51 protein-coding genes, 4 tRNA genes and 1 riboswitch (2 of these 56 only partly in view) are annotated in these 56247 nt (G+C 64.8%); of the genes, 21 read left to right on the forward strand and 34 right to left on the reverse strand.

The annotated features are described in order from the left end of the window. The 6 genes from ACTSLZ_RS12590 to ACTSLZ_RS12615 all read right to left on the reverse strand — a co-directional run. On the reverse strand, window positions 1–266 hold the start of the coding sequence (locus ACTSLZ_RS12590; protein ID WP_443095230.1) for a dihydrolipoamide acetyltransferase family protein. 1396 nt of this gene lie to the left of the window's left edge; the window shows 266 of its 1662 coding nt (coding positions 1–266); the start codon lies at window positions 264–266; its stop codon lies beyond the left edge, outside the window. A 23-nt stretch (window positions 267–289) separates the two neighbouring features. Continuing rightward, a complete protein-coding gene (locus tag ACTSLZ_RS12595) occupies window positions 290–1297 on the reverse strand; it encodes an alpha-ketoacid dehydrogenase subunit beta (RefSeq protein WP_321201178.1) in 1008 nt (335 codons plus the stop codon). A 2-nt stretch (window positions 1298–1299) separates the two neighbouring features. Beyond that, window positions 1300–2478, reverse strand: coding sequence for a thiamine pyrophosphate-dependent enzyme (locus ACTSLZ_RS12600; protein WP_443095231.1), 1179 nt, complete (start codon window positions 2476–2478; stop codon window positions 1300–1302). Between the two features lie 95 nt (window positions 2479–2573). Next, complete coding sequence (locus ACTSLZ_RS12605; RefSeq protein ID WP_443095232.1) at window positions 2574–3722, reverse strand: histidinol-phosphate transaminase; 1149 nt, start codon at window positions 3720–3722, stop codon at window positions 2574–2576. Between the two features lie 36 nt (window positions 3723–3758). Then, window positions 3759–5321, reverse strand: coding sequence for a hypothetical protein (locus ACTSLZ_RS12610; protein ID WP_443095233.1), 1563 nt, complete (start codon window positions 5319–5321; stop codon window positions 3759–3761). Next, window positions 5318–5860, reverse strand: coding sequence for a hypothetical protein (locus ACTSLZ_RS12615; protein ID WP_443095234.1), 543 nt, complete (start codon window positions 5858–5860; stop codon window positions 5318–5320). The genes ACTSLZ_RS12610 and ACTSLZ_RS12615 overlap by 4 nt, the downstream gene beginning before the upstream one ends. A 193-nt stretch (window positions 5861–6053) precedes the next feature. On the opposite strand from ACTSLZ_RS12615, the gene purB reads away from it, so the two are divergent. Then, on the forward strand, window positions 6054–7505 hold the full coding sequence (gene purB / locus ACTSLZ_RS12620; protein WP_443095235.1) for an adenylosuccinate lyase: 1452 nt from the start codon (window positions 6054–6056) through the stop codon (window positions 7503–7505). Window positions 7506–7606: 101 nt separating this feature from the next. On the opposite strand, the gene ACTSLZ_RS12625 is transcribed toward purB, so the two are convergent. The 5 genes from ACTSLZ_RS12625 to ACTSLZ_RS12645 form a co-directional block, all read right to left on the reverse strand. Next, a complete protein-coding gene (locus ACTSLZ_RS12625; protein WP_443095236.1) occupies window positions 7607–8482 on the reverse strand; it encodes a di- and tripeptidase in 876 nt (291 codons plus the stop codon). A 113-nt stretch (window positions 8483–8595) separates the two neighbouring features. After that, window positions 8596–9435 carry a spermidine synthase gene (locus tag ACTSLZ_RS12630; protein ID WP_443095237.1) on the reverse strand — a complete coding sequence of 280 codons (840 nt, stop codon included), beginning with the start codon at window positions 9433–9435 and terminating at the stop codon, window positions 8596–8598. Then, window positions 9432–10355 (reverse strand): cation diffusion facilitator family transporter, encoded by a 924-nt coding sequence (locus ACTSLZ_RS12635; RefSeq protein WP_443095238.1) that lies wholly within the window; start codon window positions 10353–10355, stop codon window positions 9432–9434. Before ACTSLZ_RS12635 ends, ACTSLZ_RS12630 begins: the two co-directional genes overlap by 4 nt. A gap of 82 nt (window positions 10356–10437) precedes the next feature. Then, window positions 10438–10779 carry an acylphosphatase gene (locus tag ACTSLZ_RS12640; protein WP_397555129.1) on the reverse strand — a complete coding sequence of 114 codons (342 nt, stop codon included), beginning with the start codon at window positions 10777–10779 and terminating at the stop codon, window positions 10438–10440. A 10-nt stretch (window positions 10780–10789) separates the two neighbouring features. Continuing rightward, the gene (locus tag ACTSLZ_RS12645; RefSeq protein ID WP_443095239.1) at window positions 10790–11467 is read right to left on the reverse strand and encodes an SDR family oxidoreductase; all 678 of its coding nucleotides are present in this window, start codon (window positions 11465–11467) and stop codon (window positions 10790–10792) included. A 467-nt stretch (window positions 11468–11934) separates the two neighbouring features. On the opposite strand from ACTSLZ_RS12645, the gene ACTSLZ_RS12650 reads away from it, so the two are divergent. Together ACTSLZ_RS12650 and ACTSLZ_RS12655 are read left to right on the forward strand one after the other, a co-directional pair. Further along, window positions 11935–12007 (forward strand) — tRNA-Thr (locus ACTSLZ_RS12650). Window positions 12008–12193: 186 nt separating this feature from the next. Then, entirely contained in the window at window positions 12194–13045 is an 852-nt protein-coding gene (locus ACTSLZ_RS12655) for an HpcH/HpaI aldolase/citrate lyase family protein (RefSeq protein ID WP_178979380.1), read from the forward strand. 720 nt (window positions 13046–13765) lie between these two features. Here the strand turns inward: ACTSLZ_RS12655 and ACTSLZ_RS12660 are convergent. Together ACTSLZ_RS12660 and ACTSLZ_RS12665 are read right to left on the reverse strand one after the other, a co-directional pair. Beyond that, window positions 13766–14515, reverse strand: coding sequence for an ABC transporter ATP-binding protein (locus ACTSLZ_RS12660; RefSeq protein WP_443096141.1), 750 nt, complete (start codon window positions 14513–14515; stop codon window positions 13766–13768). Window positions 14516–14520: 5 nt separating this feature from the next. After that, a complete protein-coding gene (locus tag ACTSLZ_RS12665; RefSeq protein ID WP_443095240.1) occupies window positions 14521–15672 on the reverse strand; it encodes an ABC transporter permease in 1152 nt (383 codons plus the stop codon). A 138-nt stretch (window positions 15673–15810) separates the two neighbouring features. Here ACTSLZ_RS12665 and ACTSLZ_RS12670 point away from each other — a divergent pair, with 138 nt between their 5' ends. Together ACTSLZ_RS12670 and ACTSLZ_RS12675 are read left to right on the forward strand one after the other, a co-directional pair. Further along, complete coding sequence (locus ACTSLZ_RS12670) at window positions 15811–17226, forward strand: sensor histidine kinase (RefSeq protein WP_443095241.1); 1416 nt, start codon at window positions 15811–15813, stop codon at window positions 17224–17226. After that, the gene (locus ACTSLZ_RS12675; protein ID WP_443095242.1) at window positions 17223–17858 is read left to right on the forward strand and encodes a response regulator; all 636 of its coding nucleotides are present in this window, start codon (window positions 17223–17225) and stop codon (window positions 17856–17858) included. The genes ACTSLZ_RS12670 and ACTSLZ_RS12675 overlap by 4 nt, the downstream gene beginning before the upstream one ends. A gap of 53 nt (window positions 17859–17911) precedes the next feature. Here the strand turns inward: ACTSLZ_RS12675 and ACTSLZ_RS12680 are convergent, their stop codons facing one another. Then, window positions 17912–18148 (reverse strand): hypothetical protein, encoded by a 237-nt coding sequence (locus ACTSLZ_RS12680; protein WP_443095243.1) that lies wholly within the window; start codon window positions 18146–18148, stop codon window positions 17912–17914. Between the two features lie 124 nt (window positions 18149–18272). Between ACTSLZ_RS12680 and ACTSLZ_RS12685 the strand changes: the two genes are divergently transcribed. After that, window positions 18273–18728 carry a MarR family winged helix-turn-helix transcriptional regulator gene (locus ACTSLZ_RS12685; protein WP_129316015.1) on the forward strand — a complete coding sequence of 152 codons (456 nt, stop codon included), beginning with the start codon at window positions 18273–18275 and terminating at the stop codon, window positions 18726–18728. A 149-nt stretch (window positions 18729–18877) separates the two neighbouring features. Here ACTSLZ_RS12685 and ACTSLZ_RS12690 read toward each other — a convergent pair whose 3' ends face one another. Beyond that, window positions 18878–19867, reverse strand: a complete 990-nt coding sequence (locus ACTSLZ_RS12690; RefSeq protein ID WP_443095244.1) for a TPM domain-containing protein — start codon at window positions 19865–19867, stop codon at window positions 18878–18880. Between the two features lie 96 nt (window positions 19868–19963). Beyond that, window positions 19964–20479 (reverse strand): dehydrogenase, encoded by a 516-nt coding sequence (locus ACTSLZ_RS12695; protein WP_397555134.1) that lies wholly within the window; start codon window positions 20477–20479, stop codon window positions 19964–19966. 321 nt (window positions 20480–20800) lie between these two features. Here ACTSLZ_RS12695 and ACTSLZ_RS12700 point away from each other — a divergent pair, with 321 nt between their 5' ends. Genes ACTSLZ_RS12700 through ACTSLZ_RS12715 form a run of 4 tightly spaced genes read left to right on the forward strand, consistent with a single transcriptional unit; the run spans window position 20801 to window position 24199 of the window. Further along, the gene (locus ACTSLZ_RS12700; protein WP_443095245.1) at window positions 20801–21934 is read left to right on the forward strand and encodes a trans-sulfuration enzyme family protein; all 1134 of its coding nucleotides are present in this window, start codon (window positions 20801–20803) and stop codon (window positions 21932–21934) included. A gap of 16 nt (window positions 21935–21950) precedes the next feature. Then, complete coding sequence (locus ACTSLZ_RS12705) at window positions 21951–22781, forward strand: transporter substrate-binding domain-containing protein (RefSeq protein ID WP_443095246.1); 831 nt, start codon at window positions 21951–21953, stop codon at window positions 22779–22781. Window positions 22782–22794: 13 nt separating this feature from the next. Further along, the gene (locus ACTSLZ_RS12710) at window positions 22795–23469 is read left to right on the forward strand and encodes an amino acid ABC transporter permease (protein WP_129316020.1); all 675 of its coding nucleotides are present in this window, start codon (window positions 22795–22797) and stop codon (window positions 23467–23469) included. Next, the gene (locus tag ACTSLZ_RS12715) at window positions 23462–24199 is read left to right on the forward strand and encodes an amino acid ABC transporter ATP-binding protein (protein ID WP_178979372.1); all 738 of its coding nucleotides are present in this window, start codon (window positions 23462–23464) and stop codon (window positions 24197–24199) included. The genes ACTSLZ_RS12710 and ACTSLZ_RS12715 overlap by 8 nt, the downstream gene beginning before the upstream one ends. Window positions 24200–24263: 64 nt before the next feature. On the opposite strand, the gene ACTSLZ_RS12720 is transcribed toward ACTSLZ_RS12715, so the two are convergent. The 3 genes from ACTSLZ_RS12720 to ACTSLZ_RS12730 form a co-directional block, all read right to left on the reverse strand. Beyond that, entirely contained in the window at window positions 24264–24470 is a 207-nt protein-coding gene (locus ACTSLZ_RS12720; protein WP_129316022.1) for a YbdD/YjiX family protein, read from the reverse strand. 22 nt (window positions 24471–24492) lie between these two features. Further along, complete coding sequence (locus ACTSLZ_RS12725) at window positions 24493–26778, reverse strand: carbon starvation CstA family protein (RefSeq protein WP_443095247.1); 2286 nt, start codon at window positions 26776–26778, stop codon at window positions 24493–24495. A gap of 85 nt (window positions 26779–26863) precedes the next feature. Continuing rightward, the gene (locus ACTSLZ_RS12730; protein WP_443095248.1) at window positions 26864–27967 is read right to left on the reverse strand and encodes an NAD(P)H-quinone oxidoreductase; all 1104 of its coding nucleotides are present in this window, start codon (window positions 27965–27967) and stop codon (window positions 26864–26866) included. A 74-nt stretch (window positions 27968–28041) separates the two neighbouring features. Between ACTSLZ_RS12730 and ACTSLZ_RS12735 the strand changes: the two genes are divergently transcribed. After that, window positions 28042–28129: transfer RNA gene (locus tag ACTSLZ_RS12735), tRNA-Ser, on the forward strand. Between the two features lie 85 nt (window positions 28130–28214). On the opposite strand, the gene ACTSLZ_RS12740 is transcribed toward ACTSLZ_RS12735, so the two are convergent. From ACTSLZ_RS12740 to ctaD, 4 genes are all read right to left on the reverse strand, one after another. Further along, window positions 28215–29543 carry an NAD(P)/FAD-dependent oxidoreductase gene (locus ACTSLZ_RS12740; protein WP_443095249.1) on the reverse strand — a complete coding sequence of 443 codons (1329 nt, stop codon included), beginning with the start codon at window positions 29541–29543 and terminating at the stop codon, window positions 28215–28217. Then, on the reverse strand, window positions 29540–31048 hold the full coding sequence (locus tag ACTSLZ_RS12745; protein WP_443095250.1) for an APC family permease: 1509 nt from the start codon (window positions 31046–31048) through the stop codon (window positions 29540–29542). Before ACTSLZ_RS12745 ends, ACTSLZ_RS12740 begins: the two co-directional genes overlap by 4 nt. Before the next feature lie 130 nt (window positions 31049–31178). Further along, window positions 31179–31904 carry an MgtC/SapB family protein gene (locus ACTSLZ_RS12750; protein ID WP_129316026.1) on the reverse strand — a complete coding sequence of 242 codons (726 nt, stop codon included), beginning with the start codon at window positions 31902–31904 and terminating at the stop codon, window positions 31179–31181. Window positions 31905–31973: 69 nt separating this feature from the next. Further along, on the reverse strand, window positions 31974–33677 hold the full coding sequence (ctaD, locus tag ACTSLZ_RS12755; RefSeq protein WP_443095251.1) for an aa3-type cytochrome oxidase subunit I: 1704 nt from the start codon (window positions 33675–33677) through the stop codon (window positions 31974–31976). 509 nt (window positions 33678–34186) lie between these two features. Between ctaD and ACTSLZ_RS12760 the strand changes: the two genes are divergently transcribed. Next, window positions 34187–34789 (forward strand): Ltp family lipoprotein, encoded by a 603-nt coding sequence (locus tag ACTSLZ_RS12760; RefSeq protein ID WP_443095252.1) that lies wholly within the window; start codon window positions 34187–34189, stop codon window positions 34787–34789. Between the two features lie 32 nt (window positions 34790–34821). Here ACTSLZ_RS12760 and ACTSLZ_RS12765 read toward each other — a convergent pair whose 3' ends face one another. Beyond that, window positions 34822–36801, reverse strand: coding sequence for an FAD/NAD(P)-binding protein (locus ACTSLZ_RS12765; RefSeq protein ID WP_443095253.1), 1980 nt, complete (start codon window positions 36799–36801; stop codon window positions 34822–34824). A gap of 122 nt (window positions 36802–36923) precedes the next feature. Between ACTSLZ_RS12765 and ACTSLZ_RS12770 the strand changes: the two genes are divergently transcribed. After that, window positions 36924–37015 (forward strand) — tRNA-Ser (locus ACTSLZ_RS12770). A gap of 269 nt (window positions 37016–37284) precedes the next feature. On the opposite strand, the gene ACTSLZ_RS12775 is transcribed toward ACTSLZ_RS12770, so the two are convergent. The 5 genes from ACTSLZ_RS12775 to upp form a co-directional block, all read right to left on the reverse strand. After that, window positions 37285–37674: a DMT family transporter gene (locus ACTSLZ_RS12775; protein WP_443095254.1), complete on the reverse strand. Its 390-nt coding sequence runs from the start codon at window positions 37672–37674 to the stop codon at window positions 37285–37287. A 2-nt stretch (window positions 37675–37676) separates the two neighbouring features. Then, a complete protein-coding gene (locus tag ACTSLZ_RS12780; RefSeq protein ID WP_129316030.1) occupies window positions 37677–37991 on the reverse strand; it encodes a DMT family transporter in 315 nt (104 codons plus the stop codon). Window positions 37992–38005: 14 nt separating this feature from the next. Beyond that, window positions 38006–38071: riboswitch (guanidine-III (ykkC-III) riboswitch) on the reverse strand. Window positions 38072–38081: 10 nt separating this feature from the next. Further along, window positions 38082–38615: a SixA phosphatase family protein gene (locus ACTSLZ_RS12785; RefSeq protein WP_443095255.1), complete on the reverse strand. Its 534-nt coding sequence runs from the start codon at window positions 38613–38615 to the stop codon at window positions 38082–38084. Between the two features lie 107 nt (window positions 38616–38722). Further along, window positions 38723–39526, reverse strand: coding sequence for a winged helix-turn-helix domain-containing protein (locus ACTSLZ_RS12790; RefSeq protein WP_443095256.1), 804 nt, complete (start codon window positions 39524–39526; stop codon window positions 38723–38725). A 640-nt stretch (window positions 39527–40166) separates the two neighbouring features. After that, complete coding sequence (gene upp, locus ACTSLZ_RS12795; protein ID WP_178979363.1) at window positions 40167–40805, reverse strand: uracil phosphoribosyltransferase; 639 nt, start codon at window positions 40803–40805, stop codon at window positions 40167–40169. Between the two features lie 29 nt (window positions 40806–40834). Here upp and tadA point away from each other — a divergent pair, with 29 nt between their 5' ends. The 7 genes from tadA (at window position 40835) to ACTSLZ_RS12830 (ending at window position 49381) form a co-directional block, all read left to right on the forward strand. After that, complete coding sequence (gene tadA, locus ACTSLZ_RS12800; protein ID WP_443095257.1) at window positions 40835–41341, forward strand: tRNA adenosine(34) deaminase TadA; 507 nt, start codon at window positions 40835–40837, stop codon at window positions 41339–41341. A gap of 127 nt (window positions 41342–41468) precedes the next feature. After that, the gene (locus ACTSLZ_RS12805) at window positions 41469–42167 is read left to right on the forward strand and encodes an ATP-binding cassette domain-containing protein (RefSeq protein WP_443095258.1); all 699 of its coding nucleotides are present in this window, start codon (window positions 41469–41471) and stop codon (window positions 42165–42167) included. After that, a complete protein-coding gene (locus ACTSLZ_RS12810; RefSeq protein WP_443095259.1) occupies window positions 42164–44626 on the forward strand; it encodes a YhgE/Pip family protein in 2463 nt (820 codons plus the stop codon). The genes ACTSLZ_RS12805 and ACTSLZ_RS12810 overlap by 4 nt, the downstream gene beginning before the upstream one ends. Further along, a complete protein-coding gene (locus tag ACTSLZ_RS12815) occupies window positions 44623–45273 on the forward strand; it encodes a TetR/AcrR family transcriptional regulator (protein WP_443095260.1) in 651 nt (216 codons plus the stop codon). The genes ACTSLZ_RS12810 and ACTSLZ_RS12815 overlap by 4 nt, the downstream gene beginning before the upstream one ends. 80 nt (window positions 45274–45353) lie before the next feature. Then, a tRNA-Ser gene (locus ACTSLZ_RS12820) sits at window positions 45354–45441 on the forward strand. 938 nt (window positions 45442–46379) lie between these two features. Then, window positions 46380–48359, forward strand: coding sequence for a choice-of-anchor M domain-containing protein (locus ACTSLZ_RS12825; protein WP_443095261.1), 1980 nt, complete (start codon window positions 46380–46382; stop codon window positions 48357–48359). Further along, window positions 48254–49381, forward strand: coding sequence for a choice-of-anchor M domain-containing protein (locus ACTSLZ_RS12830; RefSeq protein ID WP_443095262.1), 1128 nt, complete (start codon window positions 48254–48256; stop codon window positions 49379–49381). The genes ACTSLZ_RS12825 and ACTSLZ_RS12830 overlap by 106 nt, the downstream gene beginning before the upstream one ends. A gap of 70 nt (window positions 49382–49451) precedes the next feature. Here the strand turns inward: ACTSLZ_RS12830 and ACTSLZ_RS12835 are convergent, their stop codons facing one another. The 5 genes from ACTSLZ_RS12835 to ACTSLZ_RS12855 all read right to left on the reverse strand — a co-directional run bounded on the left by ACTSLZ_RS12835 (window position 49452) and on the right by ACTSLZ_RS12855 (window position 54842). Beyond that, window positions 49452–50351 carry an anchored repeat-type ABC transporter permease subunit gene (locus ACTSLZ_RS12835; RefSeq protein WP_443095263.1) on the reverse strand — a complete coding sequence of 300 codons (900 nt, stop codon included), beginning with the start codon at window positions 50349–50351 and terminating at the stop codon, window positions 49452–49454. Further along, on the reverse strand, window positions 50348–51109 hold the full coding sequence (locus tag ACTSLZ_RS12840) for an anchored repeat-type ABC transporter ATP-binding subunit (protein WP_443095264.1): 762 nt from the start codon (window positions 51107–51109) through the stop codon (window positions 50348–50350). Before ACTSLZ_RS12840 ends, ACTSLZ_RS12835 begins: the two co-directional genes overlap by 4 nt. A 143-nt stretch (window positions 51110–51252) precedes the next feature. After that, window positions 51253–51990 (reverse strand): choice-of-anchor M domain-containing protein, encoded by a 738-nt coding sequence (locus tag ACTSLZ_RS12845; RefSeq protein ID WP_443095265.1) that lies wholly within the window; start codon window positions 51988–51990, stop codon window positions 51253–51255. Window positions 51991–52152: 162 nt separating this feature from the next. Continuing rightward, complete coding sequence (locus ACTSLZ_RS12850; RefSeq protein ID WP_443095266.1) at window positions 52153–53760, reverse strand: anchored repeat ABC transporter, substrate-binding protein; 1608 nt, start codon at window positions 53758–53760, stop codon at window positions 52153–52155. Then, window positions 53757–54842, reverse strand: coding sequence for a TIGR03773 family transporter-associated surface protein (locus tag ACTSLZ_RS12855; protein ID WP_443095267.1), 1086 nt, complete (start codon window positions 54840–54842; stop codon window positions 53757–53759). The genes ACTSLZ_RS12850 and ACTSLZ_RS12855 overlap by 4 nt, the downstream gene beginning before the upstream one ends. A 158-nt stretch (window positions 54843–55000) precedes the next feature. Here ACTSLZ_RS12855 and ACTSLZ_RS12860 point away from each other — a divergent pair, with 158 nt between their 5' ends. After that, window positions 55001–56247 carry the 5' portion of a choice-of-anchor M domain-containing protein gene (locus ACTSLZ_RS12860; RefSeq protein ID WP_443095268.1) on the forward strand. It continues 208 nt past the right edge of the window, so only the first 1247 of its 1455 coding nucleotides appear in the window; it begins with the start codon at window positions 55001–55003; its stop codon lies beyond the right edge, outside the window.

Consider the following 56247-nt stretch of genomic DNA (forward strand, 5'->3'; position numbering starts at 1 on the left):
GGTTCGGACTCCGACCCGTCGGCCGAGGCCGTGACGGTCACGGAAACCAGTGGGGCGCCGACTTCGACCGTGGCGCCCTCCTCGGCGATGATCTTCTCCACGGTGCCGGCGAACGGTGAGGGCAGCTCGACCACGGATTTCGCCGTCTCGATCTCGACGAGCACGTCATTGATCTGGACCGGGCTTCCCGGGCCGACCTTCCATGACAGGATCTCTGCTTCCGTCAGGCCTTCGCCGACGTCCGGGAGGTTGAAAATCGAAGACATAAGGGCTCCTGAGTTCCGGCTGACTAGTAGGCCAGCGAACGGTCAATGGCCTCGAGCATGCGGTCGATGCTCGGGAGGTAGTCCTCCTCGACTCCGGCCACGGGGTAGGGCATGTGGTATCCACCGACCCTGAGAACGGGGGCTTCCAAGCTGTAGAAGCATCGTTCGGTGATGACGGACGCCAGCTCGCCGCCGATTCCGCCGAAGGTGGGCGCCTCGTGCGTGACGACCAACCGGCCGGTCTTCCGCACGGAGGCCTCGACCGCGTCGAAATCGAGTGGGGAAATGGACCGCAGATCCACGACTTCAATGCTCATTCCGTCCTCGCGCGCGGCGTCCGACGCCGCGAGCGCAACGGGGACCAGGGGGCCGTACGCGGCGAGAGTCACGTCGCGCCCTTCCCGAACGATCTGCGCGCGCTGCGTGGAGGGGGCGGACACCGAGCGGTCGACGTCGCCCTTGAGCCAGTAGCGGCGTTTCGGCTCGAGGAAGATCACCGGGTCGTCGGATGCGATGGCTTCCCGCAGCATCGTGTAGGCATCCTGCGCATTGGACGGTGACATGACCCTAAGGCCCGCGGTATGGGCGAACAGGGCCTCCGGGGATTCCGAGTGGTGTTCGATGGAGCCGATGTTGCCGCCGTAGGGGATCCGGATGACCACGGGTAGTTTGACGTCGCCCTGAGTCCTGGCGTGGATCTTCGCGAGCTGCGAGGTGATCTGGTTGAACGACGGGAAAACGAATCCGTCGAACTGGATTTCGCAGACGGGTCGGTATCCGCGCATGGCCAGGCCGATGGCGGTACCCACGATTCCGGCTTCGCCGAGAGGGGTGTCCATCACGCGCTCGGGCCCGTATTCCTCCTTGAGCCCCTGGGTCACGCGGAAGACGCCGCCCAGGGTCCCGATGTCCTCGCCCATGAGCAGGACGGCCTTGTCTTCGCCCATGGCATCGGACATGGCCGCGTTGAGCGCCTTGGCCATGGGCATCGATTCGACCGGCATTGCGCTGTTCTGTGAAACGTCGCTCATGTTCAGCGACCGCCCTCCTGCGTCTCGGCATCTTCGAAGCCGGCTTCGTACTCGTGGAACCAGGCTCGTTCTTCTTCGACGAGCGAGTTCTCTTCGGCGTACACGTGGTCGAAGACGCCGTCGAGGGTCGGTGCTTCCATGGCGAGGACGGCTTCGCGGATCTCCGCACCGTACTCCTTGGCCCGTTGATTGGCCTCTTCGAAGAAGTCGTCCCCGACACCTTCCAGCCGCAGGTGCTTCTCGAGGCGGACGAGAGGATCCTTGGTGGTCCATTCGTCTTCTTCGTCCCGGGTCCGGTACTTGGTCGGGTCGTCGGCCGTGGTGTGTGCGCCCAGGCGGTAGGTCTCGGCCTCGATGAGGACGGGTCCTTCGCCCCGGTGGATCTTGTCCATGGCGTAGGCGGTGACCGCCTGGACACCCAGCAGGTCATTGCCGTCCACGCGGATGCCTTCGAAGCCGTAGCCCGCGGCCCGTTCCGCCAGCGGAAGGCGCGACTGCGTCGAGAACGGCACGGAGATCGCCCACTTGTTGTTCTGGACGAAGAACAAGACCGGAGCGTCGTAGGAAGCGGCAAAGACCATGGATTCGTGAGCCTCGCCCTCGGTCGAGGCGCCGTCGCCGAAGTAGACGACGGTCGCCTCGCTGCCGCCGGCCTCGGCGTCGTCCGAGTGCTCTTCCTGACCAATGTTCAGTTGCCGGTCCAGCTTCTGCCCCATCGCGTAGCCCACGGCGTGAGGGATCTGCGAGGCCAGCACGAAGGAGTAGAGGTTGAAGCGGTGTTCCCTGGGGTCCCATCCGCCAGGCGCGTAGCCGCGGAATACCCTCATCATGTCCCTGAGATCGACGCCCCGTTCGTACGCGAGCGCATGCTCGCGGTAGGAGGGGAAGATGTAGTCGTTCTTCGGGATGGCGCGAGCGGAACCCACCTGAGCAGCCTCCTGTCCCTTGGACGGGACCCAGAGGGCAAGCTTTCCCTGGCGTTGCAGCGACGTCGCTTCGTCGTCGAAGCGCCGGACCGTCAACATGGTGGCGTACGAGCTCTTGAGGTCGTCGAGGGTGACGTGCTCGATATAGGGATCGAAGTCCGGGTCCGATCCACGGTGCCCGTTCTCGTCCAGAATGGTCACCCGGTTCAGACGGCCCTCGGTAGCCCCGGGGTGTGGGGTTTCCGCGGTTTCCATGAGTCCTCCCATGTGGCTAGGTTGTCCGGCACCCGGTTGGTCCGCCGGAGCACGGTGTGCAGAGGTGCCCGCGGATCAAAAAATACACCCCTAGCCTACCTGCCCGATCCGTCCAAGAATTCGCCGGCGATCCTGATGAATCGCGTGTTGGCTTCGTCTTCCCCGATGCTGACTCGAACCCCTTCGGGGTGGAACGCACGCACCGAGAGGGCGTTGTCATCCGCCAATCGGGCGAAGTCCTGGGTTCTCTCCCCCAGCGGCAACCACACGAAGTTGGCTCGCGTGGCCGGGATGTCCCAGCCCTGGTCGGTCAGGGCATCGACGACTCGTGTTCGCTCCGAGACGAGGTGCCGCACCTGGTCCGCGATCTCCTCGGAGTGTTCGAGCGAAGCGATCGCGGCCTCTTCGGCCACTTTCGTGACGGCGAAGGTCGTCGCGGAAACCCGCAGGTACTGGGTGATCTCCGGGTGGGAGATCGAATATCCGACGCGCAGCCCCGCGAGACCTGCGGCCTTGGAGAAAGTTCGGAGGATCACGAGGTTGTTGTACTCGCTGTAGAGATCGATTCCTTCCGCGAGGCCGCCTTCTGCGCCCTCCTGGTCGGTGAGTTCGGAGGCCAGACAGAACTCGAGGTAGGCCTCGTCCAGGACCACCACGATGTCGGAGGGCACCTTCGCCATGAAGTCCTGGACCTTCTTCTTGGTCAACGCCGGCCCCGTGGGATTGTTGGGGGTGCACAGGATCACGACCTTCGTTCTGTCGGTGATCGCCGCGGCCATCGCATCCAGATCGTGTTCCCCGTTGGGCAGGTTGGGTACGCGCACCTCCTTTGCCCCGGCCAGGCCGGTCACGATGGGGTACGCCTCGAAGGAGCGCCAAGGATAGATCACCTCGTCCTGGCTTCCGTCCTGATTTCCCCCGGCAAAAGCGGCCAGTATCTGGCTGAGTGCCCCCAGGCTTCCGCCGCCGGTCACGATGTCCTCAGGATCGACACCGAGTTTGCTCCCCAAGGCTTCCCGAAGATCCGTGCACAGCGGATCCGGGTACCTGTTCGACGCCGAGAATTTCTGGATCACCGATTGCACCGCCGGAACCGGGCCGAGAGGGTTCTCATTCGAGGACAGCTTGTACTGCTGCAACCCTTCGACCTTCTGCGGGGGTTTGCCCGCCACATATTTCGGGAGGTTGCCGAACACGTGACGCGGAGTGATTTTCTGCGAGTCGGGGGTCAGATTCTCAGTCATGGATTCCACTCTATCCTTTCCATCGAGGCCGACGTGTCAGGAATCACGTCGGTGACCTGCGGCTTGTTCCGAGCCTCGTTCGGCGGCAGGTCTGCGATCGTAGGTCTCCGACGACGCCTCGAAGGTCAGGGTGCGCACGGTGGATCCGGCCGGGACCGCCTCCTGGATCATGCGCAGGTGGGCTCGGCCCTCTGCCGTCCGGCCCAGTTCCCGATCGGCGGCGGCTGCTGCCTCGATGTAGGTTTCGGCCGAATGGGTCATCGGCACCGGCCCCTTGTTCCGTCCGGTGTTCCCGACGACGACGACCGCGTGCTCGTTGCCGGGATCGATCCCTCCCCCGGTCAGGGACGGCACGGGGTCGTCGATGTCCCTGAGGTGAAGGACCTTGGTACCGGGATCGACACCGCGGTAGGTCGACGTCGGGCTGCCCGTGGTCACGACACCGCGCACGGAGTACCTGCGCCCGAAATCCCTGTTCGTCGCGAGTCCCATGGCGGCCATGCCGCCCTGACTGAACCCCGAGAGGATCACGGGGTCATCGACACCGGCTCCAGCTTCGCGGAGGGCTCGGTCGACGAGCTGCATGAGACCTGAGGCCTCCTCCAGGGGGGTCTCCGGCGAGACCGTCACCGCGTCCAGGATGCTGCGGGCACTGTTGGGATCCGTCCGGCTCGTGAGGTTGTCGAAGTCCGTGCCCGGTATGGACACGAGGTACGACCTCGTGCCGTCCGGCCTGTCCACGACCTGCACATCGACGTGCGCGAGAGACACCTGGTTCTGCGGGCCACGTGCGGCGTCGTGCACGTCGTCGTGATCGCCCGCAGACTTCAGGCTCGTCACAACCGTCGCGACACCGGCAGGTCCGCTGGTCGTCCTGGGCTCCGAGGTCTCGACGGTACGGAAGTCCGTCAGCCGCACCAGACCGAACCCCATGCCGCGTCGATACCGCACGGCCCGCCCTATGCCCTGTCGGAGGTTCTCGAGTGGCACGCCGCTTCCGGCAATCGTCGACCGGGTGGCCGCGCCGGTTCCCCGAAGCGCCGCATCCGCGACGAATACCGAGCCACCGACCACCGCGAAACTGCCGGCCGCGAGCATCAGGCCCAGTGGGTTGCCGCCCGAATGCAATGCGGTTCCGAACAACAAACGGTAGGGAACCGAATGAACAGCGTTAAAGCCACTCACCAGAGTCTCGGCCAGATGTTCGGCCTGTTCGTAGGAGGTACGGGCAACGCGGAGCTTCACCGCATCGTCCGCTGCCGAGACGCCCAGGGAAACCAGAAGATCGCGAGCGTCGTCGAGGGCATGAGCGGCGGCTGCGGCCTCGGGCGCCACGTGGGCCCAGAAATGCTGGACTTCCGCGACGAGTGGGGCCGTGGCCAGCCAGACCTCACCCACGGCCTCACCCACGGCGGCAACCTCCTTCTCGAGGCGATGGATCTCTTCGGTGTCGATTTTCTGTTGCACCGACGACGCGCGAACCATGACCGCCCCCTCGGGCACCGTGCCGAAGTCGATCGCGAATGCACCGGTCGACCGGGCGGGGGCCATCGCAAAGATTCCCCACTCCCTGAGTCCGGTCCCCAGGACACCGCTCACCGTGAACCACCGAGTCTCGCGCCACCGATGGCCTCGACCGCTGCGCGATAGATGGAGCCGTCCACGACGTTCGCGTATGCACCGCGAGCGGTTCGAAGGTCCTCTGAGGCTTGGATTCCGAGGGCTCCGCGAGCGACTGCTTCCACCGCCTCGTGAATACCGGATTCGGCCTTCACCGCGACACGGGCGGCGGACTCCGTCACCCGATGTTCGAGTACGTCCAGCTCACCAGCAAGATCTTCCAGCTTCTGCCTGATCTGCGCACCCGCTCTGCGCAGGTGGTGCTCCGCCCGGGTCAGGGCCTCCTCCGCCGTCAGGACCCAGGCGGCCTCACGGCGAACTTTCGCCCTGAAGAGCTCGGCCGCGGGCGACTCCCACGACGTTCCGCTCGTACCGGCCCACCGTTCTCCTGCCGTTCCGAGGTCCGCTCGGCGCCTGGCCACGCCGTTCGCCAGCTCGGCGAGCCTGTGTTCCGCCGAGATCGCGACGCCCCGCACCGCGGCGGGGGCCACCAGGCCCAAGGCCGCCACCATGTCCATGCTTCCACCTCCCCGAGAATCGATCCCGCGCTTCTCGCGGTCCCGATGGCGCTTATTCTGTCCGGTGGAAGAATGCGGCGCTCATCGTGCCGCACGGAATCGCTCTCGGTGTGGACGAGGCGGAAGCCAAGAGCCTTTCGGAAGCCCTGTGGACGAAACCGGTGCGGCGCTACGGCCGTGCCACAATAAGGGCATGGCCAATTCTTCGCAGAACACCAGTCCGTCCGATTCGTCGCTTCCGAACGGGCGCACCAGCTTGACTCAGGTTGACCCTCCGATCGCGCTCGGTCCCTTGGACGGTCGCTACCAGCCCCAGACGGCGCCGCTGACCGATTATCTTTCGGAGGCCGCGCTCAACCGCGATCGCGTCCACGTTGAGGTCGAATGGTTCATCTACCTGTGCCGGAACGAAGTCCTGCCCGGCCTGGAGCCGCTGAGCGAGGCCCAGGAGGCCGACCTGCGGGCCATCGTCACGAATTTCGACGGCGAATCGATCAGCGAATTGGCCGAAATCGAGGCCGTGACGGTTCACGACGTCAAAGCGGTCGAATACTTCATCGGCAATCGGCTCGAGGCCCTGGGTCTCGCACGTCTGAAGCCCCTCGTGCACTTCGGGTGCACCTCGGAAGACATCAACAATCTTTCCTACGCCGTCGGGATTCGTGACGCGGTCACCAACGTGTGGTTGCCCGCCGCCCGGGAGCTCGTGGACGGTGTCTCGGACCTGGCGTCCTCCGCACGGGACATGCCCATGATGTCCAGGACGCACGGCCAGCCCGCAACGCCGACGACGCTCGGCAAGGAGATGGCGGTCCTCGCTTTCCGTCTCCAGCGGCAGATCAAGCACGTGGAGAACCAGGAGTTCCTCGGCAAGATCAACGGCGCGACCGGAACATACGCTGCCCACTATGCCTCCGCACCCCAGGTCGACTGGCAGGAGGTCTCCCGCGGTTTCGTGGAGCACCTCGGGCTCACGTGGAACCCACTGACCACGCAGATCGAGTCCCACGATTGGCAGGCCGAGCTCTACTCGAGCATCGCCCACTTCAACAGGATCCTGCACAACCTCTGCACGGACATCTGGTCCTACATCTCGATCGGATACTTCCGCCAGATCCCGGTCGCAGGGGCGACGGGCTCCTCGACCATGCCGCACAAGATCAATCCGATCCGTTTCGAGAACGCCGAGGCCAACCTCGAGATCTCCTGTTCCCTCCTGGACACCCTGGGAGAGACGCTGGTGACTTCTCGGTGGCAGCGTGACCTGACGGATTCGTCGTCGCAACGCAATATCGGGGTCGCCTTCGGGCACTCGATCCTGGCCATCTCCAACGTCACCAAAGGTCTGGCGCGGCTCGACGTCGCCGAGGAAGCACTCGCCGAAGACCTGGACCGCAACTGGGAAGTGCTCGCCGAGGCGATTCAGATGGTCATGCGCGCGGAATCGATCGCGGGCGTGGACGGCATGGACAATCCCTACGAACGACTCAAGGATCTGACGCGTGGCCACCGCGTCGACCAGGCCAGGCTCATCGAATTCGTGTCCGAGCTGGGCCTCTCGCCCGAGGCCGAAGAGCGTCTGAAGAACCTGACGCCGGCCACATACAACGGCATTGCGAGCCGCCTGGTGGACTACATCCGGTAGCTCCGGGCGTTCCCGCATCGGGCGCCCGAACTTTCAACGCCCGAACGATCAGCGCAAAGACGGCGCGGGCCCGCGCCGTGCGCATACCGACAGGAGGCGTGTCAGCCCTTGGAGTCGGCGTCTCCCGAGGCGTGACCGGACGTTCCGTCCGAGGACTCACCGTGACCGCCGGCCTTCTTCGAGGGGTCTTCCTCCTTGTCGGCCCCCGCGGGCAGGTCGCCGGCGAGGACCTGGGCCTTCTTCTCCTCCTTGGGATCCTCGAACTTCGGGGCGCGCCCGTCCAGCTGGAGTGAATCGGGGAAGAGCTTGGGTGCTTGCCCGAAGGCTTCCTTCGTGGAGTGGATGACCTGGCGCCCCAGCGCCAGGTTCGCTCCCCCGCCGACGACGGCGCCGAGACCGAAAGGCAGGGCACGACCGAGCAGAGCCCCGGACTGTCGAGCCAGGAAGCGCTTGACGAACATGTTGCGGATCGTCTTGGAGACGCTGAATCCCTTGTCGTCGCCCTTGCCCATCATGAGACCCCATTTGTTGGAGATCCCCGATGCCCGACCGGACTGGCCGAGAATCTGCTGCATGAGCACCTTGCCGTCGTCGCCCAGCATGAGGGCCATGACCATGGTCCGCGCCTTCTCGGGATCCTCGACGTGGGCCCCGTAGAGCTCGGCGACGGACTGGGCGTAAATAGCCGTGCGCTCCAGGTAGCCGCCGACGGCGACGATCGACAGGCCGACCGACGTCGCCGTGCCGATCCCAGGGATGAACGCCGAGGCTCCGACCGCGCCTCCCCCGACGGTCACGTCCCTCAGGTAGAGGCGCTCGAGACGGCGAGCGATCTGTTCGGGGGTCTCGTCCGGGTGCTTCTTCCGGAGCTTCTTGATCGAGGTGACGACCATGGGCCGCTGGACGCACAGAACCGTGTCCAGGGCCTTGTTGAGAGCGGGCTTCGGTTGCCCGTTGTCATCGAATGCATTCTTCATTGCAGAGTCAAAGGGAAACTTCGGTGCCATGTTCACATCTAACCACGTGCTCATCGGGGGTCCACAGGTCTCAGCCGAAAGCGGAGAATCCCGAGCTCAGCCCGCCGAACCACTCAAGTTCCCAATTCTCCCACGAATTCCTGCGTCTGCAGAGGGTCCAGAACCTGGGCTGGGTGCGGCCCGGCGTCGAACCACCGGCGCTCGAATCCGAGGGCCCGGTCCACCAGACCGGGTCCGGCCGCAAGGATCAGGTTTCCTTCGCCCTTCGTCCTGATGAGGCCGGCATCGGCCAGCGTCCACGCCCCTGATGCGACGCCGACGCGTGGGTCCGAGCTCACGGCGTCGGCCAGGAACCCTGCCTGTCGGGCGAAGAAGTGCAGGCCGGCGTCGTCGCCCACGTTGACCACCAGAGCACCCCGCGGCGACAGGAGTTCGAGGCACTCCGCGTAGAACTCGCGGCAGGCGAGATGCTCCGGGGAGTCCTTGCCGGCAAAGATATCGACGACGACCAGGTCGAACCCTTCCCCGTCGTCGAGGCCCGCGGCGGAGGCGAGGTGCGGCAGAGATTCCCGTGCATCATCGATCAGGAGACCCAACCGCGTACCCTCCGGAAGTGGAAGTCGGTCCACGACGAGCGACGGCAACTCGCGCTCGATATCGACCGCCACCTGGCGCGATCCCGGCCGCGTGGCTTGAATGTATCGGGGAAGAGTCAGCCCGCCCGCGCCGAGGTGCGCCGCGGAGACCGCCTCGCCGGGCGCCGCGATCGTGTCCACGACGTTTCCGACGCGACGCAGGTACTCGTAGAAGATGCTCTCCGGGTGGTCCAGGTCCACGTGGGACTGCTCCGCTCCGCCGATCTCGAGCACGAACCCGCGGTCGCTGAAACCGTCCGGCAGGATTTCCGCTTGCAGACCCGAGAATCCGAGGTGGACCCGGTGACCGCCGCTCATACGATGAATTCTCCGGCCTCGTGCCGGTAGTGGCTCTTGGGCTCCAGCTGGATCGTCGAGTGGGCGATCGAGACCTCGAAGTGCTCGGAAATGCAGTTCTGGAGGTCGCAGAGCATCTGGGCACTCTTCCCGTCCTCAAAGCACCGGTCGTCCAGGACGATGTGTGCGCTCAGCACGGGGAGGTCGGTCGAGATGCGACTCGCGTGGAGATCGTGGACCTTCACGACCTGCGGGTGGGATTCGAGATGGCGCCGGACCGCGTCCATGTCGAGCCCGGGAGGGGCACTTTCCAGGAGCACGCTGACCGATTCGCGGAGAATGAAGACGGCCCGGGGAATGATCAGGACTCCAATGAGCAGGGCCACGACGGCGTCGGCCTGCATCCACCCGGTCCACGCGATGACAAGGGCCGAGACAATCACGGCGATGGAACCGAGCGCATCGTTGACGACTTCCAGGAATGCCGCGCGCAGGTTGAGGTTCTTCTCGCCCCCGAACAGCACGGCCATCGCGGCGATATTTCCGAGCAGCCCGATCACGCCGAACACGATCAGTTCACGATCAGCCACCGGTTGCGGGTGGGAAAAGCGTTGGATGGCCTCGATGACCACCATGATCCCGACGACGATCAGCACCGTCGCCTGGACCGCGGCGACCAGGATCTCGACCCTCTTCCAACCCCAGGTCCTGTGCTCCGTGGCGGGCCTGGCGGAGAGCACCGCGGCGCCCAGGGCCATGCCCAGGCCCGCGGCGTCGGTCAGGACGTGGACGGTGTCGAAGAGGAGCGCGAGGGAACCGGTGAGCACAGCGCCCAGCGCCTGGGCGAGGAAGATCGCGATGGAAATTCCGAACGCGACGGCGAGCCGACGTCGCCCTGCGCCGGCCCCGTGCTGGTGACCGTGGTCGTGGTGATTGCCCATCGGAATCCGCACCCCCATTCATAAGCATTTGCTTATATTTTAGCCGAGGGTCCGTGGCCGGTGAAAGGGTGCGGACGTGTTGTTATCTCACATCGAACTCGCGGAATTCACCCGTGGGATCGGCGTCCCACCGCTCGACATCGCTGACATGCCCCGCGGTGTCTCCCGACGTCAGCGCAGCATAGAAAGCCTGGACTCCCTCCGCGGGGCCCTCGACGACGACTTCGACGCGCCCGTCCGCCAGGTTTTCCGCGTATCCGAGCACGTCGTGCTCCTGGGCGACGCCGCGGGCCCACCACCGGAATCCGACACCCTGGACCCTCCCGGAGACCAGCGCCTCGAGGCGCGCCTCCGGGAGGTCGACGGCGGCGTCGTCCTCATCCTCTGACTGGCGTCTGCCGCGGATGGAGTTCCAGAGTCCCATGGTGCAGCTCCTAGGCCAGCTGGTCCGTGGCCGGGGCCTCCGCGATGGCCTGGGCGATCGGGGTGTCGCCATCCGTGAAGGGCAGGGCCTTGCGAATGGTCGAGTCGTCGGCCAGCACCGCGACCAGAACCCGTGCGACGTTGGCGCGGGAGGCCTTCACGTCCGAGCGTTCGGTCGTGATGGTGATCTTCCCCGTCGGCTCGTCGAGGGACAGTGCGGTCGGGCCGACCAGGGTCCAGTCCAGGTCGCTTTCGCGCAGGTGCTGGTCCGATTCCGCCTTGGACTGGGCGTAGGCGTAGAAGTCCTCGCTCTCAGGGACGCCGTGCTCGAAGGATGCGCCCAGGTAGGAGACCATGAGGTAACGCTTGACCCCCGCGTTCTCGGCGGCATCCATCGAACGGTTCGCGGCGTCGCGATCGACCTCCCACGTGCGCTGAGGGTCTCCGCCGCCGGCACCGGCCGACCAGATGATCGCGTCGATGTTCTGGTCCTTGAAGACCTCTGTCATCTGCTCCGTCGACAGGTCGGAGATGTCCTTGACCAAAGCGTTGGCGCCGGTTTCCTCGACGTCGGCGACCTGGTCCTGCGAACGGATGATCGACGTGACGGTGTGCCCGGCCTCGGTCAGCAGGGGTGCGGCCAGGAGTGCGACCTTGCCGTGTCCACCGATGATTCCAACATGTGCCATCTTCGTTCTCCTTCGCTCTGACGAGTGTCCTTGCTTCTGGTTCAACTGTTCCACACGCCGATCTATGCCCGAAAGGGTCCGTCGGGCGGAATGCCGGGGTTGGGTGAGGGGATGGGGTCAGGATGAGGCCGCGAGGTGGCAATCCCGTGCGGTTTTCGGGGCAAAAACCGCACAACTTTGCCACCTCGCGCGGATTTCCGCACGAGATTGCCACCTCGGCCGGGTTTCCGCACGAGATTGCCACCTCGCGCCGCTGCGCAGCAGACTTCCGTCTCCCACCGCGGGAAGACTGAGCGAAGCACGACCTGATCCACCGCCCGAACCACCAGTCACCCGAATCACCCATCGCCGAGGCCATGAAGATGCCGTATTCGCCCCGTCAGCACCGGATTGGAAGCCCCCGCTCCCCTCTGCTAAAGTGGCTCTCGCGCTGATCGGCGGCCAGGTGCCGCTGTGCTGATGCGCAGGCCTCCTTAGCTCAGTCGGTAGAGCGTTTCCTTCGTAACGAAAAGGTCGCCGGTTCGATTCCGGCAGGGGGCTCTCGTTGTGAAGGCCCCGGAACTACTAGGTTCCGGGGCCTTCATTCGTTCCGGCCCTGGACCGGTGGCGCAGCTCGCGCGGCGCTGTGGGATGGGCCGCGTCGGCGTCGTCCGCGGAACCAGAGGCCGCGCGATGGCGTTGGGGAGAGTAGAGAACAATGTTGTCGAGACCAGAGCGAGGTAATCAGTGTCCACAGACTTCCACCGCAATGAACGTGCCGCCAATCTCCCTGCGCGGCTTTCCCGTTCGTGGCTGCTGACATCCGCCATCTCGTTGGAGTCGTACAAGCCGAACTACGAGTCCGAAGCCGATTCCGTCATCCTCGACATGGAAGACGCAGTCCCGGCCGACCAGAAGGAACAGGCGCGCAAGAACGTCGTCGAGGCTCTGGACAACGGAATGCGGGCCTGGGTCCGCATCAATGACATCAACACCGAATTCTGGGAGGACGACCTCGCCGCCCTATCCAAGGCGGAGGGCCTCCGCGGCATCGTGCTCGCCAAGACCGAGCACCCGCACCACGTGACCCGCACGGCCATGATGTCGCGCGCCGGCACGCCGGTCATCGCCCTGATCGAATCGGCCATCGGCATCGTCAACGCGGTCGACATCGCCAAGGCACCTGGCACTTTCCGTCTGGCCTTCGGCATGGGCGACTACCGCAAGGACACCGGCATCAGCAATGACCCGATGGCCCTCGCGTACCCGCGCTCCGCGCTCGTGGTCGCATCCCGCGTGGGCGAGCTGCCCGGCCCGATCGACGGACCTGCCAACGGCCTCGACGGCCAGGAGCTCCTCGACGCGAGCCGTCAGAGCGCCTCGATGGGCATGACGGGCAAGCTCACCCTCAACCCCGCCCAGACCGACACGATCAACCACGGCCTGGCGCCCTCCGAGGAAGAAATCTCGTGGGCCCGCGAAATGCTCGAGAGGGAAGAAGGCGGTTCCGTACCCAAGGACGGCTCCTACCTCCCCCGTCTGGCGCGCGCCCGCAAGGTTTCAGAGCTCGCCCAGACCTACGGTATGTGGGGTCGCTGATCGAACGACGACGCCGCCCGGCCCGCTCCGGACGACGCCATACCAATGCCCCGGCTCCGGTCTTCGGAGTCGGGGCATTGTGCTTTCCATGAGGTGCGACGCGCCGGGAGTTGGGTGAGTGCCGCGCCGGGTGGGTGTTGTGGTCGGGTGTCCGGGCGGGGCGGGATTCGCGCCGGCCACCCCGCTGAACGACCTCAATTGCCCTCGGATCCCGCCCTTAATCCCGCCTCAGATCCCGCGTTGCGAGGCGGTTGCCCGATGGGGCGCCGGTTCCCCGCGCGTGCGCGCCGTTGGCACCCCTGACTCCGCCCGCGTGAGGTGGCGGTTACCCGATTCGGAGTCATTGACCGCCCTCATGTGGGGGTTAGAGCACCACGTATCGGGGGCAGATGCCTCTCAATCGGGCAACCACCACCCAACGGCAGCTCGATACCCGCGGCGTCGTCGACAACCCCTACCGGATCCGCACGAAACCGCCACCTCGACCCCGAGAACCGCCCGAGGTGGCCATCCCGTGCAGACAACCGTGACGAGGTGGCAGCGTCGTGCAGAATCCGTGGCGAGGTGGCAGTCCCGTGCGGATTTTGCGTCGAAAATCGCACAGAATTGCCACCTCGCCGAGCGGGACGCACGAGATTGCCACCTCGGCCACACCCGCCCACTTCACGCCCTCGCCCACGACCACCCACACACCCCCATCACCCCCCTCGCCCCAACCGTTCAGGAGAGGCGTCCGTCCCGCATCGTGGCCGTGGCGTCCACGGAGTCCAGCAGGTCGGTTTCGTGCGTGACCATCACGGTCGCGACGTCGAACTCCCGCGTGACCTCCCGCAAGAGATCGACGATTTCCCGGGAGCGCTCGTGGTCCAGGGCGGAGGTTGGTTCGTCGGCCAGGAGCAGGGCCGGATCTCCCATGAGCGCCCGGGCGATGTTGACGCGCTGCCGCTGACCGCCCGAGAGCTGGTGGGGTCGCCGGTCCCCCACGCCCTCCAGTCCCACACGCTCCAGGAGAGCGTCGGCGGCACGGGCCTTTTCCTTGAGCCGCGCGCCGCGCAGCCCGCGAATGTGCTCCGCGACCAGCAGCTGCTCCCGGGCAGTGAGCGAGGGGATGAGACTCGGCTGTTGGAAGACGACGCCGATCTGCTCCCGCCGCAGCCCGGCCCGCGTCTTCTCCGACTGCCCCACGGCCTCGATCCCGTTGATCCGGACCGAACCGCTGGTCGGTTCGACGAGGGCGCCGGCGACCGCCAGCAGCGACGACTTCCCGGATCCGGATTCCCCGACGAGCGCGGTCATGGTTCCGCGGTCCGCGCGGAAATCCACGGAATCCAGGGCGGTCACCGTCCGCGGCTTGCCCTCGGCGGTGGTGCCGTCCGGGTACTCGAGAACGACGTCGCGTATTTCGAGGGCCGGACCCGTGCCACGGCCTGAGCGGGTTGTTTTCGTTGCGTGTTCTGCGACGTGACCCATCATGATCAGTTGCCTCCTAGAGCAATGAGGGGATCGATTTTTGCGACCTTTCGAACGGCGACCAGCGAGCCGAGCATGCCCAGGACCCAGATTCCCGCCGCGGGAAGCAGGGTCGTTCCCGCGCTGAGCTGGAATGGGACTCCGTTCTGAGCCAACCAGCCGAGTCCGGCGCCGAGCCCGAGACCGAGCGCCGCACCGACCGCGAGCACGATGCCGGCCTGACCGACCGCGTCCTTGATCAGGTATCGTCCGCCGGCACCGAGGGCACGGAGGATCGCGATGTCACGCGTCCGCTGAATGGTCCACACCGTCAGGAACGACACGGTGACCAGGGCAGAGATGCCGTAGAGGAAGGCCTGCATGGTCAGCAATGACGAATGCTCCGACGAATAGGCAGGCAGACCCGAGAAGGAATCCTTGACCTTCGAGACCACGGTCCCGGACGTCTGGGCGGCGTCGTTCCAGGCATTCTTGTCCAGGTCTCCGTTGAGGGCCATCGCGGTTCCGACGACGGCGTCGTCGCCCGTGGAGGGGACGTGCGCGATACGCTGCCAGGCAGCGGTGTCGACCCAAGCCACCGGACTGTGGCTGTAGTACTCGTCGGGGACCACGCCGCTGACCGTGAACTTCTGGCCCGAGATGCTCACCTCGTCGCCGACACCGGCACCCTGGTCGTCGGCGATCGACTGGGACACGACGACGTCGCCCTGCCCGGGATCGGCCGAACCGTCGATGGCCTTGCCGGCAGCGTGTCCCACGAGGCCCGACTCGTCCGGGACGCCGACGACGGCCACGCCCGCGGTGCTGTCCGCGGAGAGCTGCGTCTGGGTGAATCCGACCGGGACGGCGGAATCGACGCCGTCGGTGTGCTTCCACCGGTCAGCCTGGGACTCGGTGATCTGCGAGGCGGAGAAATCGACTTTGGCGTCCTTGCCGGCGCCCCCGGAGCTCCCCGAGTTTCCGGAGTCCCCGGCGGCGGGCGCGCCGAAGGCGAACCGGTCGGGATTGATCGAGGTGAGGGCCGAGGTGTTCTGGGATGCCAGACCACCCGTGAGACCCGTGAGCATGACCAGGAGGAGCGTGATCAGGCCGACCACGGACCCGATCAGGGCGAACCTCCCCCTGGCGTAGAAAACGTCTCTGATGCCGACGAACATCGCGGTTCCTTTCCTGTGGATTTCGTTGGTACCAACTCTTCCGGGCCGGCCTCGCGCGCACATCGCAAGAATGGACGAACCTTCGATCAACCATTCGGTTGATGCCCCCTCGACCGGCTCACCGCTAGGCTGAATTCTGTGAGTTCAGCCCAATCCCTCAAGCCTCGAGAAGCCCCGAGTCGCGTTCTGCAGACTCTGCGCATCGCCTTGCACGTGATGTTCGCGTTCCTTCTGGGATTCGGCCTGATTCGCTATCTCGTCGGCAGCTCCGACACCCCGAATCCGGCCCCCAAGATCTGCACGGTGGCCACCGTGCTGCTGATGGGGACGGTGTATCTCATCGGCACGGTCTGGGAGAACCGGTACGCCCGGGCACGGCGATCGGGACGCGTCACCACGGCGTCGAACCCCCGGCGGTTCGCGGGCTGGTGGCTGACCTGCGTGACGCTCGCCTGGATCGCTCTTCTCCTCATTTCGGCAAACTTCGTGTGGGTCGTCTTTCCCCTGATGTTCCTGTACCTGCACTTGCTCCGGCTGTGGCATGGGGTGATTGCGGTCGGGATCCTGTGGGCGCTCTCCTCGCTCGTACCCCTGTGGCAGCTCGCGAGCGCGGATCAGCTGGACCGGTTCTCTCCGGGGTCCTTCCTCGGCCCCCTCCTGGGTGCGGGTCTGGCCATCGTGATTTCGACGGCGTACCGCGCGCTGCACCACGAGGCGCTCCATCACCAGCGTGTCGCGGAGGCACTGCGCATGGCCCAGGCCGAACTCGCCGAGAAGGAGCACCAGGCCGGACGCATGGAGGAGCGGGACAGGCTCGCCCGGGAAATCCACGACACGGTGGCGCAGGGCCTGTCTTCGATCGTCCTCATGTCGCGGGCCGCCTCCGCGAGTCTCACCGGTGGGCGACTCGACGAGGTCGGCTCCCGGATCGGCACGATTCAGGACACCGCTTCCGACAACCTCGAGGAGGCGAGGCGGTTTGTGAGGGACCTGTCCTCTCCCGCGTTGGGGCAGTCCTTGGTCTCTGCGCTGGAATCCGCGTGCGAGCGGACGCAGGGACGGGCGGCGGCCGAAGGCGGAGAGCTGCATTGCACCCTGCGCACGGAGGGCGCCGATCCGTCCGGGCTTCCCGAGACGGTAGCCTCGGCCCTGTTGCGCGCGGCCCAGGAGGGCCTGGCCAACGTGGTCAAGCACGCCCGCGCCGACATTGCCGTGGTCACCCTGGCGGTGTGGGACGCCGACGTCGCCCTGGACGTCTACGACGACGGCCGCGGTTTCGACCCCGCAGCCTCCGCACCCTCCGCGACCTCCGCGTCCCGTGCGGAGGACGACGCCGCAACCGAGGGCGACGTCGCCGGCGGCTACGGCCTCCTGGGTCTGCGCCGTCGGCTCGAAACGCTGGGCGGAAGCCTCTCCGTCGACTCGGCGCCGGGAGAGGGAACCGTGGTGGGCGTGCGGATCCCGCTGACCTCGGCGCCAACCACCTCTGGCCCAACGACCTCGGCCCCAACCACCTCATCCCCAACCACCTCGCCCGAGGGAGGAGAACGATGACATCCCGGATCAAGGTTCTTCTGGTGGACGACCACCCCGTGGTCCGGGCCGGGTTGCGTGCTCTGCTGGACGGGTTCGAGGAAGTCGTGGTCGTGGCAGAGGCGGGCGACGGCGGTTCCGCGTTGCGGATCGCCGAATCCCACGCAGGGACCGAGAACTCGATCGACCTGGTGGTGATGGACATTCAGATGCCGGGCACGGACGGCATCACCGCCACGGCGAAATTCAAGGAGATGCAGGGGCCTCCGGTACTGATTCTGACCACGTACGACACTCAGGCCGATATCGTCGCGGCCGTCCGCGCCGGAGCACTGGGGTATCTCCTCAAGGATGCGCCGCCGGAGACCCTGCGACGCGCCGTCGTCGATACCGCGGCCGGCAAGAGCACCCTGGCCCCGGAGGTCAGCGCGGCCCTCCTCGCCAGCATGCAGAAGCCCGAGCAGAGGCTGTCCGATCGGGAGATCGAGATTCTGCGCCTGTTGGCCACGGGGTTGAGCAACCGAGAACTGTCCAAGAAGCTGTTCATCTCGGAGGCTACGGTCAAAACCCACTTGGTGCACATCTACGACAAGCTCGACGTCGAGAATCGCACCGCCGCAATTTCGAAGGCGCGGCAGAACAAACTGATCTAGACCCTCACGGTTCCCTGCGGATCGACGACCTGCGGGGCGACTCCCCCGCGGAGCTATTCTCCCTCGTGGTTGCCGCCGCGCGTCTCGTTGCTCGGCGCGTCATGCTGCCCGTCGTTCTCTCGCTGCTCGTGAAGGGCTTTCCTTCGTTCGTATTCCCTCTTGAGACGCTGACGAGGATCGCTCTGCGAACTGCCCTGGGCCGGGCCGACGAAGATCAGGAGAGTCCTGACGGCCCGGTTCTTGAGACGGAACATGAACGTGAACTCGTCATCGCGCGACGCATCGGTCATCGGAACCCCTCCAATAGTTTGTACACAAATTCATTGTACGCAAACTATATGCTGGGGCGGAACCGCTTAGAATTTATTGCGGCCGGCAAGCAACCGGTCGTCATCAGAACAGGGAGCGCGAGGAATGGATCACGAAGAGTTTCCGTCCGAGGACCCGCTGGCCCTCGAAAGCCAGGTCTGCTTCGCCATTTCATTGGCGTCACGCAGCGTGATCGCGGCGTATCGCCCCGTGCTCGAACCGTTGAATCTGACTCACCCGCAGTATCTGGTCATGCTCGCCCTCTGGCAGCACTCCCCGGCGTCGGTCAAGGATTTGGGCGAGCGCTTGAGCATCGACTCGGGGACCCTGTCACCGCTGCTCAAACGCTTGCAGGCCCAGGGCTACATCACCCGCGAACGCAACGGAACGGACAACCGTTCGCTGGACATCGCGCTGACCCCAAGTGGGCGGAGCCTTCGCCGCGAAGCGGAGAAGATACCGGGCATCATGATGGAGAGACTCGGGATGGACAAGGAAGAGCTCCAGGCGCTGCACGCGTCGATGATGAAGGTCATCGACCACGTGCGACACCAGGAGTAGCCCGCCCGGGGGCAACCCACCGGCTCGCCCCAGAACGGGCTCGGCCCCCATAACGACGACGCTTGACCTCCGCGTGACGGCGACGCACCCGCTCGCATCGGGCTCCCCGCCCGCTCTCCACCGTGAACGCGAGCGACAACAATGCGCCCTCAGAAACTGCCCGTGGCTCCTCCGCCGCTGAATCCGGCGCCACCACCGAAGGATGTCCCGCTCGACGCGCTCCCACTCGAGGGGTGCGTTCCTGAGCCCGAATAGAGTGCCGGCGACGCTGCATAGAGCGGCAACCACGCGCCGAAGGTGGGCGCGTACTGGGTGAAGACCTGGGGGTCGTCCTTCGGGTCGAGCTCTTCTCCGTTCCGTCTCGCCTCTTCACGGCGACGTTCGCGTTCGTCCTCGTCCCCGGGCCGCCGCGGATGATTGAACCTGTACGTCCGGAACGCCTGACGGGTCTCCGGTTCGACCTCCGCCCCGGGATTCTCCCTCAGGTATTCGCTGATTTCGCGGTCGGCCTTCCGGTACATCCTGCGCTTGCGGTACTGATAGAGCAGGACGACGACGAGCAGCAGGAACAGGATCGTTCCCAGGGCAAGGTATAACGCGTTCTTCTCCCAGAACCCTTGCTCCTTGCCCGGGGAAGAGATCCCCTGGACGTAGTCGTAGATGGCCCGGGTCGCGTCCGTCAGACCTTGGGCGTAGTGGTCGTCCTCGAGAGCAGGCTCCAGGACGTTTTCGGTGACGGCCGAGGCGTCGTCGTCCGTGAAGGTTTCGCGAGCGCCGTCGGCAACCTCGATCCGTGTGACCCTCTCATCCGTATCGACCGCAATGAGAATGCCGTTGTCCTTGCCCTTGTCCCCGATTCCCCAGCTTTCGGCGGCGTCTCTCGTCCAGTCCTCCCAGTCGCCGTCGACGCCGTCGATCGTCAGGATCGCAACACGGGCGCCGTCAGTATGCGCATTGCGTTCGTCGATCCGTTGGTTCAGAACCCGTTCGTCATCGTCGCTGAGCACGTCAGCCTGGTCGAGGACATTCCCGTGGGCGGGTGGCTCCGGTATCGCGGTCCTGCCCCCGCCGCAGGCGGACAGAAAAACGGTGGCGAGGAGCAGGAAGACGGCGCCGATGAGCGCACGAGACCTTGTCATGGTGGTTCCCCCGAGGTCGATGCGGAATGGGCGACACCAATTTTAGGCGATACCCCGCCCCACCTTGCCGTTGTCCACAGCAGCCCGGAGGGATGACTAGGCGGCGGAGATGCCGTCGTCGTTCGACGATGTCTCCATCGGGGCACCCGACCCCTGGGCGACTCGGAGGATCCTTGCGGCCTCGGCCACCTGTTCCTCGACCGTGACGACGCGCCGTTCGACGGACTCCGTCTTGGAGCAGCCGCCCGCGCACGCGCCGTCGCACCGCATCATGGCGAGGGCTTCCGCGCAGAGGGCGAGGGAGTTTCCGGCCTTGGACAGGGCGCGGTGGAGGTCCGCGTAATGGCCGTCGGGCGAGGCGGGCACGTCGGTCGACTCGCTCGGCGCAAGACGGTGCGCCCCGGCCGCCACGGCGCGGACCTCGGGGAGGAGATCGGCAAGCCTGTTGGCGGAAGGAATCAGGGATTCGAGCGAGGTCTCATCGTCCACGCGCTCGAGAATCTGATGAAAACGATCGAGGCCACGACGGAAACGATCATGGGCCCGGCGCCAGACGCCCTGCCCCATGTCGGCAGAATCGCGCCTTCCTTGGACAAAGTCCTTGAGTCCCACGATCCCTCCTCTCGCACGCCTCAGTCACCGAGTTAGGTGCACCTCACTAGAATACAGGACCGGCGACTTATTGACACCCTGTCACTTCAGCGTGCGATATCCAATCCCTCACCGCACTTGTCCAGAACATTCACAGACCACATCGCCGGAACGGGCACTGCCGCGGGATCCGTGCAGGTCGAGTGCGGGGGATTCCCAGTGAAACGCAACGCGGCGTCATACAGCCAACCTTCTTCATCCCTCAAGGAATTTTCCAGCACTGCCCGGCCGTTGAGCTGTCAGACCAATGGCTTTCCAGACCTCCGAAAGGTGTGCACGACTATGGCCGGTTTCACGACCCGCACCATTCATGCGCTCGAAGGCATCCACCAGGGTGCCGTGACGCCGCCGATCCACGCGGCGTCGACGTTCCTCCAGCCCACCGAGGGCGGCGAGGGAGAATACGAGTACCAGCGCGGCGGGAACCCTACGCGCGACGATGCCCAGCGCACGCTCGCGACCCTCGAGAACGCAGGGCACAGCTTCTTGTTCGCGACCGGTATGGCCGCGACCGCCGCTGCACTCGGAACCCTCCACGCGGGCGATACCGTCCTCATGTCCTTGCCGGTCTATGGCGGCAACTACCGTTTCGCGACCATCGAATTGCCCAAACGCGGCGTGGAGCACCGCTTCGTCCCGGATCCCAATGCGCTCACCGACGAGGACTTCGACGACTCTGTCGCGATGGTCTTCCTCGAGACGCCCGCGAACCCGACCCTGCGCGTGGCTGACATTCGTCGCGCGGCCGATCTGGCGCACCGGCACGGGGCCCTGCTGGTTGTCGACAACACGTTCCTGACCCCTTACCTGCAGCGCCCGCTCGAACACGGTGCCGACATCACGGTGCAGTCGGCCACCAAGTACCTGGCCGGGCACGGTGACCTGCTGGGCGGCGTCGCCTCGACCGACGACGACGCCCTGGCCGAGGAGCTGTTCAAGGCCCAGCTGATTTCGGGCGGGGTCCTCTCCCCGATCGATTCGTACCGCCTGATCCAGAGCGTCAAGACCTTGGCGCTGCGCATGGATCGGCAACAGGACAATGCCCGTCGCATCATTGATGCCCTGCGCGAGCACCCGGCCGTCTCCCGGATCCATACACCCGGTTCGTTCAGCACCGAAGAATCCGAGATCCAGGAGAAGCAGGCGGACGGCCCCGGCGCTGTTTTCACGATGGAAATCGCGGAAGACAAGGACATCCGCGCGTTCCTGGGTGCGCTCCGAGTTTTCGGCTTCGCCGTGAGCCTCGGCGGAATCGAATCCCTGCTGTGCCTCCCCGCGAGCATGACTCAGGGCGCATACTCGGAGGAAGACCTCGCGACGGCGGAGATACCGGACCATCTGGTTCGCGTTGCGGTGGGCATCGAGGACCCGGAGGACCTGGTTTTCGATCTCATCGGCGCACTGGATGCCGCGTGAGGCCGGAAGGAAGACGATGACAGCTCTACCCACTCGTCGCCACGCGCTGGGGCTCGTCGGCCTGGGCGCTTTCGGAGCGCTCGTGGCCGCGTGCTCCTCGGATAAGGAGAGCGACGACGCCGCGACGTCGGGAACCGGCCTCCAGAGCATTCGGGACAAGGGCAAGCTTCGGATCGGCATGGAAGGGACCTTCCGCCCGTACGGTTACCACGACGGCGGCAAGCTCGTCGGCTTCGAGAAGGAGATCGGGGACCTGATCGCCGCCGACCTCGGCGTCGAGCCACAGTACGTCGAGACGCAGTGGGACTCGCTCATCGCGGGCGTCGACGCCGGGCGCTACGACATCATCATCAACAACATCTCGGCGACGAGCGAGCGCAGGAAGAAGTTCGACTTCTCCGTCCCCTACGCCGAGAGCCGAGGCAAGGTCGGCGTCGCGAAGGACTCGAAACTGAAGTCCACCGACGAAATCCGGGGACACACCGCCGGACAGACGGAAACCTCCAATTTCGGCCAACAAATGGCCGATGAGGGCGCAACCCTGGTACCCGTGACCAGTTTCGACGAAGCCGCCATGCTCGTCTCCTTCGGGCGCGTGGACATGACGGGGAACGATTTCGTGACCTTCCAGGCTTTCTTCGACCAGCGGCCGGACCACAACCTTCGACTCCTGGATGGCGACCTGGGCGAACCGTCCCAGGCCGCCGTCCTGATGGGCAAGGGCCAGACGCAGCTCAAGCAGGCGATCGATGATTCTCTGAACAAGCACATCGACGCCGGCGACCTCAAGAAGATCTACGAGAAGTACGTCCGAACCGACCTGACTCCCCAGTCCTCGACCTCGTGAGCGAAGCGAAATCATGAATGAAACTCTGAATCTCTGGGCACAGTCACTGCCCCAGTTGCTGATGGCGACGATCAAGGTCACCATCCCGCTGAGCATCATCGCCTTCGTCCTGGCCCTTGTCGTCGCCGTCATCGCGACCGCGATGCGCATGGGCCGGATCAGGATCCTGCAATGGATCTCTCGGTTCTACGTCTGGCTGTTCCGTGGAACGCCGATCCTCGTGCAACTGTTCATCATCTTCTACGGTCTGCCCGCTATCGGAATCACGCTCTCGGCATGGACCTCAGCGATCATTGCCTTCACCTTCAATACCGGGGCCTACGCGGCCGAAACGCTACGAGCCTCGGTCCAGTCCATTCCACGGGGTCAGCTCGAGGCGGCCAAGACCTTGAACCTGACCAGCTGGCAGACCCTGCGCCACGTCGTCGCCCCACAGGCGATGAGGATCGCGCTCCCGCCCCTCGGCAACGACCTGATCGACCTGGTCAAGGGAACGTCGCTGGTCATGGTCATCACACTGTCCGATGTTTTCCAGGTCGGCCGCCAGATCGCGGCAACGAATTTCCAGCCGCTGACGCTCTACATCGAGGTTGCGGTGATTTACCTCGTGATCTTCACGGTTCTGTCCTTGATCCAGGGCAGGGTCGAGAAGGCCTCGTCGCGCTACATCAGGAGCACCAATGCTTGAGTTGAAGAATGTGTCCAAGTCCTTCGGGGACAACACCGTACTGGACGGCGTGGACCTCCAAGTCCGCGAAGGAGAGACGACCGTAATCCTTGGCCCTTCGGGATCGGGCAAATCGACCCTTCTGCGGGTCATGGACCTGCTCGAGGTGCCCGAATCGGGGTCGTTGCGCATCAATGAGGACGGGGCCGAGTTCGGATCGACGTTGTCGGATTCCCGCATCCGGTCGATCCGCAAGCATTCGGCCATGGTGTTCCAGGGCTACAACCTGTTCCCCAACCAGTCGGTGCTGAAGAATGTGTCCCTGCCACCGGTCCTGAACGGGAAACTCTCCGCCGCCGAGGCCGAGTCCCGGGCCAAGGAGCTGCTCGGCAAGGTCGGGTTGGGCGATCGGCTCAACGAGTACCCGGACAACCTCTCGGGCGGTCAGCAGCAACGTGTCGCAATTGCCCGGGTACTGGCCATCGCACCCGACTACCTCCTGTTCGACGAACCGACCTCGGCTCTCGACCCGGAACTGGAGGCGGAGGTCATCAAGGTGCTGGTCGATCTGGCGGAGGAAAAGCGCTCACTCGTGGTGGTCACGCACAACATCCAGTTCGCGAAGAAGGTCGCTGACCGCGTCCTGTTCCTCGACGACGGTTCCATCGGTTTCGACGGCTCCCCCGACGAATTCTTCGCGTCCTCCAACGAGCGGATCCGGCGGTACCTCACGACCTTCGAGGTTGCCTAGCCTCTCGAGGCGCCCGGCTGCCCGGACGCCCCGAGACCGCTCGGGCCGCCACCAACACAACTCCCTAGCAACACCGTGCGCCGGGGTTGGCTTCCTGGTGATCCGTCAAGGAACGCCAATATTCCTTCTCCGACATGGGCGGTTCCGAGCACCCGTGCCGGCGGTGGTAGTCGAGATAGCGCTCGTACTTGTCCGCTCCCAGGACGCCGGACGCGAACCGGACGAGCCCCGAGCGACGAATCCTCCTGACCAGGTGATGTGCTGCGGACATGGTGTTCGCTCCTTTCCGCGGGCTATCGCTCGGATGCCCCGGCCGATGCGGGCTCCTTGGCCCGGGACCGGTAATCCGACCATTCCTTCTCGAGCGCCCGTTCGGCCGGTGTCGCCACGAGCCCTGCCGGGGCGTAGAACGCCGATTCCACGAAGGGGTCTTCGTGGTCCCGGCCTCGTTTGCCGTTGATGGCCCGGATCGTGACGATCAGGGCGGCCACGACGACGATCAGCGTCAGCACCACGAACAGCACGGACAAGGTCCCCTGAACGAACGTGTTGCGGACGACAGCCTCGATCTCGGCGGGCGACTTGGCGGTGCCGAACTTCTCGGCCCCCGAGTCCAAGGCCTTCTTCGCCGCGGAGTAGTTGGCCCAGTAGCCGACCTTCGGGTCGCTCGAGAAGATCTTCATCCAGGAACCGGTCACGGTCACGACGACGTCGAAGGCCAACGGCAGGGCGATGATCCACAGGTATTTGATTCGGCTCTTCTGCGCCGCGATGGCCAGGCAGACGGCAAGACCGACCGCGGCCAGCAACTGGTTCGCGATGCCGAACAACGGGTAGAACGTGTTGATACCGCCCAGCGGGTCCGTGACACCGAGAATCAGGATCGAGCCCCAGCCTGCGACCATGATCGCCGTCGTCAACCAGGCGCCGACCCTCCAATGGGGGTCACGGAACTTCGGGATGAAGTTGCCCAGGGTGTCCGAGAGCATGAAACGCGAGACACGCGTGCCGGCGTCGACCGCGGTCAGAATGAACAGGGCCTCGAACATGATCGCGAAGTGGTACCAGAAGCTCATGAGGTTGAGCGATGGGATCATCGAGTGCATGATGCCGGCCATGCCGACCGCGAGCGTGGGGGCGCCGCCGGTTCGAGAAACGATCGTGTGCTCCCCCACCCCTTGGGCGGTCGCCGAAAGCTGATCCGGGGAAACATCCACACCGGTGAGACCCAACGAATTCACAAAGGCCGCCGCGCCTTCCACGGTTCCGCCGGTCGAGCCGGGGCCCGCGTTCATCGCGAAGTAGATCCCCCGGTCCACGGTGATGGCTGCCACGAGGGCCATGATCGCCACGAAGGACTCCATGCACATGCCGCCGTAGCCGATGAATCGGGTCTGACGTTCTTTCTCGACCATCTTCGGCGTCGTGCCGGATGCGATCAGGGCGTGGAAGCCGGAGAGTGCACCACAGGCGATCGTCACGAACAGGAACGGGAACAGCGACCCCGAGAACACCGGTCCGTCAGACCGGGAGGCGAACTCGCTGAAGGCCGGCACGGAGATCTCCGGACGGACCACGATGATTCCGACAGCGAGCAGAATGATCGTCCCGACCTTCATGAACGTCGAGAGGTAGTCGCGCGGTGCGAGCAACAACCAGACCGGCAGGACCGCTGCGATGAAACCGTAGACAATGACAAACCATGCCAGGCTCACCCGGTCCAGGGTGAACAGCTGGATGCCGAGCTCGGTGTGGCCGACCCAGCCACCGACGATGATTGAGGCGAGCAGCAGCACGAACCCGATCACGGAGACCTCCATGACCTTCCCCGGCCTGATGTAGCGCAGGTAGACGCCCATGAAAAGAGCGATGGGGATGGTCATTCCGACCGAGAACACGCCCCAGGGCGACTCGCCCAGGGCATTCACGACCACGAGCGCCAGGATCGCGGTAATGATGATCATGATGGCCAGAGTGGCCACGATCGCCGCATATCCGCCGACGACGCCGAGTTCCTCCCGGGCCATTTGGCCCAGGGACCGGCCGCCACGACGCATCGAGAAGAACAGCACCAGGTAGTCCTGGACGGCGCCGGCGAGAATCACGCCGGCAATGATCCAAATGGTTCCCGGCAGGTACCCCATCTGCGCTGCAAGGACCGGACCGACCAGGGGGCCGGCGCCCGCGATGGCCGCGAAGTGGTGCCCGTAGAGGACCCGGCGGTCGGTCGGCATGTAGTCCTTGCCGTCCTCGTTGTACTCCGCCGGGGTCGCGCGCCTGTCATTGGGTTTGAGGAGCTTGTTCTCGATGTACTTCGAGTAGAAGCGGTAGCCGATGAAATAGCTGCACACCGCGGCGAAGACGAACCAGATTCCGTTGACCGTCTCGCCCCTGACCAGAGCGACCATGACCCAGCTGAACCCGCCGACGAGGGCGATCAGCACCCACACCACGATCTTCTTCCACGTCCAGGTGGAATGTTCCTTCTCCAGGACGTCCGGGTCCACGTGGTTGGCCGGGTGTTCGTCGGCGGGTTCCGGGGGTCTTTCGACCGACCGGGCAGATGCGGTGCTACCCATCGTGAGCCTCCATTGCCTCGATGTCTGAGTGATGTTTGCGACTCAGATCATCATGGCACATGGCGGCAGTCACGATTTCTTTATTTCAATTCATCACCAATACGGTTTTGCCCAGCTGCTCGCCGGAATCGAAGTACTCGTGGGCGGCCTGGACGTCGTCGAGAGCGAAGCGGCGCTCGACGGCTGGATCGATGAGACCGTCCGCGATCATCCGCCACACCGTGCCGGCCATGTCGCGCAGGATCTCCCCCTTTCGCTCCGAGGTGCGGCCGCGCAACGTGGTCCCGCGAACTGTGGCCCGTTTCGACATGAGGGTCGCCAGGTTCAACTCGCCAGACGGTCCGCCCTGGACGGCGATCACGGTCAGCAGACCGTTGAGGCCGAGCGAGGCCACATTGTCCTCGAGGTACGTTCCGCCGACGACGTCGAGGATCGCCCGCACCCCTTCGCCGTCTGTTTCCTTCTCGATGATGTCCGCGAAATTCTGTTCGCGGTAGTTGATGATCTCGAGGTTTCCCAGTCGGCGGGGCTTGGTCTTCTGGGCGTTGGCTTCCTCCTGTCGGGAGGCCAGGTCGCGCACCCAGTCCGCCTTGGCCTGGCTCCCGACCGTGGTGAACACGTGGTAGCCGAGGGCGCGGCACAGTTGCACGGCATGGGCACCGATGCCGCCGGTTCCCCCGTGGACCAGCACCGACTGCTCGCCGTCCTTCTGCTCCGGACCGTTCGGTTTGAGGCCTCCGGGCCCGAACAGGTTGGACCAGACGGTCGCGCCGACCTCCGGCAGAGCCGCGGCGTCGACCAGGTCGATTCCCGCGGGGGCAGGGAGAACCTGTGCCTGGTTGACCACGACCTGGGTCGCGTACCCTCCCCCGGCCAACAGCGCGACGACCTTGTGGCCTTCCTTGAGGAACGACGTTCGGGCGGCTTCCGCTCCGAGCTGGACGACCGTCCCGGACACCTCCAGTCCGTACACGTTCGAGGCACCTTCTGGCGGCGGGTACTTGCCCTTCCGCTGCACGGTGTCCGCCCTGTTCAGCCCGGCACCGCTCACTTCGATCAACACATCGTCCGGGCCCACCTCTGGTGTCGGCTCCTCGGTGATGCGGAGCGCCTCCGGTCCACCGTGTTCGTTCTCGACAACGGCCTTCATCCTGTACCTGCCTTCCAACGGAGTCGAAACCTTGGACATGCCACAACGGCGATGTAATATTGGCAATCGCGTCGCGGATCGCTCGCCAGTCTAGGCGGGCAACCTGAACGCAGGGAAGCTTGTCCGAGCGGCCTAAGGAGCCGGTCTTGAAAACCGGTGTGCGGCAACCCCGCACCATGGGTTCAAATCCCATAGCTTCCGCAATATGAGAGCCCCGGACTGCACCGTCATCGACGCGCGGTCCGGGGCTTTCGCCACTCCTCGCGGTGGGAACGCCTTCCGCGCGTCACGAGAGTTCGCGGATCAAACGCCTCGACGTCGACAGCCCCATTTCGATGGCTCCGTCCACGACGACGCCGCGCCAGCCCTTGGCCCAGTCGGCCCCCGCGAAGCGCAGACGCGTCCCCGTCTCGTGGAACCGATGCCAACCGTTCGTGAATTGCCCTTTCTTGAGCGTCGCCCACGCCTGCCCGCTCCAGGTGTCTGCGACCCAGTCGTGCCCGGTGCAGTCGACGACCTCGAGATCCGGCCGCCATTGGTCGACAATCCTCTGACCTGATGCCGGGTCGTCCAGCTCGACCCGGTCGTGCTGGGACCCGAAGCACACGCAGATCGTGTCCCCGTCAGGCAGGAAGTATTCGCTGCGCAGGAGAGCTCCCGTCGAGGGCGTCGGAGCGTACCCGAAAATGTTGTGGTGGCCCTTGATCCTGGTCCACATCTTGAATCCGGTCGAGTTCCACTTTTCTTCGATCACGGTCCTCATGCCGGCCGGAAGAGCGGGCTCGAAATCGATATTCCCCAGTGCTCCCACAGGCACGGTCACGATCACGGCATCGCACGAGATGGTCTCCCCGCCCTCCAGAGTTACCGTGGCCCCGGAATCGTCGTGGCGGATCGCGCTGACCGATGTGTTCATTCGAACCGGGCAGGACAGGTCGTCGGCGATGTTCTGGTAGATGCCTTTCATCCCGTTCGTGAGCTTGAATCGGAGGGTCTGGTCGTCCATGAGGGACTGACGGTGGTCCGAGAGTGCGGCCCATTGCTTGGCCATGAGCGACGACCCCCGATTCGGATCACCGATGTACCCGGCCGACCAGTAGGAGTCGCACAGATCTATCTCTTCCTGGGTGAAGTCCCCGTCCCGAAGGATGTCCAGGACGCTGGTCCGATCTGCGGCGAGGAACCGTTCGCGGACCTCGTCGGGCCCGGCGAAGTCGTCGGACAGAACGTGCAGCGGATCGTGGGGATTGGGAAAGAATTCCCTGGAACCCTCGAAGATCGCGCTCATGGCTCGCGCCATCAGGCCATCGATCTGCTCCTCGGTACCCGTACGAACCTCGCCACCGGTGACCCAGTAGGCCTGGTCTGCGAACGGGCTCGGGTAGATGCCCTGGTCGTACCGCGTAATCTCGCTCCACACGTGCGGTTGCATCCAATGGACCCAGGTCGCGCCCATTTCGAGGGTGTGCCCCATGCGTTCGTCGGTCCAGGCTCGCCCGCCGACGCGGTCGCGTGCCTCCACGACGTCGACGTCGAACCCCACCGTTTGGAGCTCGCGGGCCGCCACCAAACCGGAGAATCCGGCCCCGACGACGACGATATGCGGGTTGCTCATGAGAGTGTCCTTTCCTGCGATGCGTTGGTGTGAGAAGGATCGGGGTCAGCGGGACGCTTGGGGACGGCGTCGATGCCCTTGGTCGCGAGCCCCGCGTCGGGGCGCCGGCGGAGGATGATTTCGCCCCAGACGAGGCCGAAGACACCCGACGCGAGGATGATTCCCGGCATGACGAAGACCAGTGCCGAAGGCTGGTCCAAGCCGATCATCAGGTCGAAGTTCACCAGGATGAGCGCCGCCACCGTGCCGAGCCCGACGGCGGCAAGGGCAGGGGCAACCCAGCGCGTGATCACGCCGTGGCCCCTGGGGTGGCGCACGAACCAGACGAGAATCGCGACGGAGGTGACGGCCAGGAGGAATACGAGACCGAAAGCGGCCGCGTTGGTCAGCCAGGTGAAGAGCGTGACGATGGGGAACTTCTTTCCTAGTGAAGATCCCGCGCCAACCGCGGCGAAGCCGACCACGACGATCAGCGCCAGAACCGATTGCGTCACGGACCCGGCCACTGGGGCACCGGTGGACCCGGAGAAGGCCAGTTTGTGCGGCAGGACTCCCGACCGGCCGAGCGCGAAGAAGTACCTTGCCGCGGCGTTGTGGAAAGCAATGAGAGCGGCCAAGAGGCTGGTGATGAACAGGAGGTTCGCGCATTCGGACAGCGCGGGCGAGATGCTCGCCAGCCACACGAACAACAGGTCGGGGCCGAGTTCCGATGACTGTTCGTTGATTGCACTGGGACCCACGCCCATGGCAAGAGTCCACGCAGAGAAGGCATAGAACACCGCGATCACGCCGACAGCAATGAAGGTTGCCCGCGAGACGGTGCGGCGCGGGTCCTTGGCCTCTTCCGAGTAGATCGCCCCGGATTCGAACCCCATGAAGGCGGCGACACCGAAGGCCAAAAGGACGCCGATTCCCTGAGTGAAGAAATCACCCGGACGCAGGGCCTCCAGGGAGACACCCTCCGGAGCCGTCCGGAGCCCGAGCACACCCACCACGATCACAATCAGGAATTCCAGGCTGACCAGCACACCCAGCACCTTGGCCGAAAGATCCACGCTGTGCGTGCCCAGCACCCCCACGAGGGCCCAGCCCAGGAGCGCGGCAACCCACCAAGGCACCGACGCCCCGGTCCATGCGGTGAGAACGGTTGCCAGCGAGAATCCGAACAAACCGTACAAACCGATCTGCATCATGTTGTAGGCGACGAGGGCCAGGACGGCGGCGCCAATACCCTGCCGTCCGCCCAGGCCCTCGGTGATGTAGGCGTAGAACGCACCGGCGTTCTGAATATGTCCGCTCATGGCGCCGTAACCGATCGCGAAGAGCATCAGAAGGATTCCGAGCACCACGTAGGTCACCGGAACACCGAGCCGGCCGGACACGGCGAAGCTCGTCGGGACGCCGCCGGCCAGAACGGTCAGCGGCGCCGAGGCCGCGATGATCATGAAGACCAGTGAGCCGGTGGAGAGGTGACGGGTACTGAGCCCCGAGGTTTTCTCCGACATGAGAACCTTCCCAGGTGGTGAATGCTGCACCATCCACTGTGCTCCACAGCACACGCAGAAGATTGTGTGAGAGTGCTGGAAGGTTGGCCGTCAGCGCCTCTCGGCGAGAGGGCTCGGCCGGAGGAGAACGCTAGTCCTCGTCATCCTGTTCGTCGTCGGCGTCCTGCGACGTGCGCACGCTGACCACACCGGGCAATTCGGTCAAGGTCGCCACCAGGGACTGCAGGGGCGGACGGCCCCTGAACCGCGCACTGACCATGACCTTGTCCGCTGTCCTCTCGGTGGATTCGATCTGCGCGGTGTATCCCATCGACGTCGTCTCCGAGAGGATATCGCGCAGGACGCCTTGCCCATCGACGTAGACGACCCGGAGCACTTTGCGGTCCGAGGCGCCCGGAAGGCGGGTGACAATGGGCGTGAGGACGGTCGTCGCGACCAGATAGAGAAGGGTTCCTTCGGCAGCGATCCACGGCATCCCGGCTCCCGCGGCCATGCCCACAGCGGCGGTGACCCAGATCGACGCCGCCGTGGTCAGCCCCCGCACCAGGTTCTTGCGCGTGAAGATCACCCCGGCGCCGAGAAAGCCGATCCCCGAGGCGATCTGGGCCGCGATGCGGGAGGGGTCCAGGTCCACATCGGATCCGAGGACCGTGGCAAATCCGTACCCGGAGACGATGGTGAACAGCCCGGATCCGGTGCCGACCAGCACGATCATCCGGAGACCAGCCTGCTTCTGCCTCACTTGGCGCTCCAGCCCGATGATGCTGGACAGGACGAAAGAGGTCAGGAGCAAACTCGATGTCACGCCGATATTGGCTTCCGTCCCGAAGCCCCAGATCTCCGACAGTGCGGCCATTGCGCCCAAACCCAGTCCTTCCCCCGAGACACGCTCGCCCTCATGCGGTGGCGTGTGCGGGTCGTCGTCCTAGTTGTTGATGGTAGCCGCTCTGCGGGCTGCCGAGGCCACGTCCTGGTTGGTGGACAGCTCCGGATGGTGCAGGTCCAGGGCCGGGCGCTCTGAACGGATTCTGGGCAGGGCCGTGAAATTGTGGCGAGGCGGCGGGCACGACGTCGCCCACTCGAGTCCGCTCCCGAAGCCCCACGGATCGTCGACCTCGACCTTCTGGCCATTGCGGGTGGTGATGTAGACGTTCCAGAAGAACGGCAACATCGACAGCGCCAGGATCATGGCGCCCACGGTCGAGAACTGGTTCATCCAGGTGAATCCGTCCTCCGGCATGTAGTCCGCGTAACGGCGAGGCATACCGTCCACGCCCAGCCAGTGCTGGATCAGGAAGGTGGTGTGGAATCCGATGAACAGCATCCAGAAGTGGATCTTGCCCAGACGCTCGTTGAGCATCTTGCCGGTGAATTTCGGCCACCAGTAATAGAGGCCGCCGAACATGCAGAACACGACCGTGCCGAAGACCGTGTAGTGGAAGTGGGCCACCACGAAGTAGGAGTCGGAGAGCTGAAAATCCAGTGGGGGAACCGCGAGGATGATCCCGGTGACGCCGCCGAACAGGAAGGTCAGCAGGAAGCCGAAGATCCACAACAGGGGCGTTTCGAAGGTGAGGGAACCTTGCCACATGGTGCCGATCCAGTTGAAGAACTTCACACCCGTGGGGACCGCAATCATCATGGACATGAAGGCGAAGAACGGGAGCATGACGGAGCCCGTGACGTACATGTGGTGGGCCCACACGGTGACGGACAGCGCCCCGATCGCGATGGTCGCGTAGACCAGGCCCTTGTACCCGAAGATCGGTTTCCGGGAAAAAGCGGGAATGATTTCGGAGGCGATGCCGAACATGGGCAGGGCCAGAATATAGACCTCGGGGTGTCCGAAGAACCAGAAGAGGTGCTGCCACAGGATCGCACCACCGTTGTCGGCGTCGAAGATGTGGCCGCCGAGCCTCCGGTCCATACCGAGGGCGAACAGCGCGGCCGCGAGCGGCGGGAAGGCCATGATGATCAGGATCGCCGTGACCAGGGCCGTCCAGGTGAATGGGGGAACACGCCACATCGTGAGCCCAGGGGCACGCATGCAAAGGATCGTGGTGATGAAGTTGAGACCGCCCATGATGGTTCCGAAGCCCTGGAGCGCGAGGCCGAATACCCACAGGTCACCACCGACGCTCGGAGAGTACGTGGCGGAACTCAGCGGTGAGTAGGCGAACCACCCGAAGGCCGCCGCGCCTTGTGGGGTGATGAATCCGGCGAGCGCAACCAGCGAGCCGAAGAGGAAGAACCAGAACGCCAGGGCGTTGAGCCGCGGGAAGGCGACGTCGGGGGCACCGATCTGCAGAGGCACGATGACATTGGCCATCCCCACGAACAACGGTGTGCCGAACATCAGCAGCATGAGTGTGCCGTGCATGGTGAACAGCTGGTTGAACTGTTCCTTGGTCTCCAGGATCTGCATCCCGGGCTCGAACAGCTCCATGCGCATGATCAACGCCATGATTCCCGCCAGCAGGAAGAACGTGAAGGACGTGATGATGTACATGTAGCCGATGGTCTTGTGGTCGGTTGACGTGAGCCAACTGACCACGATCCGGCCCCGGGTACGCGGAACCTCCCTCGTGGAGGACCGACTGTCGGATGCGCTGTATTCGAGAGTGGACATCACACAACCCTCCTGACGTTCGCGGAACCAATCACCCACGACGCACCATCGGGCCATGTCATGCTGCCGGAATCGGCGTTGATTGCGTTCCTTGTCGAGTCGGTTTTGACTCGCCCCGCGAGCCCTGCTGACTCGAGGAAATGCTGCTGTCGAATTGTGGTGCCCATGAAACGCCTCCTCGAAGGAACACGAGCGGGCTGACTCCGCGCCAGCCGGCGACCGCGGCCTGTCGGTCCGCCGCGGCTCACCCCCATGCTCTCACTCGCCGCATCCGCCCAAAAGGCCTGGTCAGAAACTCTTTTTACGTCCAGGGCCGGCGGGTTGATCGCCCCGACTCATGCCTCGGCGCCGCGTTGCCTCGAGCCGGCACACTCCCCTTCCTCATTGCGAACGACGTCGACCTGGTGGCCTTTCAACCGGCATCTTCACCTATCAAGGAATACTAAGTAGATTGCCAGTAACTTTTCGGCCTACACTCAGGTTGCTACTTCACTTTTGGAAGGATACCCGTGAGAAATACGACCCAAACCCTGCCAGTCAATGCCGATTCTGCAGGGCAGAAAAAGAAGAAGGGACTCTTTGGGGGACTCGGATGCCTGGGTCTCCTCATTATCGTCATCCTCATAGCAGTAGTCGGTGGACAGGGCGGGGACAAGGACAAGGCCGCTGCCCCCTCGACGTCTTCTTCGTCCGCGGAAGCAACCTCGAGCGCGGACACCAGCGCTCCGGTGGTGGAAGAGACTGAAGCGGCCGATGAGACCACCGCCCCAGAGAAGGCCGCGGAAGATCCGACATCGTCGTCGGTGCCGGCGGAATACAAGTCCGCCCTCTCCAAGGCCAATTCGTATGCGAAGACGATGCACATGTCGAAACAGGGCGTTTATGACCAGCTCACCTCCGAGTATGGAGAGAAGTTCAGCCCGGAGGCCGCGCAGTACGCGGTCGACACCATGACGGCCGACTGGAACGAAAACGCGCTCGAGAAGGCGAAAGATTACCAAACGCAGATGCACATGTCTCCGGAGAAGATTCGTGATCAGCTGACCTCAGAGTTCGGGGAAAAATTCACTCCCGAAGAAGCCGATTACGCCGTGCAGCATCTCGAACCATAAATCTGGCCGGCGGGTGTGAGCCGGGGCCAGTTTCAACCGAAGACAGCCCCGGCAACCCGGTTCGAGTCCGCGACAGTACTCGATCCGAGGCCGAGGTCGGCGTCGGCCTCGGCCGCGATCGCGGTGCCCCACTGCGCGGAGGACAGCTGCAATCCCAGCACGAAGATCCCCGGTTCGGTTTCCCCGTCCGCCCTGACGACCCGGTACGGCGGCGTCGTGACGTCCAGACCCTTCGCCGGCACCGGGGCCGGGGAATCCGCCAAGTGCATCTGCCACGGCCTGGCCAGTCCGTCTTCGAAAAGACGACCAAGAAGCGGAGAAGTGGTCACGCGAACATCGTTGGCAGGAGCCAGCGCTTCCACGAGCCACGACGAATGCACCGGCTCGTCCCGGACCCAGGGGGACGAAGCGATGAAGCACCCGGCATCCTCATCCGCAGTGAATACCGGATCGGGCCCCAGGAAACGCACGACGCCGGCCCTCACCAGGGCGGCCATCTGTTGGATGCGCAGCACGGGTGGACCGGACGCCAACCCCTCGACCAGGCCGCCGAATTTCCTTTCGAGGCCACGAATCCACGACTCGTCCGAAATGCCTCGATTCGCGACGGCGTATTTGACCAGCGCACGAGCCTGGTTCATGGAGCCGATGGCCATCTTGAGGGGGCTCTCCTCGCCGTCGAAGGAGGCGGCGACGTCGCGGTCCAGGAAGTGCACGACGGCGGCCGCATACTCTTCGTGCGATTGGAAACTCTCCCCGTCGAAGGGTCGCGACAACCGTTCCGGAGTGAACACGAATTTCCGTTCGACCCTGTCGGAAACGAGTCGATCCAGTTCGTTCCACCAGGCGGCGTGCGCGGTATCGGAAAGAATCGCGTCGACTCGGGTCAAGAACTCGTCAGTCTCGCCGGCGATCGCCTCAGAATTGGTCCTCGCGAGAGTCCGGTAATAGTTCCACTGGGCGTCACGACGGATCAGGGGCCAGTAATCGATCTCGAAGTCGATCTCACGCTCTTCGGACCTCGCGGACTGCTGGATTCGATCCACAGCCGCCTTGGTGAAGAACTTGTTGTCCGTGGACCGCGGGTAATAGGAATCCAGAACCGCTTTCGCACGGTACGGGGTGCCGCGTCGGGACCCCGCCCAAACCATCGGTTCACGACCACTCGGGGTGTAGAGCAACCGGTTCGGGTGGTGCTGGTCCCTGTCGAACCGGCCGCCGCGCCCTTCGGTCAATTGGGCCAGGACGTCATGAAAATTCAGCCCCATCCCCCTGACCAGCACGTTCTCTCCCTCGGGAAGCGCGGACCAGTGGACGTCGGCCGGGACTGCAGGTGGCCAGTAGTGCAGCCGTCGTCTGGCCGCGAATTCCATGAGGTCTTGCTGGTCATCGCGCAATTTGGCGTCTGTGTGCCCGACGGCGAGAACGATGGAGTGCGCAGAGAGGATCACGCCGTCCCCCAATTCCACCAAGTAGGGGCGACCGGTGTTCTTCTCGCCATGACCGATGCGAACGGCTTCCTGGGCGTGATAGGTCAGTGCCATGGTTTTCGGCAGGTCGGCGCGGAGCCGGGCAAAAACGTCCGAGAGGTATGTGCCGTAGATCTTCCGGGACGGGAACCCTTCTCGGCCCAGGTTTCGGGCTTCTCGCACGTCGTCGTCCGAGAGCCCGATCAACGGGAATGAGGCGTCGTCGGCGACCTGGCGGCGCCACTGCTCGAATGTCAGCCCGCGAACTGCCGGTATCGGCCGAGGGCACGACCCGTCCGCGGCGGCCACGGACAACGTCGCATCGGAGGGCACGACGGTCGGGAAGAAGGAGGGCGTGTTCATGAGAAACAGGCGCGATTGATCACTGCGCCATACGTGCCCCGCCCCCGGAGGGAAAGGGTCGACCAGGTGAACGTCAAGGTTCTTCTCGGGACGGACCGCCGCGTGGGCTGCCAGCCTCTCCACCACAGAGAGCCCGCGCGGTCCGGCGCCGATGATCACGATGCGTTGAGTTCTTGCCATGATCTCCAGGGTACTGCCACGCACGATGCCCCTTTTGACCGGCACCCGCTGTTGTCGGTACGCTGTTAAGGCTGTTCCGTGGTTACTTCGTCTGTGACGTCGACGTATCCTGCGAACATCGTGGAGACGTGCCAGAGCGGCCGAATGGACTTCACTGCTAATGAAGGGTCGGGGTTAAACCCGACCGGGGGTTCAAATCCCCCCGTCTCCGCCAAGGGGAAACCCCCTGGGTCACCGGAACACCGGCGACCCAGGGGGTTTCTTTGTGGTCGAGGTGCTTGGTCACACTGATCACCGAGCGGGTTGGAAACGAGTACGGTCCTTCAGAACCACCGAGGTGGCAACCTCGTGCAAGCGCGCGGCCGAGGTGGCAACCTCGTGCACAATTCACGGGGTTTTCGTCCCGAATCTGCCACCTCGCGCCGAAAATCGCACAACATTGCCGCCTCGGCCCCGAGCACAGTAGCTCACCGTTGACGATCGTCAGGGAGCGCCACGACTCCGGGATGTTTCAGCAACCTCTGTGGTACTTGGTCGATCCGCGGATTTGGACCGTCCGGACGGAACCAACTTCAGCCCGACCGTTGCCCCGACGATCCCGACGATGCAGAGCACCTTGAGGGTCGACACCGACTCATCGCCGGTCGCCATCCCGTAGATCACGGTGAGTGCCGCTCCGATGCCTGTCCAGATGGCGTAGGCCGTGCCGATGGGAATGCTCTTGAGCGCTGTTCCGAGACCGGCCATGCTACCGACAATGGCGACAATGAAGACCAGAGTCGGTCCCAGCTCACTGAACCCGTGCGACCGCCCGAGGGCGGTGGCCCAGACGGCCTCCAAGACGGCGCTGGCCAAAAGAATGATCCATGCCATGATCAGCTCGCCACCTTCAGACCGACGAGGGACACGATGAGCAGCCCGAGCAGGCCGATACGGCCCCAACTGGCTTTTTCCTGGCGCGTGACCAAGCCCCAAATCAGGGTGAGCGTCGCGCCGATGCCGACCCAGACGGCATAGGCGGTACCCACGGGAATCGATGTCATCGCGTAGGACAGGCCGGCCAGACTCACGACCATCGCGACGACGAACAGAACGGCGGGCTTCCACCGGCGCAGGCCATGGGACGCAGAGAGCGCCGCTGCCCACACCATCTCCAGTCCGCCCGAGACAACAAGCACTAGCCATGCCACGACAATCTTCCTCCTTCGAGTCAGTCTTGTCGTGGTGCGGGTACTGCTCCCTCGTCCGCAGGCCCGTTGGAGGCCTCAGTACGGAAGGTATCAACGATCAATGAAGAACCGCAATACCGCGTCCGCACCGTCCAGTGCCGCCCAGGGTTTGTCCGTGCTCAGCACCGCAAGCCCCGCGGGAGGAAAACCGGAAGAAATCCCCATCGTCGCCTCATAGTCCGAGTCCGGGGACGCGAGCGAAAGGACGGCGTCCTGGACCGCCGGATAATGTGCGATGACAAGGAGGGAGTGGACGGTCTCCGGGGTCCGGCCGAGCACCGACAGCAACTCAAGCGTCGGGGCGTTGTAGAGCCGGTCCTCCAGACTCGCGGTCGGTGCCTTCTCCCCCAGCTCGTCGCAGACCCAGGTGCAGGTCTGACGGGTCCGGAGAGCCGACGAGGAGACGATCATTTCCGGGACCACCCCATGCTCGAGCATCCAGCGACCGACTCGTGGCGCGTCCCTGTGCCCGCTCGGCGTGAGGGGCCTGTCGAAGTCGCTCGTGCCCCAGGGCATGTCGGCCTCCGCGTGACGCATGATCATCAAGGTCTTGGCCTGGGAACGGGGATCGGTCAGCGCACTCATGGGCCAAGTCTACAAACCAGGCGACTCGGAACGGCGTCGTCCTGGGACACACCAGGGGCCGGGAGGCACCGTGTGGCACTTCCCGGCCCCTGACGATTGTTCGAAGGCTAGATCGAATACTCGGGGGCCGCCCAGACGACGACCTCCGGGTGCTCGTAGAAGCGGTAGCCCTGTCCGCGCACGGTGCGAACGGTATTGGACAAGCGTCCCAACTTGGAACGCAACCGCCGAATGTGGACGTCGATCGTCCGCTCATTCGGCGTTTCGTCCGCGTCGCGCCACAGGGCGTCAAGCAATTCCTCGCGACCGGCGGTGCGATTCGAATTCTCGACCAAGTAGTTCAGCAGCTCGAATTCCTTGTACGTGAGGTTGAGGAAATCACCGTCCAGGAAGACCTCGCGCCTGGACAGATCGATCAGGACGCCGGCGGGCTGGCTGGGCTTCGACTCCGGGGCGGGAGCGTGGCCCGCCGGAACGGCTTCGGCCTGGCTCTTCGGCGCGGTGGGGTCACCCAAGGCGTCACGAACGACGTCGAGGTCGGATCCTTCGGCACCCGCCGGGGCAATCGCGACGGCGGCGTAGGACTCGGCCTGAGGGACCAGGGTCTGAGCGTAGGCCCGGATGTCCTGGACCATGCGGACCAAGGACGTGCCGTTCTGTGCAGCGACGTCTTCGTTGAGACCGACGTACAGGACGAACCCTCGCGCCTCGTTGTCGGCCGCCGTGGGGCGGATCGACGAGCTGGCCTCGGGCTGTGCGATGGGCGTGGAAGGGTTCATGGCACGCAAGGAGCGGTAGTCGGAAGGTTCGCCGACCGCTCCACGGCCGGTCATGCCGCTGGCTCGCATGGCAGCGGCACTGTTGGCACGGTTGCGCTGGGAAATGTGCACGTATCCGGGTGCGCCTGACATTCGATCGCCGTCCTTCTGCAATTCGGGCCTCATACGGCCGGAGCCGCACGGATGATTGATGGCGGCCGCGGAAGGCACCACGACCTGACGGCCGACACTGCCGCACAGATCCTGACGGAACCTTCTGGGAGTGATCAGACCTTTCTTCCATGCTCTACCCGTTACTCGGTTCCTGCAAGTAACAATTGGTTCACGCGTCCGAATCATGAGATAGTTCGTCTCAAATATGCAAGATATCATTCAAATCATGCATATCATGCGTCCGGCCGAGCTCATCGAGTCAGGTTGCATATGCAGGAAATCCGCTCATTGCGGGCAACGGTCGCATGAGGCGCTAGAACATCCACGAAACTGGCCGTTTGTCAAGCGGCATCGGGCGCATAATTTTCGATCCCCGGCGGCCTTCCCAGGATTCCCCCAGGACCGCGCCGAATTGTCCGAACAAAACCCGTGAGTGCAGAAAGTGAGTCGAGACACTCGGGCCTCGCACAGCCCATCCGCCGTTCGCCATGCGAACGTTTCCAACGAAGACCAAACGGAGTGCGCGACGTCGTGAGCGGACTTCACGACGAGGCAACCGCCACCTCGGGCCGTCCAAAAAATCTATGGAGCGTGGCTTTGGTCACATCCGAGATGTCGTTCAGTCGGCGAGTCCGTACAAGCGGTCGCCGGCGTCGCCGAGGCCGGGGACGATATAGGCCTTCTCATTGAGGCGTTCATCCTGGGCGGCCAGGAACAAATCGACGTTCTCCATCCCTTCGACACCCTCGGAGAGGGCCTTCATGCCCTCGGGCGCCGCAAGAATGCACAGGCAGGTGATGTGGTCGGCGCCGCGCTCGCGCAGAAATTTGATGGACTCGATAAGCGTGCCACCGGTTGCGAGCATCGGGTCCAGAACATAGACCTGGCGACCCGTCAGGTCATCGGGAAGCCGCTCGGCGTAGGTGACGATATCGAGAGTTTCCTCGTGGCGAGCCATTCCCAGGAAGCCGACTTCCGCCGTCGGAATCAGCCGGGTCATGCCTTCCAGCATGCCCAAGCCGGCGCGAAGAATCGGCACCACGAGGGGGCGCGGCCTGGCCATCACCACACCCTCGGTCTCGGTCACCGGAGTCCGGACGGTCTTGGGCTCCACGCGGATATTGCGTGTGGCCTCGTAGGCCAGGAGAGTCACGAGTTCGTCCACGAGCTGCCGGAACTGTGGTGAAGGGGTCTCCCGATCCCTGAGAACGGTGACCTTGTGGCTGACCAAGGGGTGGTCCAGAATCTTGACTCGCATGGCTCCAAACTACAGCAGACAATGGACCCATGACGCACTTTTCGGAGCTCCACAACGAGTGGATGGGCCTCGCCCTGGCCGAGGCGGAGCAGACGCGCCAGAGCGGCGATGTGCCGATCGGCGCCGTCGTCCTCGATGCGACCGGCCGGGTGGTCGGGCGCGGACGGAATCGGAGGGAAGCCGACGCCAACCCCACGGGCCATGCGGAAGTGCTCGCCATCCGAGAGGCCGCCCGGCACCTCGGGCGTTGGCGCCTGGATGATTGCACGCTCGTCGTGACCCTCGAACCATGCCCCATGTGCGCGGGTGCCATCGTCCTGGCTCGCATCCCACGGTTGGTGATCGGCGCCTGGGACGAGAAGGCCGGCGCCGTCGGATCGGTCTTCGACATCCTCCGGGAGCGCCGCCTCAATCACTGGGTAGAGGTCTTCCCCGAGGTCAGAACGCAAGAATGCGCCCTGCTCCTGCGGGACTTCTTCGCTGCGAAACGCCCGCAATGCGACTCGACGGAAGACAATTCGGGGCCGAGTGCATAGCATCACCCTATAAGTTTGCCGTGAATGACTAGAACTGACCCGTCAGTACAATTAGGCTAGCAGTGTCACGATTCCTCCACCCCGGGATCGCCTCCGCCAATCACTCACCCATCGAGGAGACACGCCTGTGCTCGAAGTCGAGGCAGTCCAAGCCAAGGGGCGTCACGCGCCCCTGATCGAACGCACCTCCTTCACCGTGGAAGTCGGTGAGCTGATCCTTGTCCAGGGCAACAGCCAGTTGCAGCGCTCAGGCTTGTCACTCGCCCTGACCGGTCGGTTGCGTCCCGACAAGGGCACGATTTCTTGGGACGGCAGTGACAAGCGCAAGACCCTGCGCCGGCGGTCCTCTCTGGTCGATTCCCCGCGCGTGAACCAGATGGAGGAGCACATGCGGGTTCGGGACTACGCCGCGGAAATGCTGTCCTACATGCCGCACAAGATGCTGAAACGCCCGTCAACCGAGCAATGGCTCCGCAATCACGGACTCGAGGATCTCGACAACCTCTGGGAAGAACAGTTGACCCCCGATCAGCGGATTCGCCTCGTCGTCGCCCTGGCCGGCCAGGAGAAACGGTCGGATCTTCTGGTCTTCGACACCCCCTCGCGTCACGCGAACCACACCGCGACCTGGCTCCCCCGCCTCCATCGACTGGCCAGGAACGAGGAGCATCCGCGCGCCGTCGTCGCCGTCGTCCCTCGAATCAGCACCTCGTGGCACGGGCTGACCGCGCGCATCGGTGAAACCGCCCCCAAGCCCTACGTGCCGTCCGGATTGCCCCTCGACGAACTCTTCACACCTCGCACCGCCCAGGAGGACCTCTCGTGACTTCCCTTCGCCTCGCTCTCACGGAGCTCAAGCGCATGACCGGTGGCGTCTTTCCGAAACTGGTCATGGTCGCCCTCGCCTGCATCCCCCTCCTCTACGGCGGCATCTACCTGTATTCCAACTGGGACCCGTACGGGAAGATCGATCACGTCACCGGTGCCATCGCGATGGAGGACGCCGGGGCCAACAAACCGGACGGCTCCCCGATCAACACCGGGCAGAGCGTGACGGACAAGCTCCACGACTCCAAGAATTTCGACTGGCACGATGCTTCCTCGCGCGATGAGGCGGTCAAGGAGGTCAAGGACGGCAAGACCGACTTCGCCATCGTGATCCCGAGCGACTTCTCCGAACGGCTCCTCTCGACGTCCGAATTCACCCCGGACAAGGACGGCACTCCGGGTACCGTCGATCCCCAAAAGGCGGGGCTCGAGATCGTGACCAACGACGCCAACAACTACCTCCTGACGAATATCGTCTCGAAGGCGGGAACCACTATCTGCGATCAGGTGGCCCAAGAGGTGGGAAACGAAACCGCCCAGCAGATGTTGGCCAGCTTCACGGACATTCACGGTCAGCTCTCCAATGCGGCCGACGGTTCGAGGAAGCTCTCTGACGGTGCGGTCAACCTCTCCACGGCGGTCGACCAGCTCAAGCACGGAACCTCCACGCTGGCCGACGGTGCCGTGCAACTCAACAGCGGCTCGCATTCTCTGCTCGACGGGGAGAATCAGCTGGTCGACGGCAATGCACAGGCCGTCGACGGCGCCCAGAAACTCGACGGCGGTGCCCAGCAGCTCAACCAGGGCGCCAAGACATTGACCGGGGGAACCTCCCAACTGGCCGACGGCTCGGCGCAGCTCCAGGACGGAACCTCCCAACTGTCCTCGGGCTCCTCGCAGCTGGCCGACGGAACCTCGAAGCTTTCGGGAGGCGCGGCGCAGCTCTCGCAAGGGGCGGCGACCCTGGACCAGAAGGTCAAGGAATCCGGTATCGGCCAGGTCGGCAACGACCTGAACGCCGTGTGCCAGGATCTCTCCGCGGCCAACACGTCCGCGCCTTCCGGCAGGCTCTCGGAGGATGTATCGAACTCCGTGGTCTCGGAAGTCGGTGCGGCCACCTCTGAGCAGGTCCAGCAACTGGTCGATCAGGGCGTCCTGAATCAGGAGCAGGCACAGAAAGTCGTCTCCTCGGTCTCCAACGACGAGACAAAGTCACGGATCGCCCAGGCAACCAGTCAGAACCTCGACTCCGTAGAGAACACCGATTCCGGTGCATCGTTGCAGAAGTTGCGGGATTCCTCGTGCGCCGCCGACGGGTCGTCGTCGGTCGCGGCCAAGATTTCGGAGCTGACCACCGGCATCTCGCAATTGAATGACGGCGCCTCCGGGGTGGCCGACGGTGCCAAGAGCGCCGACGACGCCGCGCAGCAGCTCGCCGGCGGCGCCTCGACCGTCGACCAGAAGACCGGCGAGCTCTCCTCCGGAGCCCAACAGGTCAACGGCGGAGCCCAACAGCTTGCGGAAGGCATCGGCAGCCTCGCAGGGTCCACCGGAAGCCTGGTGGACGGATCGCAGACTCTGTACGACAACCAGGTCAAGGCCCGCGACGGCGCTCAGCAACTCGCCGACGGGACGAGGCAGGCGGTCGACGGATCGAACCAGCTGGATCAGGGGGCCGACCAGCTCAAGGGCGGATCCGGGGACCTGACGAAGGGCTCGCAGGACCTGCAGAAGGGCCTCGAGGACGGCCGGAACCAGGTTCCGGATCTGGACAAGGACCAACAGTCCTCCTTGGCCTCTGTGATGTCGGATCCGGTCTCCGACAACCACAATTCACTGGCCTCCGCCCGGAACTACGGCGAGGGCATGGGCCCGTTCTTCATAGTCCTGGCACTGTGGATCGGGATACTCATGGCGGGCCAGTTCCTGCGGGCCAACAACGACCGCGCCCTGGCCTCGCACACCTCGAGCTTCAGGATCGCGATCGGCTCGTGGATTCCGTTCCTGGTGGTCGGAATCGCCCAGGCGGTCGTTCTGTTCGCGGTAGTGAAGTTCGCCCTCGGTTTCCAGATGGAGCATCCATGGCTGGTGTTCTGGTTCTTGCTCCTGACGTCCGTCGCCTTCAGCGCCCTGGGGCAAGGACTGATCTCGCTCTTCGGGGCCCCGGGCAAGCTCCTGGTCCTCGTTCTGCTCATCGTCCAACTGGTGACATCGGGTGGCATGATGCCCTACGAGACACTGCCCCAATCCTTGCGATGGCTGCACCATGCTCTGCCCATGGGCTACGCCATCACCGGAGTGCGTCGTCTCGCCTACGGCATCAATGAGGGCTCCGTGCCCTGGTTGGTTCTGATCCTGGTGGCCAGCCTACTGATCGGGCTACTCTTCGGATTCATGGGATCGATCAAGGACCGAACCTGGACCCTCAAGAAACTCAGCCCGGAGGTGGAACTGTGACGCCGGCAAAGAACCGTGGCACGACCGGCGAGTCGGGCGGCATCCGTCGTCGACCCGGTCGCACCAATCGGACCCAGCTTCGCCTGTTCGAGTCGGCCATGGTGATCATGAGCGAGAAGGGTCCGACGGCGACGACGGTCGAGGAAGTCGCCGCCAAGGCCGGCGTCTCGAAGGGCACCGTCTACTACAACTTCGGGTCCAAGAAGTCGATGGTGGACGGGCTCCTCCGCTACGGCGTCCAACTGGTCGTGGAAACCATCGAGGATGCAGGCGAGGGCGTCAGAGATCCCCGGGAGCGGATTTCTCGCGGTGTGATCGCTTCGTTGAGATTCCTCGAAGGGCAACCCGGTTTCGCACGCCTCGCCGTGGCGGAAATGTGGAGGCCGGACGGTGGCACGTCGGAAGTCCTGGCCCAGCAGCGCTCCGTGGTCATCGACAAGGTCACCGAGCTGATCGATGACCTCGAGGAGTTCTACGAAACCGCTGAGCACCCGGACAACCGGTCGATCACCGTCGCAGTGTTCGGAGCGACCTTCATGCTCGCGATGGAACGGGAGATGAATTCGTCGTCCCGCACCACGCAGGACGCCGCCCGTGCAGTACTGAAAATCATCGACGGTTACATCGTCGGCCCCCGCTACACGTGACGAAGCCAATATGATCCGCCCGGTTTTCGGCGCCGCCCAAGTTGAGTCGCCCCCTTCGAGCCGGTAAAGTTGCCGAAGTTGGTGACGTGTCCGAGCGGCCGAAGGTGCGACACTCGAAATGTCGTGTACGGTAACCCCGTACCGAGGGTTCAAATCCCTCCGTCACCGCTCAGCGAGAAGCCCTCGCATCCCTGAAATTCCGGGGATGCGGGGGCTTTTTCTTTGTCTTTTTTGGGGTGGCGGGAGGGTGTGGGCGCGCGGGTGGTTGGGCCGGTGGTCGGTGGGTGGGTGTTTGGCCCGGTGGTCGACGGGCGTGAAGACTGCGAGTGAGAAGTCGGCGGGTATGAGCACGTGACTAGGGCTGACGTCGAGGTCCGCCGCGCCGCCTGCGCATCGTCGATGGACGAGGTGGCATTTTCGTGCGCAACTCCCCGCGAGGTGGCATTTTCGTGCGTGAATCCCCGCGAGGTGGCAGATTAGTGCACCAATTCGGTGGAATTAGTCCCAAAACTGCCACCTCGGCGCGCGAGACGCACGAGATTGCCACCTCGGCGCTGGGAACGCCCAATAGTGCCACCTCGTGGACCGCGCGACCTCGGCAGCTCCTCAGTTACGTGGCGGTTACCCAATTTCGTGGCAAATTCCGCCGTTAGGTGGTCGCGAAACCTCCACCTCACGGCGGCAACTTCCTCTCAAACGGGCAACCGCCTCCGAATGGCGTCAGGAGGCTGCACAGGCCGCGACGAATTCGCACGGACGACGACCCAAAAAGCGCGCCAAGGTCTCAATCGTGCATCAGGCCTCACCATCGGCTCCTACTCACGCACAAAATTGCCACCTCGCCGCCCGCGCACGCCCCGGAGCGCTTCGCCCCACCTCGCCTGGCCGAACCGTCCGAGCCTCGCCCCTGGCCGAACCCTCCGGGCCTCGCCCCTCGCCGACCCTCAGACCGACCCTCAGATGCTAATAATTCTCATTACGGTGTATGCTTCTCCTGTCACTCACCTCGCGCACCGTACCGGCACGCCGGGTTTCTTCCTCACGCCCCGGAGGTTGTACCGAGGCTGGGCAGGCCAAGCGACCGGACGCTGATGAGAAAGGACAGCATGTCCCGGTTGCACGCCAGAGGCCACCGCACTTCTCCGCCGTCGTCGTCCGTGGCGTCGGACGGCACCGAACGACGCCGCCTCACTCGTCCACGCTGGATCCGCACCGTCGCTTCGCTCGCCTGCGCCGCGATGCTCGCCTTCGGATCAACTCCAGCCATCGCCGGGCCCGATGACGGCCGCCGGGTCGCCACTCGGGCTCACATCGACTCGCCGAAAACGTTCTGGGAGAACGGCGGCTTCTCCCTCAAGAGCGAGGATCACGGTGCGTCGTACCCGCTCGACGACGTCGTCGCCTGGGTGGGCAAGGGCTGGGGAACCAACGACCAGAACCAGTACCAGTTCCAGGTGCCCGACAATCCACGTCTCGCTTTCTTGGGCACGCCCGGAGACACCTGGTACATGGCCCCTGCAAACCCGTGGGGCAATCACGACCCGATCTGGTGGGGCTTCGGCGCGGCCACCGACATCCCCGTGGACACCTTCCGGGACGGCTCCTTCTTCCTCGACCTGCTGTCTGTGGACGGCCCGGGACGCGTGGAGATGCTCAACTACATGCCCCACGAAGAGGGCGACGCCGAAGATCCGATGGATGTGAGTCGGATTCTCAGTTCCTCCGTCGACGGACGCCGTTCCGGCCGCCTCACCGCCGGCCAGCACACGCACAATCAGACGCTGTTCTCCCGTCCTGGTCGCTACGAACTCACCTACCGAGCGGTGGCCCGCGGGACGGATGGCCGCACCATCGAATCCACACCGACCACGATGAGAATCCAGGTCGGCGGCCAGCGACCCAAGGCGAAACCGCAGCCCTCGACCAAGGAACGCTTCGACGCCGCACCGAACGGAGATATCGGGAAGACCTCATACGAGCTGTCGGTCGCGCCACGAGCGTCGAAGGAAAAGGACGGCGATGAGAACCTCAGCACCATCTCCTTCGACGCCGGCACGGACACCGAGGGCACGCTCACGCTCTACGACCAGGGGTACTTCCTGACCGACGTCGACGTCCACCACGGAAAAGCCGCGTGGGACGAACTTCTGGGGTCGCAGCGATCCGTCCTGCAAGGAGTGTTCACCCCCAACGACGGATCCTCCCCACGCTGGATCAGCCCGACCCTTCCGTATGTTCAGGGCGAATCGGCGAGAGTCACGTCGTCCCAAGGCCACGGGACGTGGCCGACGGCGGGGCCGGACCCTGCGAACACGCCATTGGCCACCGAGCGTTACACGCCGGAGTCGGGCGACTACGCTCTCCAGGTCGAACCTGCGGAAGCCTCCGGATTCACCAAGGTGACGACCCGCTTCCGCGACCCGAAGATTCGAGGCCTGGTGACGGGCGGAATCTACAAGACCCCCGAGGCCCGGTACCCCACCTCGGTGTTCTCCGACTACATCGAGAACGGTGTCGCCGTCGCCTACTACGAGACCGACTTCCTGACCCCGACCAGCCAATTCCGCATGTCCGTCTACCCCCACCCGGATATAGACGCTTTCAAGGGGACCGTGACGCTCGAGGAGCCGGTCACGGCCGACCTCAAGGTCACCAGGCCAGGAACGCTGACCATCGACGCCGCGGGCAGCCCCACGGAGAAGCCCGAACCGACGCCCGAACCAGCGCCGGAGCCGACGCCCGAACCGACGCCGGAGCCGTCGCCCATTCCTTCCCCAGAGCCGTCGGCAACGCCGACGGAACGACCGACCTCGACGCCAAGTCAGAGCCCATCCCCACCGAGGAGCCCGGACCGACCCCATCGACTCCGACTCCGACATCGCCCTCCGCCAGCCCGGAGCCAACGACGCCGAGCACGGACGGCACCCAGAAGTGCGAGGACCCCGATCTCGCCCGTCGGCTACCGCTCGACAACGGGCACGTGGACATCGTCGGCAAGACCTCCGACGGCGGCCTCAACATCGCACTCAAGGACGAAACCCGGCAGCACGGCACCACGACGGTCGAGAGGGAAATCGACGACGTGAACTTCGTGGTGGGCGAGAATGCACGACACAAGCGTCACGGCGCAGGAATGATGTCCCACGAACTGGACTTCTTGGGACCGGAGAACTCCGTGTTCTACGGGATGCCCCAGACCCAGCAAGAAGGGGTCCTCTGGCCGGGATACAACACCCAGGACGTCGATTTCGGCGCCCTGACCGAGGACGGCGTCCGTCTCTCGATCGAGCCGAAGCGCATGCCCCGCGGGGCCAATTTCGGTCTCTTCACGACCGATTACATTGGTCGCCCCTCGGTGCTGATCGATTCGACACAGCAGAAACACGCGCTGAGATCGACCTTCTCGACGCATGTCCACGCGAACTGGGCCTTCACCAAGCCGGGAACCTACGCCTTCGACGTCGCCTACTCGGCAACCCTGAAGGACGGAACACCGATTTCTTCGAAGAAGCAATCGCTCCTCGTGGTCGTGGGAGAACCCGAGAACGACGATTGCGCCTCCGCACCTGACGACGGGCACGCCCACCAAGAAGGCACCGGTGCTGGAGCCGGTGGACACGACAATTCCGGACGTGGTCGCACCCAGCACGACGACGCCGGGCGGGAGCCTACTGGACGGGTCGGCTCCCCAGAGGGCGACGTCGCCGACAAGGAGCCGGCCGTCGGCCAGGGGAACGCCGGTCCGGGTGCGGACGCGAAGAGTGGGGCCGTTGCCGAGGTGGGCCACCGTGAGGACCATGGGTTCGCGACAAGCGACGCAGCCCGCGGCTCTTCCGCGTCGAATCCGGTTGGCCCCGGAGCCACTGCGGCTCAGGCTCAGAATTTCGGGTCCCCGGCAAGGACCGTTCAGTCATCGGGGTCTGGGACCAATGAATCCTCAGGGCGCCGCCCTGGAACCGGAACTCTCGCGGCGACCGGGTTGCGAGGCCAATTGATCTCGGCGCTCGCTCTCTGTGCAATAGCAGGCGGCATGGCACTGATCGCCATGACCAGATACCGCCGTGGCAAGACCTCCCGGAACACGTCGGCGCCCACGACGGAGAACTGACCCCCGCCCCGGGGCGCGTACATGCCCAATAGGGAATGTACGCACCCCAGCCGGGGGCAGTCATCGACGCTTATGAGGCATGGGAATCGCCGCCGGCCCCCAGCGTGGACGGAGCCGGCGATGCAGCGCGGGAAGAAGCAAGCCCACGCAACGCGGTGAGTGTCCAGCACACCAGGAAGGCCGCGACCATGGTCAGAACGATCGTGCCACCCACCGGCAGGTCGATCGACCAGGAGATATACAGACCCGTCGTCGCACACACCGCGGCAAAAACGGGAGAGACAACCATCATGGTGTGGAACCGCGTGCACATCAGACGCGACGCGGCGGCTGGGATGACGATCAGGGCGAGCACCAGGACGTTGCCGATGGTCTGCAAGGAAACCACCACGCTCACGGTCACGACGACCGAGAGCAGAATGTCCAGCGCCAAGACCGGAAGCCCCATGGCTCGCGCGGTCTCCCGGTCCACGCCGACCGCCACGATTTCCTTGTCGAACAGGGCCAGCACCACGATCAGCGCGGCCCCGGCCACGGCACCCCACAGAACGTCGCGCTCCGAAACCCCGACGATCGAGCCGAAGAGAAAGTCCTCGACCGACCCCGAATATCCGGGCGCGCGAGAGATGATCACGATCCCCAGAGCGAAGGCGCCCGCGAAGAATATGCCGATCACGGAATCTTCCGATAGCTTGCGATTCTGGCTGAAAATTGCAACCAGCACGGCGGTGAGCACCCCCGCGATGAGCCCTCCGAGCATCATGTTCCCGCCGACGACGAAAGCCACGGCCAATCCCGGGAAAACCGAGTGCGCCACGGCGTCCCCGATGAACACCATCCCGCGCATCACCACGTGAAAACCCACCACGCCGCAGACCACGGACGAGATCACGACCGCGGCCAGGGCACGCAACAAAAATCCCAGGTTGGGATTGAAAAGGTCTTGCACGAATTCCCACGGGGCAATCATTCGGGTCTCGCTTTCGTCGTCTCTGCGGCCGGGCGGGGCACGGAATCTTCTCGGCCTCGCAACCAGGCGTTGAGGCACTCGGGACCGACGTCGGCGGGGTCGACGTCGAGGGCAATGCGGCCGCGCAGCCCACAGATGCGGGAACAATCGTCCAAGGCACCCAAGACGTCGTTCGTGCTCATGACGATCCCCAAGCCATCGGCGGCAAGCTGCCGATACAGTTCGATGAGCATGTCCTGAGTCGGCACGTCGACGCCGGTGAACGGCTCGTCCAGCAGCAGTACCTTGGGCTCGTTGGCCAAGACCCTGGCCAGGAGGACGCGTTGTCGCTGCCCTCCCGAGAGTTCGCCGATGGGACGACGTCGCAATCGCCCCAGGTCGGCACGTTCGATGGCCTGGTTGACCCGGCGCCAGTCGGCGACACGGGGCCTGCGCAACCACCCCATGCTGCGTGTCCGGCCACTCATCACGGCGTCCTCGACCGTCAGCGGAAAATCCCAGGCGAAGTGGTGTTTCTGCGGAACGTACCCGAGGACTCCTCGCGCCCTCGAGGCGTGTTCTCCGTCCACGGTGATGTTCCCGCCCGCCCGAGGAATCAGCCCGAGGATCGACCGGAGCAACGTGGTTTTTCCGGCCCCGTTGGGGCCGATCAACGCCACGAATTCGCCCGACCGCACGGTCCAGTCGAGATGGGTGATGATGTCCCGGCCCGCGAGTCGGACGGTGAGGTCATCGACGGAAAGCCGTGGAGCCGTCACGGCCGACGCTCCTCGACCGATGCGGCCTCTTTCGCTCGTCGGCCGCGTGCACTCACCCAGAACGCGATTCCTCCGCCGAGCAGAATCACGGATCCGGCGCCCACCATGATCATGGTCGCGGTATCGGTGCCCTTGTCGGCCCCCTAGGACGGGCCCGCGGATGCGCCCGAGGACGCGTCGGCCTGGCTCGCGGGCTTCGGTTCACCAAGAGCCTTGGCCCGGGCGAAAACGGATTCCACATCCGTGGAGTCCCCGACGGCGAATTGCAGGCGCTGCGTGTCGGAGACCTCGGTACCGTCCGCGAGCTTGGCGTGTGCACGAACAGTCACGAAGTAGACCCCAGGACGGGTGAACACCCAGTTCGCATGGGTGTGGCTGTTCTTCGGAACCCAGATGTCCTGGCCGGCGTCGTCCGCCGAATTCCACAGCACCTGGGGGCCGGCAAAGTTGCCGTTCTCCAGATAGAGGCTGAACTGGCCCGGCCCTTCCACGCCCTCCATCGACAGGGTCGCGCCCGGGCCGAGTCGGCGCTCGGTTTCTGGGTCCTGAGTGTTCCACCCCGGCCACACGACGCCCGACTTCTCTGTCTGCGGCACCACGTAGACCTCGTCCCCCGGGTTGGCCTGCACGAAGTCGTAGGCGGCGTCCTCCGGCTTGGGAAGCAGCGCGGCGTCTCCGGATTTCAGGACGACGTCTTCCGGCGACCGCCAGACAGGCTCGGCGTCGTGGTCGTCATGAATCATGAGCTTCCACTGTCCGTCGACGAATTTGGGGCCGATATCCACATGTCCCTGGTCGATCGCGGCGTGGCCGTGGGCGATCTGCTCCTGGTCGGATATCTGTTGTTCGAGAGCCTTTTCCTCGACGGTCTTCTCGGTCAACCGGTCGACGACGGCGGTTCGGCGAACGCCGAGGATGGGCCACCGAGGGCCAGGGCAAGGGCCAGGGCAAAGGAGGGAAGGATGCGGATGTGCTGGTTTCGAAAAGTCACTGTATTCCTCTGGGTGCAGTGCATGGTGGGTCGGGGTTGGTCGATCGGGAAGCTATCCCCGGAGGTGATCCGTGATCGTGCGGGCGTTGTGGCGCATCATGTCCTCGTAGTTCGGGGCCTCGGCGTCCAGGGTGTCGGAGTACAGCTGCGCGACGCGCACGCCGGCGTCGTCGGCAACCTGTTGCAGAACATTGCCGCGGCCTGTCGTCCCCTTGTCCACGAAGACCGCCGGGATGTGCAGATCCCGGATGGCCCGCGCGAGCCGTTGCCGCTGTTGGAGACCCGGCTCGGTGCCGGGGACGGGGGCGACGAAGCCTTCGACCTTGAGACCGTAGTGTTCGGCCAGGTAGCCGTAGCCGTCGTGGGCGGTAATGAGATCGCGCCTGGATTCCGGGAGCGAGCCGTACGCTGCGCGCAGCTCCTGCTCGAGCCGGTCCAGGCGCTCCGAGTAGTCATGGGCGTTCGCTTGGAACGCGGAAGCGTACTCGGAAAATACCTTCGCCATGTGGTCACGCATCACCTGCGCGGCCGCCTTGACGTTGGGGACGGCGTGCCAGAAGTGGGGGTCAATGTCTCCGTGGACGTGTTTGCCCAAAACGGCCTGGGCCAGGAGATACATCTGGTCTCCGGGTCGCCCCAGAAACCTGTACTGACTGCCTCCCGGGAGCTCTTGGAGCGCTTTGGCCGGCACGACGACGACCGTCGACGCGGGGTCGTACTCCCGAGGCCCGTTCTCCGCATCCGCCCGGAGCACGATGACGCGCCGGGCGACGTCGGCCGTGATGTCCGCGTGCCCGCCGTCCAGAACCTGCGCATCCGGTCCCAGAGCCAAGGCGGCCCGATTGGCGTCGATGCCGACCGCAAAGTGCACGACGCCGGTCGCGATCGTCTCGCCGCGGAAGACCGCCCGCAGCTCCATGGAGTAGCGTCCGGGCTCCGTGAAAGCCCAGGACAGGTGCGTATGGGCCTGTTGTGGCAACTCCATCGCGCCGAGCTGCCCGACAGTGGGCTCTCCCTCTGCGAAGACTTTCGCCGAGCCACGACTCCCATGTGTGCCGCCGCCACGTCGGGCACCCTCGGCCGCGGAGTCGGCGACTCGCGTCACGCGGCCGAAGGTTTCGGTGACGAAAGCGGCCGTTCTGCCCGGTCCCGTGATCGCGGTGGTTTCGAGTGTCACGGATCCGTCCTGGTCGCCCACGCTTCCTTCGACGCGCATTCCGAGCCACACGGTGTCCAGCGACAAGTCTTCGGTCATTGGCCGGAGCACCCCGCCATACTTCTCGATGTTCTCGGCGACCGGGATGGGATCGCCTGCCGCGTCCGGAAGATTCGCGCTCACGGTCCGCAGCAGTTTTTGCTGTTCGAGCAACATTCCGTTGGTGAAGGCGAGATCCGCGTACGCCAGATCGCGAATATTCCGCAGGCTCGGTTCGTGAGAGTGAGGATCCGCGCCCGAGGGAACCAAGGACGTGACGGATACGTGGTCACCCCCGACGCGACGTGCCACATCGGCGAGGATCGGCGTCGTGACGACGACGTTGACGCGTCCCGACTCGGAGCGCCGCACCTGTGCCGCGGACCCACGGGCGCCGCCGGAGCAACTCGTTGTCGCGAGCAACCCGAGGGCGCCGAAGGCCTTCAGCGCGCTCCTGCGCTTCACACGGAGCGGCGGGCACGACGGATCGTTCGGACCACGAGGGCACCGCACACGGTGAACGTGATTCCGAACAGGGCACAGACGATCATCGCGTCCTCGCGCGGACCTGTTTCGGCCAGCTGCCCAGGGTTCTGCCCGGCGGCGTCGGCCTGACCTCCAGCCGCACCCTTCGATCCGCCTCCCGTGGCGACGCCGTCAGCCGTCGTGCCCTGCGACTGGTCCCCGGCCCCGTGCTGGGCGGCCTGGTGCCCTGGACCGGAGCCGGCGGCACCGCTGCGTTCGGCGCTCGCTCCCCCGGCGTCCTCGCACTTCTGCGTGGCGGAAGCGACGGTTCCGGGGTTGGCCCTGGCTTCCTCGACTGCCTGGTCACCGACGGCGAACCGCAACATGCCCGTGGCCTTCACCTGCCGACCGTCCTTGAGGTTCACCGAATACGAGACCGTGGCCGTGTAATGACCGGGCCGCGTAAAGACCCAGTTGCCGTGCTGGTGTGTATGGAGGGGCACGCGGTAGGACTTCTGGCCCTTGGTGGAGAAGACATCGGTACCGGGCGAACCGAAATTTCCGGACAGGAACACGCTCATGTCACCGGGCCCGTCGAACGAGTCCAGGGTCATGGTCACGTCCCCATCGGCGTGCTCGGCCAGACCCTGGTCCTGGGTGTTCCACCCGAGCCAGGGAACGCCGGCAACCTGGGTGGCCCCGATCATGAACACGTCGGAACCCGCCGGGGCAATCTTTTCCATGCCAGCCGGCATCTTCTGCTTGGCGGACGCGTCGCTCAGGGCGAAGATCAGGCTCTCACTGCTCTTCCACGAGCCGGGTGAGGACCGGTCGTCCTTGACCACCGCATCCAAGGCATCACCCTTGAGCCGAGCACCGAAGTCGAAGTGTCCGTCATCGACGACCTCGGCTAATGCGGTCGCCGCGGGACCCGATACGCACGGGGCGCCCTGGCTCGCGTCGTCGGCCTGAGCAGGAACAACGAACGAGGATCCGGCCACGGCCAGCCCGAGGACACCCGCCGCGAGAGCGAGGGACAGGGACTTCGGCGCTCGAGCAGAACGCCTGTTCTGACAGGTCATGCTTCTTCCTTCTCATGGGAGGTGCGAGTGGGGTGCCGATCGGCGCGATACCGGGGCTACTCAGCAGTAAATCTTAACTGACTATCATTCTCAAATGTAGCTGTGCTCGGGTGTGCATCCCATCGAGCCGAGCACTCGGAACCACCGGAAAGGACCCCATGACGCCGATCTCCCACCCGGTCCACCAACCCGGACAGCGACGTCGTGCCTCAGGAAAGCGCACCGGAGTGTGTACGGCGGCACTGAGCCTGGTGCTGGCCCTGGGGCTCGTTCTCGGACCGGGCACGCTTCCGTCTTCGGCCCAAGTCAGGACGGAGACCGGTCAGGACAAAGCCGTACGGGACGGGACAGCACCCACCAGACAGCAGATACTTCGCGGCTCCGTCGACGTGCGCGCGAGTCTTCGCAATGACGCGGCCGAGCTCTCCCTGCGACACAGCGATTCGCCCCACGACGCCGCATTGGACCGGGAGGTCTTCCGGCCCGAGGACGTGTGTCTCGGAGTCCCTGACCGCGCACGCCGCGAGCGCACCGGCCCGCTCATGCCCTCGGAGACCGAGTTCCTGGGAACGGAGGGCGAGAAATTCTACGAACTGCCGCAGGAACCCGACCAGGACCTGGTCAGTCTCACCCTCGACACGTCCGATGTGGACTATTCCGAGCTCTCCCAAGAGGGAGGCCACTTCTCATTGGTCCCGGTATCGATGCCGCAAGGCTCGAGGTTCGGCGTCCATACCCAACAGGAGAACAATCCTCCGAACGTGCTCGTGGACTCGACCCGTGGAAAATGGTCGATCGCTTCCACGGGGCCGTCACGAACCCCGGTCCGCTGGGCCTTCACCGAGCCCGGAACCTATGCTTTCGACCTCCAGTTCACCGCGGAAACGCCACGTGGCGGGAAGCTGACCTCCGGCAAGCACCGTCTGACGTTCGCTGTCGGAGACCAAGCCATCAACGCCTGCGCGACCAGCCACGGGGAGACGCAGTCCCCCGCGCCCAGCGGCCACGGCGCGACGCCCCCATCACGACCCAGCGCTCACCCCTCGGCGACCGCGCCGCGCGCAGAGACCCCGACCGCGGCCCCCGATTCCGTCCGCAGCTCACCAGCTTCCGACGCACCAGCTTCCGACTCGCCGTCATCCGGTTCCCAGTCTTCCAGCTCCTCGGCACCCAGCTCCTCGATCCCATCCTCAGCCCCCAGTTCGCCAGCCCTCGGCGGCCCGGCCCCTGTCGCAACGCCCGCCACGACGCCGTCGAAGGTCTCACCGTCGCCCTCGGCGCCACCCCCTGCCTCGGGCACGGGCCATGGTGGTGCTCCCGGGGACGGATCGAACCACAATCACGAAATCGTCGGTCCGAAACCCGCTGCGATGACCGAACCGACGCCGTTGCCGACCGGCATTTC

The sequence above is a fragment of the Rothia koreensis genome, assembly GCF_052232265.1.
In the GTDB taxonomy this organism is placed as follows: Bacteria; Actinomycetota; Actinomycetes; order Actinomycetales; family Micrococcaceae; genus Rothia; species Rothia koreensis.

Excerpts from the sequence above, each read along its gene's own strand:
- ACTSLZ_RS12785 (WP_443095255.1), bottom strand. The coding sequence starts at position 38,615 with ATGAGTGCGCTGACCGATCCCCGTTCCCAGGCCAAGACCTTGATGATC.
- ACTSLZ_RS12630 (WP_443095237.1), bottom strand. The coding sequence starts at position 9,435 with ATGAGCGGCGGTCACCGGGTCCACCTCGGATTCTCGGGTCTGCAAGCG.
- ACTSLZ_RS12725 (WP_443095247.1), bottom strand. The coding sequence starts at position 26,778 with ATGGGTAGCACCGCATCTGCCCGGTCGGTCGAAAGACCCCCGGAACCC.
- ACTSLZ_RS12765 (WP_443095253.1), bottom strand. The coding sequence starts at position 36,801 with ATGGCAAGAACTCAACGCATCGTGATCATCGGCGCCGGACCGCGCGGG.
- ACTSLZ_RS12750 (WP_129316026.1), bottom strand. The coding sequence starts at position 31,904 with ATGGCCGCACTGTCGGAGATCTGGGGCTTCGGGACGGAAGCCAATATC.
- ACTSLZ_RS12690 (WP_443095244.1), bottom strand. The coding sequence starts at position 19,867 with ATGACAAGGTCTCGTGCGCTCATCGGCGCCGTCTTCCTGCTCCTCGCC.
- ACTSLZ_RS12705 (WP_443095246.1), top strand. The coding sequence starts at position 21,951 with ATGACAGCTCTACCCACTCGTCGCCACGCGCTGGGGCTCGTCGGCCTG.
- ACTSLZ_RS12640 (WP_397555129.1), bottom strand. The coding sequence starts at position 10,779 with ATGGGACTCTGGAACTCCATCCGCGGCAGACGCCAGTCAGAGGATGAG.
- purB (WP_443095235.1), top strand. The coding sequence starts at position 6,054 with ATGGCCAATTCTTCGCAGAACACCAGTCCGTCCGATTCGTCGCTTCCG.
- ACTSLZ_RS12700 (WP_443095245.1), top strand. The coding sequence starts at position 20,801 with ATGGCCGGTTTCACGACCCGCACCATTCATGCGCTCGAAGGCATCCAC.
- ACTSLZ_RS12720 (WP_129316022.1), bottom strand. The coding sequence starts at position 24,470 with ATGTCCGCAGCACATCACCTGGTCAGGAGGATTCGTCGCTCGGGGCTC.
- ctaD (WP_443095251.1), bottom strand. The coding sequence starts at position 33,677 with ATGTCCACTCTCGAATACAGCGCATCCGACAGTCGGTCCTCCACGAGG.
- ACTSLZ_RS12635 (WP_443095238.1), bottom strand. The coding sequence starts at position 10,355 with ATGGGCAATCACCACGACCACGGTCACCAGCACGGGGCCGGCGCAGGG.
- ACTSLZ_RS12680 (WP_443095243.1), bottom strand. The coding sequence starts at position 18,148 with ATGACCGATGCGTCGCGCGATGACGAGTTCACGTTCATGTTCCGTCTC.
- ACTSLZ_RS12825 (WP_443095261.1), top strand. The coding sequence starts at position 46,380 with ATGTCCCGGTTGCACGCCAGAGGCCACCGCACTTCTCCGCCGTCGTCG.
- ACTSLZ_RS12710 (WP_129316020.1), top strand. The coding sequence starts at position 22,795 with ATGAATGAAACTCTGAATCTCTGGGCACAGTCACTGCCCCAGTTGCTG.
- upp (WP_178979363.1), bottom strand. The coding sequence starts at position 40,805 with ATGCGAGTCAAGATTCTGGACCACCCCTTGGTCAGCCACAAGGTCACC.
- ACTSLZ_RS12740 (WP_443095249.1), bottom strand. The coding sequence starts at position 29,543 with ATGAGCAACCCGCATATCGTCGTCGTCGGGGCCGGATTCTCCGGTTTG.
- ACTSLZ_RS12645 (WP_443095239.1), bottom strand. The coding sequence starts at position 11,467 with ATGGCACATGTTGGAATCATCGGTGGACACGGCAAGGTCGCACTCCTG.
- ACTSLZ_RS12660 (WP_443096141.1), bottom strand. The coding sequence starts at position 14,515 with ATGGGTCACGTCGCAGAACACGCAACGAAAACAACCCGCTCAGGCCGT.
- ACTSLZ_RS12615 (WP_443095234.1), bottom strand. The coding sequence starts at position 5,860 with ATGGACATGGTGGCGGCCTTGGGCCTGGTGGCCCCCGCCGCGGTGCGG.
- ACTSLZ_RS12675 (WP_443095242.1), top strand. The coding sequence starts at position 17,223 with ATGACATCCCGGATCAAGGTTCTTCTGGTGGACGACCACCCCGTGGTC.
- ACTSLZ_RS12625 (WP_443095236.1), bottom strand. The coding sequence starts at position 8,482 with ATGAAGAATGCATTCGATGACAACGGGCAACCGAAGCCCGCTCTCAAC.
- ACTSLZ_RS12745 (WP_443095250.1), bottom strand. The coding sequence starts at position 31,048 with ATGTCGGAGAAAACCTCGGGGCTCAGTACCCGTCACCTCTCCACCGGC.
- ACTSLZ_RS12595 (WP_321201178.1), bottom strand. The coding sequence starts at position 1,297 with ATGAGCGACGTTTCACAGAACAGCGCAATGCCGGTCGAATCGATGCCC.
- ACTSLZ_RS12730 (WP_443095248.1), bottom strand. The coding sequence starts at position 27,967 with ATGTCCAAGGTTTCGACTCCGTTGGAAGGCAGGTACAGGATGAAGGCC.
- ACTSLZ_RS12775 (WP_443095254.1), bottom strand. The coding sequence starts at position 37,674 with ATGGCATGGATCATTCTTTTGGCCAGCGCCGTCTTGGAGGCCGTCTGG.
- ACTSLZ_RS12605 (WP_443095232.1), bottom strand. The coding sequence starts at position 3,722 with ATGACTGAGAATCTGACCCCCGACTCGCAGAAAATCACTCCGCGTCAC.
- ACTSLZ_RS12685 (WP_129316015.1), top strand. The coding sequence starts at position 18,273 with ATGGATCACGAAGAGTTTCCGTCCGAGGACCCGCTGGCCCTCGAAAGC.
- ACTSLZ_RS12790 (WP_443095256.1), bottom strand. The coding sequence starts at position 39,526 with ATGTCAGGCGCACCCGGATACGTGCACATTTCCCAGCGCAACCGTGCC.
- ACTSLZ_RS12855 (WP_443095267.1), bottom strand. The coding sequence starts at position 54,842 with ATGACCTGTCAGAACAGGCGTTCTGCTCGAGCGCCGAAGTCCCTGTCC.
- ACTSLZ_RS12600 (WP_443095231.1), bottom strand. The coding sequence starts at position 2,478 with ATGGAAACCGCGGAAACCCCACACCCCGGGGCTACCGAGGGCCGTCTG.
- ACTSLZ_RS12835 (WP_443095263.1), bottom strand. The coding sequence starts at position 50,351 with ATGATTGCCCCGTGGGAATTCGTGCAAGACCTTTTCAATCCCAACCTG.
- ACTSLZ_RS12715 (WP_178979372.1), top strand. The coding sequence starts at position 23,462 with ATGCTTGAGTTGAAGAATGTGTCCAAGTCCTTCGGGGACAACACCGTA.
- ACTSLZ_RS12665 (WP_443095240.1), bottom strand. The coding sequence starts at position 15,672 with ATGTTCGTCGGCATCAGAGACGTTTTCTACGCCAGGGGGAGGTTCGCC.
- tadA (WP_443095257.1), top strand. The coding sequence starts at position 40,835 with ATGACGCACTTTTCGGAGCTCCACAACGAGTGGATGGGCCTCGCCCTG.